The organism is Candidatus Hydrogenedentota bacterium, from assembly GCA_012730045.1.
GTDB lineage: Bacteria > Hydrogenedentota > Hydrogenedentia > Hydrogenedentales > CAITNO01 > JAAYBR01.
Map to the genome: position 1 here is coordinate 1 of JAAYBR010000073.1, position 41,639 is coordinate 41,639.

The window sequence follows — 41,639 nt, forward strand, 5'->3', positions numbered from 1 at the left end:
CGGCTGCCTCCATCCCCCAAACCACGCGCCCCTGGAATCGCCAGGCTCCAGCCTGGCCTCTTGGGTTCTTCCGCGCGGGCCTGTTCGCTCCGTGTTTCCCCGAAAGCCAAGGGGGAGCTTGGCGATCCCGGGGGCGCGGCCTCTCCAGCGAACCCGGTACTTTCTTAGCAGGGAGCGAAGCGACCGAAGCGACCTCGTTCCCGGCAGGACAACGGCAAAGTAGACGCGGCATCCTGCCGCGTTCTTCAGGTCGAGGGAAGGCCCAAGAACACGGCAGGATGCCGTGTCTACTTTTCGGGCGTTCCCAGGGTGACCTCCACGCGGGCGGGCGCGTCTCCGATGGCCGCCGCGTGTTCCTGAGCGCCGAGGTGGATCCGGTAGGCGCCCTTGAAGCCCCGCACGGTCAGTTCGCCGTTCGCGTCCGTGACCCCCTCCACATCGGTCCACCACTCGCGGAAAACGAGCTCCCGGTAGACCGCCAGATTCGGCTTCTCCGTCCAGTCCTTCCTGAACAGGGCGGCCTGCGGGCGCCAGTGGGCGCCCTCCCAGAACCCCCAGAACACGAAGCCGGTGCAGGCGGGGTGGCTGAAGGCGGCCGTCATAAAGTCCCGGGTGAAGGAGGACTGAACAGTTTCGTCCGCGAAGTCGGCGTCGAATTCGGTGACCACGATGGGCAGCCCGAAGCGCGCGAAGGTGTCAAAGGTCTTGAGGACACCCTCGGGATTGGCCCTGACACGTTGGAAATGGCTTTGGAACCCGATGCCCTCCAGCGGCGCCCCGGCGGCGAGCAGGTCACCAATGATCTGCGCGTATTTTTCTGGGATTCCGGGCTCATACGGCTCCACAACGTTGTACTCGTTGACAAACAGGCGGCAGGACGGCGGGAGGACCGCCCGGGCGCGGACGAACCACTCCTTCATGGCGTCCGGCCCCAGTACGCGGGTCACGGCGTCGAAATGCGCCGGTTCGTTGACAACGTCCCACTCGTAAACGAAGTCTTTGGTGAAGGCGGCCAGCTCGTCCACATGCTCCAGGATGCGCCGCTGCAGGGCGGCGGGATCGGCCGCGAGGGCCTCCCCTTCGGGCAGGAGATACTGCCAGTCCGGCCACGCCAGCGCGTGTCCCCGGACGCGGAAGCCGTTTTCCTTGAGCCAGACCAGCGCGGCGCGCGTGTTCTCGCGCGAGAAGGACGGGCCATAGGCCCCGTGCCACGCGTTCCACTTCAGGTCGTTCTCCAGGACCGCGCAGTTGAACAAGGCGCGGAGGTGCTGCCGGTAGGTCTCGTTCTCCGGCCCGTCCCCCGTCAGGCGGCCGGCGGGCACGCAGGTGCCCCACGGGAACGCGTGGCGGGTCATGGCCACCCGGACAGGGCGTCCGGCGGCGGGTTTTCCGGCATCGTCCACCACACGGACCACCAGATCCCCCATCCGCGTCTCGGCGATGCGTTTCCGGGCCTCAACGCGCCAGGGCTCCTCCCCGTCCGCCGCCTGCGGCTGGGCGAAACCGGGGAGGGCCGCGGCGCAAAGGAGTGCAGCGGCGGCCGCAGTCCGCAGAAGCAGGCATTGGCACATACTTGGCAAGGGACGGGTCTCCTTTGGAGGTCCAGGTGGGTGTCCGGGCTGAAAGCGACCGCTGTAGTATACGCAATCCTCCAGGGGCGGCATGTCCCGCTTGTCGCGCGGCCGCCGGTTTCATTATTATCCTCTCCGGCGCGGGCGGCTGGCCCGCCCCCGGCGTTCCGGACGGGCAAGGCCGGGGAACAACAGAAGGATTCACGCGATGGGCAGCAGGAAGGTGTACGCCGTTCTCCTGGCGATGGTGGCGGTGTCGCTGGGCGCAGGGCTGTTTTTCGGGCACGCGGCGGAGGCGAAGTCGGCGAAGCGGTGCGTGGTGGTGTGGTCGGAGGGGACGGCGGGCACGGATGTGTACCCGAAGGACATCAACGGGGCCATCGCCGAGGGGCTGGGCTCGCTGGAGGGCTGGGAAGTCGTGGTGGCGGGCATCAAGGATCCGGAGCAGGGGCTGCCCGACAAGCTGCTCAAGCGGGCCGATGTACTCATCTGGTGGGGCCACAAGCGGCACGGGATCGTGCGCGACAAGCTGGTGGAGAAGATTGTGAAGCGGGTGAAGGAGGACGGCATGGGGTTCATCTCCCTGCACTCCTCCCATTTTGCCAAGCCGAACAAGGCGCTCATGGGCACCGAGTGCTCGTGGGGCGCGTATGAGGGCGACTCCACCACGCTGAAGGTCACGGTGAAGGACCCGAACCACCCGATCGCGAAGGGCGTGAAGGAGTTCACCATTGACCACAGCGAGCGGTACAGCGAGCCCTACGCGGTGCCGGAGCCCGAGGCGGTGCCCTTCGAGGGGGTCCACACGCTGAAGGACGGGCGCGAGGACCCCTCGCGCATCGGTCTCTGCTGGACCGTCGGCAAGGGAAAGTTCTTCTACTTCCAGGCGGGCCACGAGACGAACCCGGTGTACTTTGACGAGAACGTGCGCCAGATCATGCGCAACGCCGTGGAGTGGGCCGCCCCGGCGAAGAAGTGACCGGGAGGGGCCGGGTCACAGAACGGCCTTGTCCCTGAAAAACGCCCACACCGTTTCGCTTGCGGAGAAGTCGCGGGCCGCGCGGCCCACGATCCAGCGGGGATAGTCGGGCCCGCCGCCGGGCCAGGTGTGCCCGCCGCCCTCCACGATGCACAGCTCCACGTCGGCCGCGCAGCCCGTGAATGCCACGCGCCGTATCTGCCGGCCGCGCGGGTTCAGGGTGCGGACAGCAGTTCCACCGCGTTCCACAGCAATAATACCGCGAACCCGGCCATCAGCGCCCCCAGCCCCCGCATGACCCGCCGGTAGCCCCTGCCGGTGAGGAAGCGCCGGGAGCTGCCCGCCGACACGGCGATGACCATTTTCGCCGCCACGATGGACAGGCAGAACCCCGCGACAAAGGCGGCGGCGGCCGGGGCGGAGCGTTCCCATCCCCTCAGGACCATCGGCCCGCCCACGGTCAGCCAGAAGAGATAGGGATGCGGACTCAGGAAGTTCACCAGCACCCCCTTGGCCAGCGAGCGGGGCGCGCCCCTCTCCCCTTCCGCGATCTCGTAGCCCGTGGTGCGCATTCCCTCATAGGCGAGATAGGCGACGACCACGGCCCCAAGCAGCGATATTCCGCCGAGAACCGTCTTATACCCCGCTATCCGGGTCAGCACGAGCACCGACAGAAGGATGACCGGCGTGTCGGTCAGGAGCGGTGCCAGGGCCGTTTTCATCCCCTCGCGCACCCCGTGCCGCATGGCTTGCGAGACCACGAGGGCGAACAGTGGCCCGGGCGAAAACCCGGCCGAAAGGCCCAGCACGATTCCGGATGTGAGGAAGGCGAGCATGGGCCGGTATTAGACACCACCGATTCTCGGGAATCAAGCCCCACATTGCATCGGCGGGCGGGGAAGGTTCATCATGGGGCCGCCGGACGGTCTGGCGGGCATGGTCCCGCGGACGCCCCCTGAGCGCGTTTCGGGAGGACGAAAAGGCCGGGGGCTTCCAGCGTGCGGCGGGGCTCCCCAAAGAGGACTTGACGATGCAACACCCATTTTCCCGGAGAGATTTTGTGAGGGGGGCCGCCGCGCTTGGCGCGATGGCCGCGGCGGGCGCCGCGGAGGAGAAGCCCATCCAGGGCTTTGAGGACACGGCGAGCAACACGGTGAAGAACCGGGTGTGGGAGCCGGTGTCGGACCGGAAGGTCCGGGTGGGCATCGTGGGCTACGGCCTGTGCCGGTTCGGCGCGGCCTTCGGGTTCCAGGACCACCCGAATGTCGAGGTGGTTGCCGTGAGCGACCTGTTCCCAGACCGGTGCGCCGAACTCGCGCGCGCGTGCCGGTGCGCGAAGACCTACCCCTCGCTGGAGGAGCTGGTGAAGGATCCGGACATCGAGGCGGTGTTTCTGGCCACGGACGCGCCCAGCCACTGCCGGCACGCCATCGAGGTGCTGAACCACGGCAAGCATGTCGGTTCGGCGGTGCCGGCGGTCTACGGGTCGCTGGAGGACGCGGACCGGCTGCACGCGGCCGTGAAGGCCTCGGGGCTGAACTACATGATGTTCGAGACGAGCGCGTTCCATGACGACTGTTACGCCATGCGGGTGATCCACCGGGCGGGCGGTTTCGGCGAGCTGGTGTACAGCGAGGGCGAGTATTTCCACTACGTCGAGAAGCCGCTGGACTCGTACAAGGACTGGCGGAAGGGCTCCCCGCCCCTGTGGTACCCGACGCACGCCACGGCCTATCACGTCTGTGTGTCCGGCGGCGGGTTCACGGAGGTCTCCTGCTTCGGCATGCCGAGCAAGATGCCGTACCTGGCCTCGGGCGACAACGCCTACAAGAACATCTTCGGCACGGAGGTCGCGCTGCTGCGCACCACCGAGGGCGGCATGGCGCGGATGACCATGAGCAAGGACACGGCGGGCCACAACGGGGAGGTGGGCCGCGTGCGCGGGCAGAAGGGCTCCATGACCGGCATGGTCTACGACGGGCTCGCGGACATCTCGTCGCTGGAGCTTGCCAAGCCGCCCCTGCCCCCGGGGGTGGAGGCGGGCGGCCACGGCGGGTCCCACGGCTACCTCTGCGAGGAGTTCGTCACGTCCATCCTCCAGGGGCGGACGCCCCTGGTCAACATCGCCTGGGCGCTCAACATGACCGTGGCGGGCATCGTGGCCCACAGCTCCGCGCTGAAGGACGGCGAGCTGATGAAGGTGCCGGTGTACACCCTCTGAACGCCTCTCCCTGCAGGCTACTCCCGGGGGATCACGGCGGCGGCCCAGTTGCCCGGTCCGGGCGCGGTGATTTCCCGTTTTGCGCCGCCTTCCAGCGGCTGGACGGGCCCCCATTCGCCCGTGGCGATGTCTATCCAGTGCGCGCTCATTTGCCCGGCGGCGGTTGAGAGATCCAGCGTCACTTTTCCCCCGGCGGGGAAATAGAGGGCGTAGGCCTTTCCCGGATCTGCGGCCAGGTAGGCCGCGTTTTGTTCGCGGTCCGACAGCAGCCCGTTCGCCGCATGAACGGACCAGAGGGGAATCTTGGACTCCAGTTTCCGGACAGCGCGGAGACACGCCACGGCCTTGTCGTTGAGGCCCAGCCCCGAGTCGGGCCGGTGGAACCGCGCCGCGGCCGCGCCCGCCAGCACATGGTGCCAGAAACGCTCAATGCCGTCCTGGTCGGTGTGGCCGAACTTGTTGCCGTCGGCGCCGTAGGTTTTGATGGTGTTCATGGGCCGGGGATGGCCGGACAGATATTCCCGGGCAAAGAGGAAGTTGTCCCAGTGCTTCTCACCGCTGATGTGGTTGTTCTGGGACACGTCCACGAAGTCGTAGCGCTCCGGGTGGTCGAAGGTGCGCCTGTGGACGTCGTCCGTGAGCTTCCAGTTGTCCCACATCTCCGTGACGAAGACGGTCCGCCCCTTTTTCGCCGCGCGCGCCTTGATGAACTCCGCCCAGTAGCGCCCCCACTCCTCCTCGCCGCTGGTCTCGTTGTCCATGCAGTAGAGCACATTGCCCCGGCGCAGGGTGTGCTCCAGCATCTTCTCCACGAAACGCTGCTGGTACTTCAGGACGGCCGTGTTGTTCCGCTGGTTCGGCGTGGTGAAGAAGAAGGGCTGGCGGTTCGCCCCCGGATGGTCGGGGTAGCGCTCCGCAAACCCGGACTCCTCGTAGCTGTAATTGACGTTGTTCTTCGGGTTGTACGGGTGGATTTGCCAGCGGTCCGCTCCGCCGGTGTCGGTATAGTCGAACCGGTCCCACACCTCGATCTGGACGATGACGCCGCGCTTTTCCGTCTCGCGCAGCATCCGCTCGAAGCGGTCCCAGTACTCCCGGTTCCACTTGCCGAGGTCGTACTTTCCGTCCTTCCCCTGTTTGAAGGGGTAGACCTCGAAGCCCTTGTCCTTCCGGTCGCTCATGGTGTTACGGATGAGATTTCCCCCCGCCGCCGCCAGCCGGTCCAGCTGTTCGATCAGCTCCTTTTCCGGCCATTGGAACAGGTTGTCGTCGTCGCTGCCGCCGACGAGCAGCACGGGTTTGTCCTGGCACGCCCAGTACCAGGGGCTATCCCCCCAGGGATGGATGCCCTCATCGGCGCAGCAGGGAAAGGACAGCATCAGAGCGGCCAGCGGCCAGGTGGAAAGAAGGTGTTTCATGGGGTTGCCTTTTCCGGGGTCATTTCTCCAGAGACACAAGCATGAGTTTCGGGTCCACAGCGAGCGGGTCCACCTCCAGGGCCTTCTCGAAACAGGCGCGGGCCTGTTCATTGTCTCCGAGGCCGAGGTGGCCGAGGCCCTGGAGGTAATGGGAAGACACCCGCAGGTCCTTGCGGGCAAGCTCGCGCTCGAGCAGGAAGGTGCGGCCCGTGTGCTCCTCCTCCACCGTCACGGTGATGTTGCGGCCGTCCTTGGCGGGGGCCAGCCGCTTTTCGCCGTCCTCGATGAGCTGGCGGAAGCGCTTCTCGATCTCGTCCGCGTTGTGGCCCAGCTCGCGCGCGGCGAGGGCCTTGAAGTAGCCGATTTCGGGGAAGTCGCCCGCGCCCCAGCCCTGCGGGGGCGTGTAGTCGAGCATGGCGGTGAAATGGCCGCGCGCTGTCTCGGCGTCGCCGGCGAGGCGCTGGTTGACGCCGAGGTAGTAGTGGGCGATGCCGGTCTTTCCGTCGCGCTCGGCCTCGAGGTTGGCGGGGAACTCCATCGCCTTGAGGAACAGGGCCCCGGCCTCCCGGTGGCGGCCCGCGTTCATCTCCCCGATGCCCTTTTGCAGGTGGGCGTCGAACCAGTGGACGTGCGGGTTGAAGGTGGCGCCCTCCTCGATGTGGTAGCGCATGGCGGTGAGGAGTTCGATGGCGCGGTCATACTCGCCCCGGAAGACCGCCAGCTTCACCTCCATGAGCTGGATGTCCACGATGTCCTTTCCCATTTCCCCGTACTCGGCGAGGAACTCCGCAAGCTGCTCCGGCGTCAGGCTCGCGTAGGACATGTAGAGGTCCGCCTCGGCGAAGTAGCGCTTCTGCTTCGGGTCGAGGGAGATGGCCGTCATGATGTTGTCCAGCGCCTCCGGGAGCAGGCCGAGGTGGTTGGCCTGGAGGTAGGCGAGGTTGCGGTGGACGACGGCGTCCTTGAATCCGTTGTCCAGCGCGGCCTGCCAGCAGGCGACCGCCTCGGCGTGCCGGTAATTGGCGAGCAGGTTGCCCAGCAGGTAGTGCGCCTTCGCGTTCGTGGGGTTCTTGGACAGGGCGAAGCGCAGCGCGCGCTCGGACTCCTCGCCGTAGGGGAAGCACAGGTCAATGGGCAGGCCGGCTGCCTTCTCCAGGGCAGTGGCCGCCGCCTCTCCCCTGCTCGCGCGGTCCAGATAGAGCGCGTGATGGTAATGTGTCATCGGGTTCGCGGACAGCGCGGCGTCCGGCGCCGCCGCCGAGAGGCCCATGAGCTCCACCGCTTCGCTGAAGCATCCGGCGGCGGCGTGGCGCGCCGCTGTCTCGATGTAGTTGTAGGGTTCATTGCGCAGGCAGCGAAAGAGCTGGGTCGCCCACTCCCCCGCCGTCTTCCCCGTGTCGGCGGTGTCGGCTAGGAGGCGCAGCTCGTTCATCGCGGGGAAGCAGAGCGGGTCCACTTCCAGCGCCTGGCGGGCGGTCTCCGCGGCGGCGGCGGCATTGCCGAGCGTCCGCAGGACGAGCGCCTTGACGCAGAGCGCCTCGACGTTCTGCGTGTTGGCGCGGACCGCGCGCTCGGCGTTGTCCAGCGCCTTTTCCAGGTTGCCGCGCGCGGCCTCCGCCTGCGCGGCGAGGGTGTACCCCGCCGAGGTCCACGGGTAGTCCCAGGTGGCGCGGTAGAGCAGCTCCAGCGCGTCGTCGGTGCGGCCCTGCCGCAGGCGGCACACGCCGAGGTAGAAGAGCGCGGTGGCGTCCTGCGCCTTCTTGTGGTTGTCCGTGACCACACCCACGGCACGCGCGAGGTGCTCCTCGGCCTTGTCCAGCTCGCCGCGTTTCAGGAACACGAGCCCGATCTGGGTGTTGGCGGGCACATGGTCCGGCTCCAGGGCGAGGGCGGCCGCATAGTATTTCATGCAGTCGAAGTTGGTGTTTCCAAACTGCTCCAGCTTGAGCCCCGCGTAGAAAAGCTCCTGCGCTGTCTTGTATTCGCGCGGGTCCAGCGGGTCCCGGTACACCTCCGGGAACGGCTCGTTTTTCGCGGGCTGCTTCTGCCATGCGAGCAGTTCCCGGCCCTCCGCGTCGAGCACCTGCACCCGCAGCTCCTCCAGGCTCTCCGCACCGCCCGCAGACGCCTCGCGCTTGTAGGGGTTTTCCGGAGAGAGGTCCGCGGTGTCGGTGAAAACGGTGGCGTCGCCGCGCCGCAGCACGATCTGGACGCCTTGGAACGCCGCCGTGGCATTGAGCTGGATCCCCGCCAGGCCCTCTTTCAGGTCCAGGTTGAGGGCGAAGTCGCGGGTGGCCTCCTTGATGCCGTCCAGCCCCTTGATCCCATAGAGGTACATGTCGCCGTACTTTGTCTCGAAGGGGGCGACAAAGTTGTAGTCCGGCTGGTTGTCCGAGTAGAAGCCCATCATCAGCTCGGCGTAGGGCCCGTCCTCGTCCGTGAGCTTCGTGTCCCACACCTCCTGCACCTCGTTCTTCCCCCAGTTCCAGAGTTTTTTCCCCTTGAAGATGCGGTGGTCGCCGACGAGGGCGATGCCCGCGCCCTTTCCGTGGTCAATGCCGGCCATGAAGTCCTGCGCGGTCTTGGTGACAAAGAACGACACGGGCTGGCGGGTTTCCTTCCACCACGAGAGGTCCTCGCCCTTCGTGTAGTCCACGGACTGGTACACCTGGTTCAGCACGGGCCACCGGGTGAACTCCGTGACGTAGTGGAAGTTCATCATCTCCACGTCCGGCGGGAAGACAAACTGGTAGCTATCGTTCACATGGACCGCCACGTTGGCGAAGCACAGCGCGGGGTATTCGTAGGGCGTCACGTTCATGCTCTTGAACGTGATTTTCACGTACGCCTTCCCCGGTTCCAGCGTCATGCCCGTGAGCCAGCGCGTCTGGCTGCGCTTCTCGTACTCGCCGACCCAGACCGTCTTGCCGCCGTCCGGGTTCTCCACGACCGTGTGGTCCACGTCAATGAGGCTGGTCGCCCGGTGGTGGTGCGGCGTGTTCCACTCCACCCCGCCGGAGGTCCACGCGCCGAGGGTGCCGATGAGCGCGGGCTTCACCACGCGGTTGTTGTAGACGATCTGGTAGCCGTTGGTCTTGTCCACGGCGTAGTACAGCCGCCCGCCCATCTCCGGCGTGACGCAGAGTTTCAGGTACTCGTTCTCCAGGACGACGGCCCGGTACTCGCGGTCCGCCTTCTCCGCCGACTGCACCCCGTAGAACGGGTACGGGTAGACATGCTTTTCCGCGAGCTGCACCTCCTCCGGCCGGAAAAACAGCGGAATCCGGTCCGGCGCCTCCGCCGGATAGGTGGGGAGCACCATCGTCTCCTCCGACACCGACACCTGCGCGGAGCACAGGGTGCCGGTGGAGACCAGGGCAAGAAACAGCAGCGTCGCGGCCATGGGGCGGTTCCTTCCAGGTTGAAGGGGCATTATTCCGGCGGCGGAACGGGGATGTCAACCGGCACGGGGGCGCCACTTGTTGCAGTGCGCCGTGCAACGGGAAACAATGGCTCCTTGACAGGAAGACCAGAATTGGACAGAGTTGGGCGGGAGTTGAGTTCGGAGACCAAGGGGCGTGGTGACAGCAAGGACTGTCGTCAAGGAGTCGGTTTCAATGTGGGTGAGCTCCTCATTTGTCGCCGCCGTGCTCGTTCTTGTCGGCGCGTTCTCTGACCGCCAGGAAGCCCCCGATTCCGCAGTGGAGACTGAGATGTCCGACGTTGTAGCCGTCATTGACGGCACGAACGACAACCTTGCTGCGTCCACGAAATTCCCCCGTGCGACGAGTGCGGGGTTCCTTCTCTTGGGCCTCCGGATGGTTCCAATTCTTGGGGCGCTGCTGTGCGTGTGGGTTAGCGCCGCTGGCGCGGACAACGTTCCGGAGCGCGCAAACAGACGAATATCCCGAAGGCGTAAGGCTCAGGGGTTCCCGCCCGGGCCGGGGATGTGGAGGCTGGCGCAGCCCGGCCGTGTGGGGACCACCTTTTCGCACACCACGCCCCACATATCCCAGCCGCCGTCTATATAGTTGTCGTTCGTGGGGCGTCCGCAGGCCTGCACAAAGAGGTGCCATTTTTCCCCGATCTGGTACAGCGCGGGCGTGGCGACATGGTAGAGCGTGCTGTCGCCGTAGAGCCCCCGCCACTGCGTCTGGAGCATGGTGTCCAGGTCCAGCTGCGTCCATCCCCGGACGGGGTCCGTGCTGACTGCCAGTCCGGGCCGCCACCGCTTCCCGTGCTCCACCCCCACCTCGATGCAGAGGACATAGGTGTTGTCCACTTTCAGAATCTGGTGCCACTCGTAGTAGGCGTTCGGCGTGGACGCGAAAATCTGGCCCATGCCGCGCGGGTCCGCGCCGTTGAACTGCCGCGTCCAGCGCCTGCCGTCCTGCGAGGTCGCCAGCCGGATGCCGGGCAGGACGCCGTCCCGGCCGCGGTAGGAGTAGTACATGTACCAGTCCCAGCGGTTTTCACGGGCGTTCCACTCCCGCATCACGGCCGCCTGGGAGGCCATCTCCTCATGATAGGGGGCTGCGGGTTCCGGGGCCAGCACCGGGGCGTCGCCCTGCCGGACGATGTTTTCGGGGGTGATGCCGGAGTACCCGTCCTCCCCCGCCGGACAGACCGCCAGACCGATCCGGTCCTGCACCGTGCCCGTGGTGCCGGAGTAGTAAATGTAGTAGGCGTCCTCCTCGGGGAGGTAGAGGACCGTGTCCAGCCGGATGCTTCCCGAGTCCCAGCCCGTTGTGGCGGGTGTGAAGACAGGGTTCGCGGCGTCCTGGTGCCAGGTGAGCGGGTCGCCTGCCTCGGCCCACGCCTTGCCGACGGCCGCCGTGTTCCGGTTTGACGCGGGCACGGCCCCGTAGAACATGACCAGCCTTTCCGGCACCTTCGGGTTGGGCAGGATGCACGGCTCCTCAATCTGCTGGGACATCCACGCGCTGTCCGCGCGGGACAGGATGCGCTTTCCGACCACGGTGTCCGGACCGGCGGCCGCGGCCGCCGTGCAGAGACCGGCCAGCAGGCCCAGGACAATGAGACGGGGCATCCGTATTCCTCCGCGGCGCCTCCGGGGCGGACGCGCCGTGCGCCAGTTCATTTTTTCGGCCAGACTTTCACGGAGAGGTCCCCGCCTTGGGGCAGTTCAAAGGGGCCTGGGAAGGGGTTGTCGAGGTTTCGCTTGGCGCCGAAGTGGTCGGTGTCCACCGTGAGCGGCGAGCCGTCGCGGTTCTCGTAGGGGAGGTCCGGCACGACGGCTTTGCCGAGGCGTTCGGTGGTCACGGGCTTGCGGGGGTTCTCCTGGGCCCAGACGGCGTCGAGTTTGCCCTCCAGCCAGACCTCGCCGTCCTTTTCCACGAGGCGGAACGCCGGGTCGAAATCCTTCACGATCAGCGGGTTCTTCTCGCCCTTCGCGGGGCGCGCGCCGTCGAGGTGGACGTTGTCCTCGATGAACATGGGCAGCCGGGCCTTGTCATACACGCGGAGGCTGGCGCGGCCCGTGAGGAGGTTGTTGAGGAAGCGGTCGTCCCCGGCGGGGTTGTCGTGGAGGCCGGCGACCTCGGTGGAATGGGCCTTGTGGAACGGCGTGAGGCGCGCGTCGTACTCGTTCATGCGGAAGTCGCCGGTGAAGAGGTTGTGCGCGTAGGCGCCGCCGCGCGACACGTCGAGGAGGGACTCGGCGGAGAGGAAGAGGTTGTTGTCCACGACGAAGGGGCCGTGGTCCACCTCCATGAAGAGGTCCCGGCCGTTGTCGTGGAAGAGGTTCGAAGTGACGCGGGCGCCCTGGGCCATCCAGTCGAGCCAGACGCCGAGGCAGGTGCGGTGGATGTGGTTGTCCTGGATGACGACGTCAATGGCGCCGTGGAGCTTGATGCCCGCCATCTCGGCGCCGGTGAACAGCGCGCGGATGTGGATGTCGTGGATGTGGTTGCCCGTGATGGTGCTGAAGACCGCGCCGAGACTGCCCACGATGCCCGTCTGCTCGCAGTGGGAGATGTGGTTGTTGCGGACGACGTGGTGGCCGATGTTCTCGCCGCTCCAGCCGCGGGCGGTGGCCCGCTCGATGGTCTTGACGTAGCCCTCGGCGGTGTCGGCGGAGGTGTTGTCAAACTCGTCGCCGTGCTTGCCCAGGGCGACGCCGCAGCACACGGAGTGGCTGATGGTGTTGTTCTCAATGACCCAGCCTTTGCTCCAGTTCGTGCCGATGATCGCGATCTGCTCGGCCGTCGGGGGCGCCCACTGCGTGGCGGCCTGGCACAGGGTGAAGCCGCGCACGGTGAGGTAGTTCCTGCCCGTCTCCTTCGGGTAGAACACGGCGCGGCGCACGTTGATCTCCGTCAGGCGCTCGTTGGGGTTGACATCTTTGAACTGCGCCCAGATCGTCGTGGTGTCGGCGTCCACCCGCGCTTTCCACAGGCGCGGCTCCTGCTCCACGGGGCGCGCGTTCCTGCTCTTGAAAACGAGGAAGACGGTCTTCTTCCCCTCCTGCGGGACGATGTCGGCCTTGAAGGTGCGCCAGTCCTGCCACTCGCCCGTGTTGGGCACGGGCCGCGTGCCGATGAGCGCGCCGTCCGGCGCGTCCAGCCGCAGCTCGATGATGCCGCCCGACGAGGCCGACGCCGCGCGGATGTCCAGCACCGACGTTCCCTTTCCGAAATCCACGCCCTCGTACTTCAGCCAGTGGCCGTGCTGGATGAACCCCACGCACTCGCCGCCCTCGGAGCAGGGCGCGTTCTGCGTGCCGTTCTTCGCCGTGAACGCCGTGCCCGGAATCTTGTCCCCGCCCTTCGGCTGGAGCCATGCCACGTTCAGGAGGTATTCCAGCCCCGCCTGCTGGAGCCATGCGGGGACCGTGCCCGCCGGGGCCAGCGCCTCGTCCAGCGTGGCCGCCTCAATGAGCCATTCGCCGTCGAGATAGACCGCGCCGGTGTGATGTTCCCGGTCCTTCGGGGTGAACCAGTCGCCGCGGATGAGGTCCGCGTAGGGGTTGTAATCCCCGAAGAGGCTGTTGGGCACCGTCACCTTCCAGGTGTCGTTCTGGACCTTTTCCCAGCCTGTGACCGCCTCCGACCCCTTCACCGCCACCTTTTCCCCAGGGGCCGCCTGGTAGGTGATGCGCTTGGCGTCCGACTCGCCCCCGCGTGGCGGGTTCACCCACTCGCGGTAGACCCCCTCATGCACCGTGACCGTGTCCCCCGGCTGCGCCAGCGCGGCGGCGGCGGAAATGGTCCGCAACGGCGCGGCGGCCGATCCGTCGTTCGTGTCATTGCCCGTGACGGCAACATGGTACTCGCGGTCCGCTGCGGCGTTGAGGCACAGCGCGGCGGTGAGGCTGAGCAGGCAGGCGGGGAACGCGGTCTTCATGGGGCGGGTCTCCTGATTGCGGCTAGAATAATGAAGGAAGCGGGGGTTGTCAACCGGCGCGCGGTGGTGGACGAGATGGACGGGATGGACCCGATGGACGCGATGGACAAGGAAGAATCGGACGGATCGGTCGGATCCGACCGATCCGTCGGATATTCCCCGGAGTCGGACAAGTCGGACGGGTCAGACCTGTCCCCTGCTCTTCCCCTCGACCCTAAACCCCCGACCCTAAACCCTGCCCCCGCGCCTTGCGCAGAGCGCCTCCTTTCGGTACACTGTCGGTTCGGCCATGAAGGCCGCAACATGGAGGTGTTTTCCGTGAAAAAACAGTCGGTTGATCAGATCGGGGTGTGCAGTTGGTCGCTTCAGGCGGCGGGGCCAAAGGAATTGGCGGAGAAGGTGAACGCCCTCGGGCTGAAGAAGGTGCAGATGGGCCTGACGCCGCACCGGGATGATCCGGGCGCGCTGGACGGGGTGCAGGAAATCCTCGCCGCCGCGGGGATTGAGATTGTGTCGGGCATGTACTCGACCGTCGGCGAGGACTACACGACCCCGGCCACGATCCGCGTGACGGGCGGCGTGGTGCCGGACGCGCACTGGGAGGAGAACCTGCGGCTGGCGCGGGTCACCGCCGCGACGGCGGGGAAGATGGGCCTGACCTGTGCGAACGCCCATGCGGGGTTCCTGCCCCACGACCCGGCGGACCCGACGTTTGAGAAGCTCTGCGGGCGCGTGGTGACGCTGGCGGAGGTCTTCGGGGAGCACGGCGTGACGCTGCTCATGGAGACGGGGCAGGAGTCGGCGGAGACGCTGCTGGCCTTCCTCGCCGAGATGCACGGGCGCGGCGCGAAGAACATCGCCGTGAACTTCGACCCGGCGAACATGATCCTGTACGACATGGACGACCCGATTGACGCGCTGCGCGCGCTGGTGCCGCACGTGCGCCAGGTCCACGTGAAGGACGCCAAGCGCACGAAGGTCAAGGGCGACTGGGGCGAGGAGGTGGTCGTCGGCACCGGCGAGGTGGACTGGGTCGCCTTCGTCCGCATCCTCGCCGAGGCAAACTTCGAGGGCGGCTACATCTTCGAGCGCGAGGCCGGCAGCGACCGCGTCGGCGACATCGCCAAAGGCATCACCGCCCTCACGGCGGCCATCAACGAGGTAAACGGGTAGCTCCTGTCTCTCCGGTGGGGCACCCTCAGCAGCAACTCCTGTACCGGCATTCCTGACCATTCGGCACCATCTTGGTCCCCCCTTGAGGGGGGTGGTTCGCGGGAGCGAACCGGGGGATGTTCCGGGGTTCGGGGCTGTGCCCGGACAGAAGAACATCCCCCGGCCGCGAAGACGCGGCCACCCCCCTCAAGGGGGGACCTAAGATCGGTCGGCCTTCTGCCACAGGCCGCTAACGATCAATCCCTGCGGGCTTCCGTCCGATGACCCGGGTCCAGGCCGGGCGGTCGAGGGACTGGAGGTCGCGGCGCGGGTCTTTCCAGGCCTTGGCTGCGGCATCGCGGGCCAGGGCGCGCACTTTCCGGTAGTCGGGGTCGGTGCGCCCTGTGTAGACCTTCTTCCCGCAGGCGCCGCCGAGGGGCGCGGTGAGGAAGCGGCTGCGACCGGGGCGTTCCAGGTCAATCCAGTCCGTCCGGCTGATCTTCTCCACCTCATGGCATTCCACGCAGCGGCGTTCGTGGACGCCGCGCAGGGCGGCGGCGAGGGCTTTGTCCTGGGCGGGGTCGTAGGCCGGGCGTGCGGGACGCTTGTCCACAAAGCGGTCGTGATAGGGCGCGTTGGCGTCTATCCACATGGCCAGCCGCAGCCGCTCGTCGGCGGACAGGCCGACCTCCCCTTTGTGCGTGGCGTCGTCGAGGGCGGTGAACAGTCTGCTCTTGCGCGCGCCGTAGGCGAGGGGCGGCGTGATGCTGGCATCCTGCGCCCGCGCGGGGGACAACGACACGAGCCCGTTCGTGATGATGGTCTCGAAGGCCCGGTTGTAGCCATAGCCGGGGATTTCCTCGTCGTGGGAGGTGAGGCCGCCGGAGAAGTCCAGCCCGCCCGCCGGGGTGAGGCCGTCGTGGCACCGGACGCAGTGGGCGTCGAGCACGGGCTGGATGTCGCGCAGGAAACTCACGGGCCGGTCCCCCCAGGGCGCGGGGAGCATGCCGGCCGGGGCCGCCGCCAGGGCCGCGCCGGAGCGCGCGGGCGGCAGCACCTGCGAGCCCGCGCGGGTCTCGTGGCAGCCCACGCAGCCGCGCAGTTCCCCGGGCTGGAAGCTTATGAACGAGCGCATGCGGCGCAGTTCCAGGCGGTCCTTGTCGAGGAGCTGGAAGTACACCGCCGTGTCGGCGGGCACGCGGAAGTGGGCGCTGCCGTCCGACTGCACGGGCACGTCGCCGAGGATGCGGACGGGGGTCCAGTTGGTGAGGTTTTTCCACTCCGCGCCGGGGCCGCCGTAGCGGTGGTCCTCGCCGTAGCGGTGGCCGCCCCGCGCGTTGTCATAGGGCCAGCCGACGGGCTCGGCGACGCGGAGGTAGCGCACGTCCTCCGGGGCGATCCCCTCGCTGCCCTGGGCGACGTTCTTGATGTGGCATTCCGCGTATTCTTTTTCCGTGTCCACCAGCTCGGGGAGCGCCGTGGGCAGGGGGCGCGGCCGCAGGGGCACGGGGTCGAAGCACGACAGCGCCGGGTCGCGGTAGATCAGCTCCTTGTTCCCATGCACGTCCACGAGATAGAGGCCGTATCCGGCGGGCTCGCCGGGGGTGTCGCTGTGGCTGAACGCGGCGAGGAAGGTCTGCTCCGAGAGCGCCCAGGGGGTGCTGTAGAATCCCGCCGGGTCGTCGGTGCCGCCCTCGGGCACGGGCACGCCGTCCATGCCGCCCTCGGGCGGCAGGAGGCGCGGGCTGACGATGCCGATGCCCTGCGGCTCGTTCACCCCCCGGCCGTGGTCCACGAGGATGAGCGGGCCGACGGGGAGGGTGTGGTGGCCCGCCGCGATGGCGACGAGTTTCGTGCTTCCCGGAATGGACCGCGCGTCCTCAACGGCCCACGGGTTGGGAAAATGCTGCTTGAAGAGCGCGTCTGCCCCGGTGCCGTCGGGGCGGATGATCCAGACGGACTGGATGAGGGCCCAGCTCCGCTCGTGGTACTCCCAGCGGGTGTAGGCAATGAGGCCGTTGTCGAGGGTGTTGGGCAGGTAGTCCCCGTCCTTGTTGGCGCTCATGCGGCGGATGCCGCTTCCGTCGGGGCGCATGACGTAGAGGTTGCAGCTCGTCTCGTCCTTGTCGTACTCGTTGCACTGGAGCGACGTGCCGCAGCGCTCGGAGACGAAGACGATGTCTCCGTTCGGGGCGTAGGCGGGGTCCAGATCGCTCCACTCGCCGAAACTGAGCTGGCGCAGGAGGTGGTCGCGGAGGCCCAGCTCAAACAGATGGATGGGTTCCTCCTCCCGGCGGAGGCGGTAACTCTGGGTGCGGTCCAGCCAGCCCTCCGGCGGTTCTTCGCTCCGCGCGCGGGCGTAGCCGAAGACCACCCGGTCCCCCTCGAACCACAGGTCCATGCCGTGGACATGGCCCGGTCCCAGCGCACCGTTGAGCAGGTTTCGGAGCCCCGCGACGGGCTGGTCGGGGGCGTCCGCGGGGGGCTCGGCCAGGGCGGCGAAGAGGGGCGCGCCGTCCGTGGACGGCTCCAGCACGCAGAGGTCGCCGCCGGGGCGCGACACCCAGGGCATGTGGTTGAGGCAGATGTCGGGATAGGTCTCCTGCGTGTGCCGCTTGAGGAAGATCATGCGGTCGAAATCGAGCAGCGGGTCGGCCAGCACGAGCCCGCGCACGGTCCAGCGGGTCTCCAGATAGAGGGCGCGCAGGGCGTCCGCCGGGGTGTCCGCGGGCAGGGCGGCCAGCCGCGCCTCCAGCGCGTCGAGACGCCGCAGGCGTTCGGTGATCTCCACGCCCTGCTCCTGGAGCCGTGCGGCGAGTTCCCGGCCCCGCCGCAGGTGGGTGGCGGTGGGATACGCGGGCGGTCCGGCGGTCTTGACGGTGGACCATTGACTGAGACTGCTCTGGTTGGCTGGTTTTCCCAGGGCAATGTTTTCCGCGTCCTTCCCCGCAGCGTACACCTCCACCTCGTCAAGATGGAGGAAGATGGGCGCGGGACTGGGGATGGTCAGGCGGAGGAACCGCGCGGCCGGCGGCTGGGCCCCAAAGGTCACCGTCAGCGGGGCCGCGCCGCTGATGCCCCCGAAATGCCGTCCCTGGTTGTCGTGGAGCAGCGTCCAGTTCTTGCCGTCGGGGGAGGCGAAAATCTGGAGCGTGTCGGCGTTGTGCAGGCCCGGGGCGTAGTCCAGCCGGTTGAACACCACGATCCGCCCGATCAGCGTCTCCGCGCCCAGGTCCACCTGCCACCACGGATTCGGCTCCTGGCCCGTGTGGAAGGCGTAGGCGCCGTTTTTGACGCCGTCGCACGCGCCCGCCGCGTCGGCGGCCGGGGTGAGGGGCTGCCGGAGGCCGTCCAGCCAGTCCTTTTCCACGAGGGCGCGCAGTTCGCCCGCTGTCAGCATGGCGCGGGACGGCGACGTGAACGCGGGCACGGGGGGCAGCGGCGGGCGGGCGTCCGCGGCGTGGGCGAGGGCGCACAGCAGGGTCAGGACCAAGGCGGGAATGAGGCCGGTCTTCACGGGGAGTCTCCTGTGTCCCGATAGGATAGCGGACCCGCGCGGCGGGGTCAATGAACCTGAATCATTGGACAGGAAAATATCCAGTCGCGTTTCCAGGAGAAAGAGCTTGTGATTCAGGGGTTCGGGCAACCGCCGCAGGGAATGAACGTGTCACCCGTGTGTTCAGGGGACCGGAGACCTTCCGACAAGAGGTTGCCGCGTCGGCCGGGGCGGCCTCCTCGCAATGACCGTGGAAACACCCGTCATTGCGAAAGAGCGAAGCGACTGAAGCAATCTCGTTCCCGCCACGATCCGACTCCAGGCATGCCTGTTTCGGCAACTTGGGAACGGTCAGTCCACGGGGCCGGGGCGGGGGATGACCGGGGCGTTTTCAATCTGCGGGCGGACGGCGAGCCAGTCCACGCCCTGGAAGACGGGGTCGGGGATCTGGCGCACCTCCTCGTCGCCGAGGTAGGGGCAGATGGCGTCCACCCAGGCGATGAGGCGCTGGCGGCTGGTCTCGTCCACCTTCACGCCGTAGTGCTTCCCGCTGGAGACCATCTCCACGAGCGGGCTCCGGTAGGACAGGCTGGTCATGGGCTCGGGGGTGGCGTAGGCTTTTGGGTCGCGCTGGTCGTAGGCCTCGACCATCATCACGCCGGCGATACCGAAGCCCGGTTCGGGGTTTTCCGGCGGGGTGTACGGCGCGCCCCAGGCCGGACGGCCGATGAGGGTCATGTAGGGCTCCGAGAAGCTGGGCGGGCTGGGCCGCTCGGTGGTGTCGAAGACCTTGCGCCCCTCCCCTTCCCCCTCGTGGCATTCGGCGCAGTAGCGGTCGAGCAGGGGCCGGACATAGCGGGCGTAGCTCACCGTGGCGTCCTTCCACGGCGGCGGGGTGATGGACCGGGGAGCGGCGGCGGTGGCCAGGGCCTTGGCCGCCACCTGCGGTGTCCGGCTGTGGGATTCGTGGCAGCCGAGGCAGCCCCGGCTCTCCCCCGGCATGACCCCCACGAAGCTGCGCATGGTCTGGAGGGCGCGGAAGTCGCCGTCGAGGAGCTGGAAATGGAGGGCCTGCCCGGCGGGGGCCTCGAAGGAGACCGAGCCGTCCTCCTCGATGGGCACGGTGCCGATGATCCGCTTGACGCCCTCCGACTGCACGGCGGAGACCACGGGCCCGGTGGAGATGTACGGGCGCTTGTGCCAGTAGGTGTAGGTCTTCGGGTCAATCTGGAGGATGCGCAGGTACTTCGCCTTCCCGCGCAGCGCCTCCGGGGCGTTCTGGTAGACGTTGTTGCTGTAGATGACGCCGGGCTTCGGGGCGCCCCGGTTCTCCGCCGTCGGCCAGGCCACGTGGTCCGCCAGCACGGGCGGCACGGGCCGCGGCTTCAGGGGCATGGCGTGAAAGACGTTGTGGACGCCCTCGTAGACCAGCTCCCGGTTGCCGTCCACGTCCATCAGGTACAGGCGGAATTTGCCGTCCCGCTGGGCGGACACTAAAAAGTCCTTCTCGCTGAGGGGATAGGGCGAGTAATAGGCGGGGTAGCTCCCCGAGGCGTGGTAGCGGGGCGACTCCACGGGGTCCACGGGGCCGTTGCCGGACTCCGGCCATTCGACATCGGCGGTGACCTTTGTGAGGCCGTCGGGGAAGTTGAACCCCTTGTCGGGGTCCACGATGCCGACGGACCCGGCGAACCAGTCGTGGTGCGCGCTGCCGGTGAACAGGACGCGGCGGCTGCCGGGGATGGCGCGGGCGTCCTTCATGAGGTCCGGCCACACGCTCTGGTTGCCCCAGAAGGTGACCGCCTGCGTTCCGTCGGGGTGGGAGGTCCAGAGGGACTGGGCGCGCCAGAGCGGCTTGTCGGTGTACTCCCAGCGGGTGTAGACGACCCGCCCGTCGTTCATCACCGACGGCAGGTAGTCCGGCTCGTTGCTGTGGGAGATGATGTAGAGGTTCCGCCCGTCGGCGTCGGCGCGGGCCAGTTCGAAGGAGTTGGTCGGCGGCATGCACCGGACGTAGTTGTTGCCCCGCGTGGTCGGGAAGACAATGTGGCCGTCGGGCGTGTAGACGGGGTCCACGTCGTCGTAGGGGCCGTCGGTGAGCTGCCGCAGGCCCGAACCGTCCACGTTGATCTCGTAGAGGTGGAACGACTTCTCATTGTGCGGCTTGAAGCAGAAGAGGACCTTTTGCGCGTCGAAGGACAGGTCAGGCCGCCAGAAGGACCCGTGCAGGGGCGCCTGCGGCATGAGCTGGCGCACGTTTCCGCCGGGGTGCAGCCCCTTCAGCGCGAGGAGGCGTCCGCCGGGCACGGCCATGTATCCGAGGCGGTGGCGGGTCTCATGCCGCCATTCGGAGCCCTGCGGGTACGGCATGTCCACCAGCAGGATTTCATCGAAGTCCAGCAGGGGGTTGCTGAACAGAAGGACGCGCTTGGCTTCCCGGACCGCCAGATAGAGGTCGCGCTCGTCCCCTTTCCCCTGCGCGGCTCTTCGTTCCAGAGCCGCCAGTTCCGCCAGTTCCCTGGCGTGGTCGCCCGGGATGCGGGCGGCGAGGTCGCGGGCCCACTGGATTTCCTCGCGGATGCGCGTCTTGAGCGGAACGCCCTCCGCCTGGTGCATCCAGTCCCGCACCAGGGCGTCGCGGGCCTCCTCCGGCGTGAGGGCGCGGGTCTCGGGGGTTTCCGGGGTGACAAACGGCGCGACGGGCTCGCTGACGCGGGGGCGGAAGGCGACCCTCGGCCCCATGGCGAGCACCAGCTCCAGCCACTCGGGGGAGGTGTGGGCGGCGTCCCCCTGCGCGGCCAGGGCGTCATACCTCGCCTTCAGGGCGTCGGCCTCGCGCCACTGGTCCCGCGCTTCCGGGGTCTGGCGGGACCACTGGTCCTCCGTGAGGGGCTTGTATTCCAGGAGCAGCTCCGCCAGGGCGGCGGCGCGCTCCACGAGCACACGGTTGTCGGGGTCCCGCAGGCAGGCCACCGCGGGAACGCCCGCATAGTCCGCAAAGGCCGCGCATTCCTCCGGGAAATCCGCCCGGAGTCTTCGGGCCAGCGCGTTTTGCAGGTCCGCGTCCATCGGCGGCGCGGCGGAGGTGATTCTTGAGCGGACATCCGCGAAGGTTTCCGCAAAGGAGTCCCGCCGGGTGTAGACGGCCGCCGCCGCGGCGTCCAGGCGCGCCGTGCGGGCCGCCAGCAGGTCGTTTCCGTGGGTGAACAGGGCGCGAATGTCGGAACGGGAGAGGGCCCCGTTGTAGATGCGCAGGTCGTCCATCTCGCCCTGGAAATGCTCGTTGGTTCCCCCGCTGGAACCGATGAAGGCGGGCTGGCCATGGGCGGAGGCGATCCGGCCCCGGCGTTCCAGGGAGCCCCGTTCCTTGCCGTCAAGGAAAACCCGCAGAAAACGTCCGTCGAAGGTGGCCGCGCAGTGGTGCCACGCGCCGTCCAGCACGGCGCCCGGGTCAACAGCCGCGTCGCATTCCATGTACCCGCCCACGTTGAGGCCGAAGGAGAGGATTTCCCCGCCCTGCTGGAACGAGAACAGGATGCGGTCGTCCCCGTTCTCCTGGCGGAAGAGTTCGCGGTATCCGCCGAGGTCCGACGGGCGCACCCACACGGAGAGGGACAGGGCGCGCATGCGGGGCTGCCCAAAGGCGGGCACACGCAGGGCGTGGGTGTTCTGGAGAGCGACGGCATCGCCGTAGACGCCCCGGCCCGCCGCCATGCCGCCGGTCGCCTGCGCGGCGAGCTCCGCGCTTCCCGACACATCGGAAAGAACGCCCTCCGCAGCGCCGCTGTCAAAGGTCCAGTGCGCGAGGAGGGGCGTGTCGAGGGACGGCGGGGTGTCCGCAGCGGGCTCGCCAAGGGCGGCGCAGGAAAGGAGGACGGCTAGGGCCGCGCAGGGAATCCAGGAGGGGTGTTTGGAAGTCATCATTGCGTACCGCCCAAGTGTTTCGTCCATTGTTCCACGGACCTCCGGTGAAAGTCCACTGTGAATGGAATGGATGGCGTCGGGAGTCAGGGAAAGACGGGCGATTCCCGGAGGCTTTCCGGGAACGAGATGGCGTCGCTTCGCTCGCCATGACGGCTTGGACGACGGCCTTGTGATGACCCGGGCGTCAACGCGTCATGGCGAGCGAAGCGACGCCATCTCGTTCCCGCCGCCGCGTGTCCCCCCACACGTCTTTCCGCTGGCCGGGCACAGTACAGTGTGTGCAAATTCCCCTCGCCGGTCGGTACGATAGGGCGCACACCCACAGGATGGAGCAGGCATGAGCGGATTTTGGAATGTTGTCTGTCTTTTCGCAGGGACGCTGGCGTTTTGCCTTGGGCCGCAGGCAGTCTCCCGGGCTCAGGAGGCTTCCGCCCCGGTCACGGTGACCTTCGCGGCGCAGGCGAACCGGCATCCGGTGTCGGGATTCGGCGGGGAATGGGACCCGCATTTCTGGACGGAGCGCAACGGCCGCCGCGGCTGCGATGAGGCGGCGTGGCGGGCGCTGACGGACCGCATCCGCGGCATGGGGGTGTCCCGCGTGCGCACGTCGGTGCTGCCGGACTGGTATGAGCCGGAAAACGACAACGCGGACCCGGCGGTTACGGACGGCGCGGCGTTCACCTGGGACAGCGAGCAGATGCTTTCGCTGCGCCGCCAGCTCGACTTCTGCCAGGAGGCGGGCATCCGGGTCACGCTGACCTGGTGGTGCGCCCCCGCGCGGATTGCGGGCGGGAGGCCCTACTGGCTGGGCTTTGCCGGGTCGAAGCAGTGGTGCTCCGCGCCGAACGACGCGGCGGAGTGCGCGGAGAACATCGCCGCCGTCCTCCGGCACCTCGTGGTGGACCGGGGCTACTCCTGCATAGACGCGTTCACCTTCATGAACGAGCCGGACTGGACCTATCTGAACGACGAGAACCGGGTGGATTTCGGGCATTACGCGGAGGTGTGCCGGGCGATCCATGAGCGGCTGGTCCGCGAGGGGTTGCGGGACCGGCTGGAGCTGGACCTCGCCGATGACAGCTCGCACCGGGGATGGCTCCAGCAGACCGCCGGGGCCCTGGGCGGGGTGTCGGACCGGCTGAACGCCCACAGTTATGTGTTCTCCTGCGGGGATTCCGGTTATGCGCCGGCCATGCGGGTCTGGGTGCGGGACCGGGTGGCGTGGAGCGGCGCCCTCCCCTTTTCCGTCAATGAGCTGGGCACCCGGCATGTCCAGGGGGCCTACACGGCCACGGACATTGAGACCTTCGAGCGCGGGTTCTGCGTCGCCCAGTTCGCCCTGCTTGGGCTGAACGAGGGCATGACGGGCGCCCTGTTCTGGGGGCTGCACGACCAGTATTACTACGACGGGAACCCGGAGGACGGGAGCAACGGCGGGCTGATGAAGACGAACCTCATGGCCTATGCCGACGAGGGGTGGCGCATGCGCCCCGCCGGGGAGGCCTGGTCGCTGGTGTGCCGGGCCGCGCCGCGCGGCGCGCGGGCGCATGCCGGCGCGTCGGACAGTCCCGAGGTGGACGGTGTGGCGCTGGTGCCGCCGGACGGCGGGGGCGTGAACCTGCTGCTGGTGAACCGGGCCGCTGCGGCGCGGAAGGTCGCGCTGCGCGGGATTCCGGGGGGTGCGGTTCCCCTGGAGAAGGCGGAGGTCAGCGCCTTTGGCCGCAACGGCGCCTCCGGTCCCGAGACGCGGGTGTGGACGGAGACAACGGGGCTTGAGCTGCCCCCGGAGACGTTCCTGCTGGTGCGCCTTTCCGGGCCGAAGAAGTGAGCCTCCCAACAGGGGACTAGTTGGCGGCATCCTCTTCGGGCACGCGGTACTGTTCCCGGAGCCGGGCGAGTTCCGACTTCAGCGCGGCGACCTGGTCCGCATAGTCCGGGTTGGCGTACTGGTTCTTCATTTCCTGGGGGTCTTTTTCGAGGTCGTAGAACTCCCACTCGCCGAGGGTGTGGAAATGGGCGAGTTTATAGCGGTCGGTGCGCACCCCGTAGTGCTTGTAGACGTTGTGAACCTTTCCCTCCCCCTCGAAGTACTGGTAATAGAGGGAGCTGCGCCAGTTGGCGGGCTGTTCACCCCTCATGAGGGGCACGAGGCTGAGGCCCTGCATGGTTTCCGGCACCGGGACGCCCGCGATGGCGAGGAAGGTCTCGGCCATGTCGAGGTTCTGGACCAGGCTGCCGGCGCTGGAGCCGGGCTGGATGACGCCGGGCCACTGGGCGACCAGGGGCGTCCGGAAGGACTCCTCGTAGATGAAGCGCTTGTCAAACCATCCGTGCTCGCCGAGGTAGAAGCTTTGGTCGGAGGAGTAGAAGACGACGGTGTTTCTGTCAAGGCCGCTTTTTTCGAGGTAGTCCAGGACCCTGCCGACGTTGTCATCCACCGAGCGGATGCACCGCAGATAGTCCTGCATGTACTGCTGGTACTTCCAGCGGACCAGCGCCTCGCCCTGGAGGTCGCCCGTCTCATACTCCTGTTTCCGGCGGGCATAGGCGGCGTCCCAGGCGGCGCGCTGCTCCCCGGTCATGCGCCCGCAGGTGCGCTTCCACGAGCCCATGTCCTCCTTGGGGATTTCATCCCCCCACACCTTGAGGTCGGAGGTGACGCGCATGGTCTTCTCGATGGACATGTCCTGCTCGCGGGCGGCGGTGCCCCGGCCGGCGTAGTCGTCGAACAGGGTGGGCGGCTCGGGGATTTCCACGTCGTTGAAGTCGTTGAGATGGTCGGGGCCGGGCTCCCATTCGCGGTGGGGGGCCTTGTGCTGGATCATGACCATGAACGGCTTCTGCGGGTCCCGCCGGTGCTGCATCCAGTCAAGGGCCTTGTCCGTGATGATGTCCGTGACGTAGCCCGCCTCCCGTTTCGTGCCCTGTGCGGACTGGAAGTCCGGGTTGTAATAGCAGCCCTGGCCGGGGAGGATTTCCCAGGCGTCGAAGCCGGTGGGGTCCGTTTCCAGGTGCCATTTTCCGTAGACGGCGGTCTGGTAGCCCGCCTGCTGGAGCAGTTTCGGGAAGGTCTGCTGGCTGCCGTCGAATCGGTCGCCGTTCTGGCGGAACCCGTTAAGGTGGCTGTGGAGCCCCGTGAGGATCACCGCGCGGCAGGGGCCGCACAGGGAGTTGGTGACGAAGCTGTTCCGGAAAATCATGCCGTTCTGGGCGATGCGGTCAATGTTCGGCGTGGGCGCGATTGTGCTCAGGGGGCCGCCGTAGGCGCTGACGGCCTTCTGGGCGTGGTCGTCGCTGAATATCCACACAATGTTGGGGCACCGGGCCTCGGCACAGGCGGAGTTGCGGGTGGTGGCGGCGGCCAGCGCGGCGGTCGCGCCGGCGGCGGCCTGTTGCATGAACGCGCGTCGTGAAATCATGGTCGGAATCTCCGTAGGCAGGACTAATGAAGAACTTCGCCCTTGAGCGGGTCGCCGGGAACGTCGAGGATCTGGACGCTGGACACGGTCTTCATGGTGGCGTGGTCCTGGAAGGTCCAGACGACCTTCTTCTCGGGGGTGACCTCAATGAGGTGGGGGGCCTTGCCGAACTCGCCGTGGCCCACCCAGTTGGAGAGGACGGTGTTGCCGTTGGGGAGGCGGTGGAAGCCCGTCAGGAACTTCAGGGAGATTCCGGGCAGCTCGTCATGGGTGATTTTCCAGACGACTTTCCCGTCCCGGTCCGCCTCGAAGAACCATGCCTCCTTCTTCATGTCGCCGCAGGCGACCAGCGTGTGGCCGTTGTCCAGGCGGACGGCGCTGTGGGGGCCGCCGGCGGCGGGGATTTCGGCGACCACGGTTCCCTTGGGGTCGTACTCGCGCACCACCTCGTCGGCATAGAGACAGACGAGGTAGTTGCCGTTGGCGAGCTTGCGGGCGTTGCGCATGTAGGCGTGGCCGCCGTCCGTGCCCTCGGGCAGGATGCGCAGCTCGAACACGACAGCGCCGGCGGGGTTCACCTCGATCAGGCGGCCGGCGTTGCACTCGCCGATGAAGGTGTTCCCGCCCTCCAGGCGCTGGCACGCGTACACCTCGCTCTTGGACTCGTAGGAGAAGACGGTTTTCTTGTCCCGGTCCACCTCCAGCACGCCGTGGCCGGTGTTGAAGAGCAGGTTGCCGTTCGGCAGCGCCCACAGGTCGTTGCAGGTGCCCGTGGCGTACTCCCACTCCACTTTTCCGTCCGCGCCGACGATAAACACCTTGTTCCCCGAGTAGTCCGTGCAGGCGAAGCGGTGGCCCGGTCCTGTCTGGACGGGGGGCTGCGCATGGGCGGCGAGACAGAAGACGACCAGCGCGGCGAACAGGGGCGCGCCGGCGAAAAACAGACGGATGGAAAGGGACGATGCGCGTTTCATGTGTTTGCCTTCTTCCTACTTCAGTTCGGTGATGAAGACGTTGCGAAAGCGGTGCTGGCCCCCGGTGGGCACTTCGGCCTGGAAGGCGATGAAACCGCTGGCGGGGCCCTCAAGCCCCTTCGCCTTCCAGGCGGGCTTGCCGTTGATTTCCAGTTCTAGGGCGTCGCCCTTCACCGTGAGCTTGAAGGTGTTCCACTCATGCGCCTTGATGAGTCCCTCGCTCTTCGCGCCCTCGATCCCCTCCACGTTGCCCTCCATGCCCTTGCGGAGGTTGGCCTGGTACTTCGGCGGCCAGACCTTGTTCTTCGGAACGGAGTCGTAGCGGAAGTAGACGCCGCTGTCCCAGTTGTCCTCCGCCAGCGCCTTCCACTCGAACTCCAGCACGAAGTCGGCGTACTGCTTCTCGCTCTGGACCAGCCCGTTCCCGTCCTGGATCAGGATGTCGCCGTTGTCCACGGCGGCCTCGCACTTTTCCACGGTCCATCCGGTGAGGTCCTTGCCGTTGAACAGGGAGACGCGCTCCCCGCCGGACGGGGCCGCGGCGGCAACCAGCGAAACGAGCAGGACTGCGGGCAGGAGACGGGCGAAAACGGACTTCATTGATCTCACTCCAAGGGTTGGACGCTGTTTCCCGGTCGGTTACGGCCCTCCGGGGGGGTGACACATCGAAACCATACGATACCGGGCGCCCCCGCGCTTTTCAAGCGCGGCGGGGCGTGATATAGTCTTCCCCGGCACACAGGCGCCGGGGAACCAGCCATGACAGTCCTGCTTCTGATGATCAGCCAGTTCGCCGCAGGGGCCGCCGCGCCCGCGCATCTTGGGGATGCCCTGACGCGGGACACTTGGGGGCTGCATGCGTTTGAGCAAAGCGACTGGCGCCCCCACCTTCTGGACCTTGCCCCCGCGCGGTGGGTGTGGATGCCCTCCACGCGGACCCTTTCAAACACCTTTGTCCTGTTCCGCCGGGAAATTGACTTGGACACCGTTCCGGTGCGGGCGAGGGGATTCATCTCCGCAGACAGCCGGTACCGGCTGACAGTTAACGGAAAGCGGGTCCAGTGGGGCCCCGCGCCGTGCGATCCGCGTCACCTGGACGCGGACCCCATGGACATCGCCCCGCTTCTTCTTCCGGGGAAGAATGTCCTGGGGGTTGAGGTGCTGCACTACGGCCTGGGCGACGGCACCTGGCCTGCGGGAAAACCCGGGATGCTCTTTCATCTTGTTCTGGAGTTTCCGGACGGGACCACCCGGTCCGTGGTCTCCGACGGGGACTGGCGGTGCATGATTGACCGGGCGCACCCCCCGGGGCAGCACAAGCGCTGGTTCCTCCGGGCGCTTCAGGAGGAATATGACGCCCGTCTTCACCCCGAGGGATGGGACACGCCGGGCTATGCCCCCGGGGAAGAGTGGTGTCCGGCCATGCCCCTGGAATGCCCGCCGGACAAGCCGGCCGCATGCAGCCACTACGACGGCAACGACCTTCTGGACCGGGTCCGGGAAGACGACGCCTCCCTGCGTGTCCGCGAAATCCCGCTGATCACGGAGCCGCTGGTGTCCGCGAAGGGGCTTGCCAACTCGGGGCGGATTCTCTGGCACCGCGACCCGCGGGACTGGTTCGACATGCGCGTGCCGGACTCCTTCACGGTGGACCGCACCCCCGTGGCCGTGCCCACCGCGGACGGAACCGGGGTCACCCTTCCGGCGACCGGCGACCGCGAGGGCGTTTTCGCCACCTTTGAGTTCAACGAGCACATCGTCGGCTGGCCGCAGTTCAGCCTTGACGCGCCCGAGGGCGCCGTGGTGGAGCTGATGGTGCAGGAATCCCACGCCCCGGACGGTCCCGCGTGGCTCGACACGCATTTCTACGCCTGGACCCGCTTCATCTGCCGGGAAGGGGTCAACACCTTTGAACCCTTTGACTACGAGTCCTTTCGCTGGATACAGCTCCATGTGCGCAACGCGAACCGCCCCGTCACCGTTTCGGCGGTGGGGGCGCGGCGCCGTCTCTTTCCCTGGCCGAACCCGGCGCGGGTGAAATGCTCGGACCCGGCCCTCCAGCGGCTGTTTGACGCGACGGTGAACACCCTGAACAACAGCGCCCTGGACGTGGCGGTGGACGGCATGGGCCGCGAGCGGCAGCAGTACAGCGGCGACGGCAGCCCGCAGCTCTTCGCCATCCGCCAGACCTTCGGCGAGACCCGCCTTCCGCAGCGGTTCCTGCGCACGTTCAGCGAGGGGCAGTCGCCCGAGGGATATTTCATGGACTGCTGGCCGGCGTTCGACCGGCTGGCCCGGGTCCAGCAGAAGCAGATTCAGGGGGCCTACTGGGGCCCGCTCCTTGACCACGGCGTGGGGTTCGTTTTCGACTGCTGGAACCACTATCTGGAAACCGGGGACCGAGACGGGGTGGCGGAGGCGTATCCGCGCCTGCTGCGGTTTGCGGACTATCTCGCCGCGCTGCGCGGGGGCGACGGCCTGCTGCCGGTGGAGAATCTCGGCATCCCCACGGTCTGGATGGACCATCTGGCATTCAAGAAGCCGTCGCACAAGCAGTGCGCGTTCAACCTCTACGCCGCCGCCATGTACCGCCATGCCCTCTGCCCCCTCGCCGCCGCCTTTGGCGACCAGGACAAGGCGCTGGAATGCGGGCGCATAGGCGATGAACTGCTGGCCGCCGCCACAGAGCGGTTCTGGGACGCGGAGCGGGGGATTTTCGTGGACAACCTTCCTTTCCTGGCGGAGGAGGGCGCCGTTCGCCTCTCCGACCGGACGCTGGCGATGTCCATCCTGTTCGTCCAATGTCCCGGGGGAGACGCCGACGCGGCGCTCCGGGCGCTGGTGGAGTGCCCTCCGGAACTGGGGCTGTCCTATCCCGCAAACGCGCACTGGCGGTACTGGGCGCTGGCAAGGCGGGGACGGGCCGATGTGGTGGTGTCGGAATTCCGGACCAAATGGGCGACCATGGGCTCCGTGCTGCTAAATAACACGCTTCAGGAAATGTGGGAGGCCCCTGCGGACTCCACGGCGGAGTGGAGCCATTGCCCCGTGGTGCCGCTGTATTTCCTTCACATGGACATTGCGGGCATCCGGGCGACCTCGCCGGGGTTTGCCACCTGTGATGTGCGCCCGCAGTTGGGGGACATCGGGGATTTGGAGGTGGTCACGCACACAGTGCTTGGACCCTTTGAGCTTAAGGCCGAGGCGGACGACGGGGGCCATGAAGTGACCCTGTCGGTCCCGGAGGGGTGCGAGGCGACTCTGGTGCTTCCGGAAGGGGCGCGCTGTTCGCTTCCCCCTGCGGACAGCGCGCAACGGTTCGGGTTTGCCTGTTACCGCCTGCGGGCCGGAGAGAAGAATGTCTTCCGCGTTCCCCGATGACAGTGTGGGCATCGCCGGGCACGTTTCAGGCGCGGCAGAAGGATTGTTTGCATGAACCATGTGGAGCGTTTCCGTGCGGTGATGGCCCGGCAGCCCGTGGACCGGCTTCCCCGGTGGGAATGGGCGATGTGGTGGGACAAGACCATCGAGCGGTGGCACGGTGAGGGGCTGCCCCCGTCCCTCACGGACATCTTCGAGATTCATGAGTGGTTCGGGCTGGACCCGTACAAGCAGTTCTGGTTCAGCACGACCCAGCCCACCATCGAGGCGGCCCAGCACCATGTCGAGGGCGTTGTGTCGGACATGGACGACTATCTGCGCGTGAAGCCCAGCTTTTTCCCGGACCATTCGGAGGCCATCCGGGGGATGGAGGCGTGGGCGGCGCGGCAGGCGCGGGGCGACGCGGTGGTCTGGATCACCCTCGAGGGCTTCTTCTGGTTCCCGCGCACGCTCATGGGTTTCGTCAAGCTCATGTACGCCTTCATCGAGGACGCCGAGCTGATCCATGCCATCAACCGGGATTTGCTGGCGTTCAACCTGGACATATTGGAGAAGGTGGAGCGAAGCTGCGTGCCCACCTTCCTGACCCTCGCAGAGGACATGTCCTTCAACAAGGGCCCCATGATCGGCGAGGGGCTGTTCGACGAGTTTATCGCCCCGTATTACCGTCCCCTCCTCGCCCGGGTGAAGGAGATGGGCATGCTTACCATCGTGGACACGGACGGCGATGTTACGGCCATGGTGCCCTGGCTGGAGGGCGCGGGGGTGGAGGGGGTGCTGCCGCTGGAGCGGCAGGCGGGGGTGGACGGCATGGCGTTGCGGCGGCAGTTTCCGGAGTTCGCCCTGGTCGGCCATTATGACAAGATGGTGATGCCCCACGGGGAAGCCGCCATGCGCGCGGAGTTTGAGCGGCTGGTGCCCCTCATGAAGACCGGCGGGTTTATCCCCAGTGTGGACCACCAGACCCCGCCGGGGGTCTCGTTGGAGCAGTACCGGGTGTACCTGCGGCTGCTCGAAGAGTACACGAAGATGGCCTGAACGCGCCGAAAGGAGAATGTTTGTGTCGGTATATGGCGGAATAGAGGCGGGAGGAACCAAGTTTGTGTGCGCCGTGGGCACGGGGCCGGATGATCTGCGCGACGAGATCCGGTTTCCCACCACCTCGCCGGAGGAGTGCATCGGAACGTCCGTGGCGTTTTTCCGGGAGATGGCGGCGAAGCACGGCGGGCTCGATGCGGTGGGGATCGCCTCGTTTGGTCCGGTGGACCCCGCCCCCTCCTCCCCCACTTTCGGCCACATCACAACGACGCCGAAACCGGGCTGGGCGCACACCGATCTGGCGGGGCCCGTTGCTGGGGCGTTGGGGGTGCCCGTGGGGTTTGACACGGATGTGAACGGCGCGGCGCTGGGCGAGTTCCGCTGGGGCGCCGCGCGGGGGCTGGACACCTTTGTGTATATCACCGTCGGCACAGGGATCGGCGGCGGCGCGATGGTGAACGGCGGGCTGGTGCACGGCCTGATGCACCCGGAGATGGGCCATGTGTTCCCACCCCATGACCGGACGGAGGACCCCTTTGAGGGGATGTGCCCCTACCACAAGGACTGCCTGGAGGGGCTGGCCTCCGGTCCGGCGATTGAGCGGCGCTGGGGTGCCCGGGCGGAAACCCTCCCCCCCGGCCACCCCGCATGGGACTTGGAAGCAAAATACCTGGCCCACGGCATCGTGCCGCAGATTTACATCCTCTCCCCGCAGCGTGTTATCCTCGGCGGCGGGGTCATGGAGCAGACGCACCTGTTCCCAAAGGTGCGCCGCCAGGTCCGGGAGATTCTGAACGGGTACATTCAGGCCCGGGTTCTTCTGGAGGACATGGACAATTACATTGTGCCGCCGGGGCTGGGCAACCGCGCCGGTGTGCTGGGCGCGGTGGCGCTGGCCCAACGGGCTGCCGGAACGGACTGAAACAAGGAGGCCGAAAGATCATGGGAAGAGGAACTGTTGCAGTGCTGGTTGCCGCCGTCTGCTGTTGCGGGGCCGCCTTCGGTGCGGACACGGTATTCGCGGATTTCGAGGCGAAGGACTACGGCGACTGGAAGGCGGAGGGCGAGGCCTTTGGAACCGGTCCGGCGCGGGGGACGCTTGACCAGCAGATGGAGGTGTCGGGGTTCAAAGGAAAGCGGCTGGTTAACTCGTTCCACCAGGGCGACGGCGCCACAGGCACACTGACCTCTCCGGCGTTCACCATTGAACGCCCGCACATCAGTTTCCTCATCGGCGGCGGAAAGCACCCCGGCGAGACCTGCGTCAATCTGCTGGTCGGCGGGGAGGTTGTGCGGACCGCCACGGGGCCCAACGACAAGCCCGGCGGCAGCGAGCGCCTGCGCTGGCAGTCGTGGGACGTGCGCGACCTCGCGGGAAAAAAGGCGGTGATCCAGATCGTGGACAGCCGGACGGACGGATGGGGCCACATCAACGTGGACCACATCGTGTTGGGAGACGAGCCGATGACTTCCGAGCGGAAACGGGAAATCAGGGTGGAGAACAGCCTGCTGAACCTGCCCGTCAAGAACGGCGCGCCGAAAGTCCTGCTCCGCCTGCTCCGGGGTGCGGAGATCCTCCGCGAATACGAGATCGAGCTGGCGGAGAAGGATCCCGACTTCTGGGCTTCCGTGGACGTCGCGCCGTACAAGGGCGAAACGCTGACCCTCTGGTCTGACGGGCTGGAGTCCGACGCCGGGCTGAACCTCATCACGCCGGGCGACAGCCTGATCGGCGGCGAGAACCTCTACCAGGAGAAGCTGCGGCCGCAGTTCCACTTCTCGCCGCAGCGGGGCTGGAACAACGACCCGAACGGGCTGGTGTGGCACGCGGGCGAGTACCACCTGTTCTTCCAGCACAACCCGGTGGGGTGGAACTGGGGCAACATGACCTGGGGTCATGCGGTGAGCAAGGACCTCGTGCGCTGGACCGAACTGGGCGACGCCATCCATCCGGACGCGCTGGGCACCGTCTTCTCCGGGTCGGCGGTGGTGGACCACGCGAACACGACCGGCTTCCAGACCGGCGACGAGCCGCCGATGGTGTGCGTGTATACGGCGGCGGGCGGCACGGGGCGCTGGTCGGAGAATGTCCCCTTCACGCAGGCACTGGCGTACAGCAACGACCGGGGCCGCACTTGGGCGAAATATGAGGGAAACCCCGTGCAGGGGCACATCGTGGGGGGCAACCGTGACCCCAAGGCCTTCTGGCATGCCCCCTCCGGCTGCTGGGTCATTGTGCTGTTCCTCGACGGGAAGCGCATGGGCATCTTCAACTCCCCCGACCTCAAGACCTGGACCCTGCAGAGTGAGCTGGAGTCCTTTTTCGAGTGCCCCGAACTGTTTGAACTGCCTGTGGACGGGGACAAGGGAAAGGCCAAATGGGTGCTCTACGGGGCGTCCGGCGAGTATTTCACCGGCGCGTTCGACGGCAAAATCTTCACCCCCGACGGCCCCGCCCTCCCCTTCAACTTCGGCAACTGCTTCTACGCGTCGCAGACGTACAACAACTTCCCGGCCGAGGACGGCCGGCGCGTCCAGATTGCCTGGGGCACTGTCGGCGACAAAAGCATGCCCTTCAACCAGATGATGGACTTCCCCGTGGAGCTGACCCTGCGCTCCACCCCCGAAGGGCCGCGCCTGTGCGCGTGGCCGGTCCGCGAGATCGCCTCGCTCTATGCGCGGGAAAACCGATGGACCGGGGCCGTGCCCGGAGGCGAGCTTCCCCTGGCGGTCTCCGGCGACTGCCTGGACATCGAGGCGGTCTTTGAGGCCGCCGGCGCGGGTGAACTGGGATTTGACGTTCGCGGCGTGAAGGTCGCCTATGACGTTGAGAAGGGCCAGCTCGCCTGCGGCGACAAGACCGCCCAGGTGGCCCTGGAGGACGGGAAACTGGCGCTCCGGCTGCTGGTGGACCGCCTGTCCATCGAGGTCTTCGCGCAGAACGGCCTCGTCTACATGCCCATGGGCGTTCATTTCGACGAAGACAACCAGAAACTCGACTTCGTGAAGGGGGCGAACACCCACATCGAATCACTGGCCGTCCGGTCGCTCAAGTCCGCGTGGGCCCGGTAGCCGGGGCGTTTCATCAGAGCAGCACAGCGCCGGTGATGGAGATGCCCGCCACGGCGGCCAGAAACATGCCGAGATAGGCCCATCCCAGGATGCCGCCCCACGGAAAGACCTCGTGGAAAAGGCGCGCCTGCACGATGATCACCGGCATCCGGATCAAATCCCACAGGCCGAAGGCCTCCGTCACGCCGGGGGCGATCCAGAACTTGCCCTCCTCCCCGGAGGGGATGTAAGAGACCAGGTAATACGTTCCGTCCTGCGGGAGCCGGACCTGTTCGCCCTCAAACTGCCAGTCCACGGTGCCGGTAAACTCCTCGTTGAACACCGTCGGCGTCTGGCCGTCGGTGGTGAACAGCAGGGCCCCCATGCCCGCGGGAATGGCGAAGGGCAGCCCCGTGGCGGCCGGGAGCCCGGGTCCCAGCAGGGCCGTGGCCGGGCGCACACCGGCGTACCGGTCCAGTTTCGGCAGGCCCATCTGAAAATCCAGCGTCTGCCCGGCCTTCCCGTCAAAAGTGAGCCAGAGGAGTTCCTGGACCGGCTTGGCGTGGTGGTAGGCCACCCGGCTGACGGAGATGTCCTTGATAAAATGGGCCGTTTCGGCGTCCGTCGGCCCGCCGTTGATGACGACCGGATTGTGCGCCCAGGCCGTCCCGCCCGCCAGCGCTGCCAGGGCGCACAGCGCCCCAAATCCTGTGAGCCCGCCTTTCATCTTAACACCTCCCAGTTCACGAAGTATAACCGAAAAAACGGCGTGTCCATTCCGGGAAGATGCCTGTCGCGGCGTGCTATGATGGCGGGGGGCGGTGGCCCGCGCTTCCGGACGGCGGCCGCCGCGCAACCAAGCAACGCAAGGAGTTGATCATGAAGATCCCCCGCCGTTCCTTCCTTAAACAGGTTTCCGCCCTCTCCGCGGCCCCGTTCATCCTGCCGTCCCATATCTGGGCCGCCGACGCAAAGCCCAACGACCTCATAACCATCGGTTTCATCGGCACGGGCAAGCAGGGCCGCTACCTGATGGAGGCCTTCCTCCAGCACAAACGCTGCCGGGTGGTGGCGGTGTGCGACGTGGACACCACGCGCCGCGAGGACACGCGGCAGCGCGCGGCGGACTACTACGCGAAGAAGTCCGACAGCGCGGCGGAGTGCCCTTCTTACACGGATTTCCGCGAGGTCATCGCACGCGACGACATTGACGCGGTGTGCATCGCGACGCCCGACCACTGGCACGCCATTCCCACGCTGGCCGCCCTGGCCGCCGGCAAGGACGTCTACTGCGAGAAACCCCTCACCCACAACATCCATGAGGCGGTGTCGGTGATCAAGGCCGTGAAGGAGCACGGGCGCGTGCTCCAGACGGGGTCCATGCAGCGGTCCATGGCCGAGTTCCGCGTGGCCTGCGAGCTGGTGCGCAACGGCGCCATCGGCGAGATCAGCCGGGTGGAGTGCAGTTTCGGGCCTCCCGGTGTGCCCTGCGACCTGCCGGAGGAGGACATGGAGCCCGGGCTGGACTGGGAAATGTGGGTCGGCCCCGGCCCGATGCGGCCGTACAGCTCCGTGCTGAGCCCGCGCGGCATCCACGACCACTTCCCCGACTGGCGCGATTACAAGGAATACGGCGGCGGCATGGTCTGCGACTGGGGCGCCCACCACGTGGACATCGCCCAGTGGGGCCTGGGCATGGACGAGAGCGGCCCCGACGCCGTCACCCCGCCGGAGGACCCGAACGCCATGAGCGGCGCGGTGCTGCACTATGGCGACAAGATAACCCTCATTCACACCGACGGCTACGGCGCGCACTTCTTCGGCAGCGAGGGCGAGGTCAAGGTGAACCGGGGCCGCTTCGAGTTCTGGCGCGACGGCAAGAAGATCGCCGGATTCACCAACCGCGAGGATGGCGGCTCCCTCGGGTCCGCCGTCAGCTTCGTGGAGAAGGAGTGGCTGAAAGACGCCAAGGTGAGGCTGTACGAGAGCGGCGACCACATCCGGAACTTCCTGGACTGCGTTGAGTCGCGCAAGCGCCCCGTCACCAACGAGGAGGTCGGCGGCCGCAGCGCCACCTGCTGCCACCTGTTCAACCAGGCCTACTACAACCATTCGGCGATCAAGTGGCTGCCGAAGGAGATGGACTTCGCCCCCGGAAGCGGCGATCCCAAGTGGCTGACCCGCGACTACCGCAGCCCCTGGAGCGTGTGACCGCCGCGAAAACGGCAGGGAGAGCAGCCATGGAAGAGAAAAAGGGCGTGTCCCGCCGCGCGTTTCTGGGCGCCTCCGTCGCCTCCGGGGCGGCGGTGACCGCCGCGGGCGCGCTGGGTGCCGCCGCGCCGGCGCGGGCGGCGGGCGCGGACCGGATCGCCTTTGTCACGGCGAACCTGGTGGCCCAGGTGACGGACTGGCGTTTTGAGCTGGCCCAGTGGGGCGAGCAGCACAAGAAGACCGTGGCCGCCACGGACGAGGCGGCCTGGCGCGCCGTCTGCGCGGAGATCGCCTCGCACGGGTTCAAGGCCGTGGAGGTGTGGGAGGCCCACGCCGCGCCCGAGGTCATGGACAAGAAGCGCTGCGCCGCGTGGAAAGCAGCCCTGGACGACAACGGCCTTCAGGCCATCGGCTACGGCGGCGCGTTCGGCCGCAAGACGGTGGACATCTGCCTGGCGCTCGGCATTCCGCAGATCAACGGCGGAATGGGCGACCTCACGCCCGATCTGGCGACGGCCCTGTGCAAGGAAACAGGGGTGCGCTTCAACCTGGAGAACCACCCGCAGAAAACGGCCAAGGAGCTGCTCGACCTCATCGGCGGCGGTAACGAATGGCTGGGCGTCTGCGCGGACACCGGCTGGTTCGGCACGCAGGGGGTTTCGGGACCGGACATCATCCGCGAACTTGGGCCCCTTGTGCGCCACACCCATCTGAAGGACGTCAAGGCCGCCGGGGCGCACCGCACCTGCCTGCTGGGCGAGGGCGCCGCCCGCGTGGAGGAGTGCATGGCGGCGCTGAAGGGTGCCGGGTATTCCGGGTGGTATTCCTGGGAGGACGAGCCCGAGGACCGGAATCCCTTCGAGTCTGCGGCGCGAAACCGGCAGTGGATTGCCGCGCGCCTGAAGTGATTTTTGGGCGCGTCGGGGCCCCGGTTTGATGCCCGCCGCGCAGACATTGGAAAACGCGCCCGGAATGGTTGTATTCTTGACAAAGGCGCGGGGGCCGGAGGACGTCCAGCCGGGGGCGTCTTGGCAGAGGGTGGCGGCGGCGTCTCCGGGAGCGTCCGTTGGTTGTGTGACAGCGCATGGTGACGGGTGGTTTGAGGAGTGCTGAATGGCGATGCGTAACATTCCTGGGTACGCCGGCGCGGCGGGCGGGCTGGTGTCGTTTATCCTGGATCTCGTCGGGCTCGTCATCAACCGCGGGGCGGGGGCCGCGGATCTTCGGGGGAAGATCTCCCTGCTCGACAACGATGAGCTGCTTCTTGTTTGGGAGCCGGAACTCCGCACCATCCGGATCAAGAAGGAGGAGGACGCCTGGTACAGTTTCGAGGCGCAGTATGGAAGGGGCTCCCCCCAGGTCACCGACGCCTTTGTAGCCTGGCAGGAAAAACTCTACGCCTACATTGAGCAGGAGAAGGAGCGCTTTCTCCAGCGGCGCAGGGGTTCGATTGAGGGCCTGGAGAGGCTGCTTCGCTCCGGCGCGCGGACAGTCGTCGTCACAAAGGGCGCAAAACCCTACACGCAGAAATGCTTCGACCTGACGGGGCTCTCGCCCTTCGTCAGCGAAATCTACTCCCCCCCCCCCGGAAAACGCCGCAAGCGGTTCGGGGACGCCGTCCTCGCGCACGGGGTCCGGAACGCCGTCCAGTGCGCGCGCGACGTGGTCGTTGTCGGCCACGACATTGAGAAGGACATGGCCTGGGACATTGTCCCCGCGCGCGACAACCCCGCGGGGGATCCGGCCCCCGTCTTCATCCTCTTCGACACCTTCAAGTACAACCGGCCCGTGAAGGCCCCGCTGGACGCGCTCCCGGAGATTGTCGAGCTCCTCGCGCGGAAGGGAAAGGGCGACTTTCTGCGCGGGTTCAGGGTGCTCGCCCTGCGCGGCGGCGGAAAGACGAAGGGCTACCTGTTCAGCACGACGTATTACGAGGACCCCAAGCGCAGGGACAAGGTGCGCATTCCCATCGTCTACGACATTCACACGCGGGAATAGCCGGTTTCGTTTGCCCCCAAAACCTCACCAGGGCAGCTTCGGGTTCGGATGCGGTGTTCTCAAGAGGATGTCGGGCCCATGCCACCGGCATCATCTTTCAGACGCGGCATTCCGGCCTTGAAATGCCCCGGGGGGATGTCTGTTTTGGGGGTGCCGCACGGGGGGGGAGAATGCCGGGCACACCTACCTGGCGATGGTCTGGAACCCCCTTTTCAGCAGTTCGCTGTGGTGCTCGACAACTTTGCGGTTCTCCGCCGCGTCCGCGACGTTGGTGTTCTCGTCCGCGTCACTCTCGTGGTCGTAAAGTTCCCGCGCCCGGACTTCCTTTTCGCCGATGCGGCGCCACTCCGTGTAGCGGTGCCGGTCGGTGCGCACGGAGTAGCCCATGACCGTCCCCCGGGGATACTGACTGTAGGCCGCCTCCTTCCAGGGCCTTTCGGGATCATCGAGCAGGGGCGCCAGACTCGTGCCCTCAAGATGCCCCGGTTTCTCCAGGCCTGCCAGATCGCACAGCGTGGGGTAAATGTCCACAAATTCAGTGAGCGCCCGCGTGCGCCGGCCCGCCGCCTTCATGCCCGGCGCGCTGACCAGCAGCGTTGAGCGCGTGTCCAGTTCAAAATTCGTGTGCTTGCACCACATTCCGTGCTCGCCCAGTTTCCAGCCGTGGTCGCCCCAGAGCGCCACAATGGTGTTGTCGCGGAGGTTCAGGCGGTCCAGCTCATCGAGCACGCGGCCGACCTGCGCGTCCGCGTAGGACACGCAGGCGCGGTAACCGTGAATCAGCCGGCGCGCCAGGTCATCCGGCAGGGGGCCGCTTGCCGGGATTCCGTGGTATCCGCGCAGTTCGCCCCAGTCCGTGAGCGCCTCTTTGGGCGCGTCTTTCGGGGCGAAGGGGTTGCCGGCCGGGCGGATGTCCTCCTCCCGGTACAGATCCCAGTATTTCCTGGGCGCGTTGAACGGCAGGTGCGGCTTGTGGAATCCGACGGCCAGAAAGAAGGGCTGGTCCTGGAGGCGGTTCAACTCCTCCACCGCCCGGTCGGCGGCCAGGCCGTCCTCATAGGCGTTGTCCGGAACATCGGCGCATTCAAAGGCGGGCCCCATGCCCTTCCGGCTGGCTTCGGGATGCTTCCCATCATACTCCCGGACCAGGGCGGCCGCCCCGGGGGTGAGGTATCCCCTTCCCGCCCATTGCCCTTTGGCGTGGAAGGCCTCCCGGCTCCAGCCCCGTTTTTCGTCGCTCTTGTGGTGGTAGATTTTTCCGATGGAGACGGCCTCGTATCCGTTGTTGAGGAAGTGCCGGTTCACCGGCAGGGCGCCGGGCACATGCTTGTACAGCGGGCCGCAACGAAACATTTCCCCCTTGTCGGGGCGGTATCCGCTCAGCAGGCTGGCGCGGGAGGCCATGCAGATGGACTGCTGGCAGTAGGCGCGCTCAAAAACCATCCCCCGGGCCGCCAGCCGGTCCATGTTCGGCGTGAGCACCCCGCGGTGCCCGTAGCAGCCCAGATGCGGGCGCAGGTCGTCCACGGCGATGAAAAGGATGTTTCTCCTTCGGGGCGGGGCGGCGGCCCCGGCGCGCCCCGGGGCGCAGGCAACGAGGGTTGCGAGCGCGGCGGCCATGAATTCGCGTCGGCGGAGGGCGTGTGCGGCCATTTCTGCGGTCTCTTTCGGCGGGTGTGCGGGCACGGCTCCGGCATGCATGTCTTGGGGCGCCGGCCCGGGCAAATGAATTCCAGGATTACAGGAAATCCATGTCGGCCCCGAGATGCGCCTGCTGCACATGTTCCACATACAGTTTGTGCCAGCCCCGTTCGGGTGCTGGAGGCGCGGTCAAACGCCGCCTCCGTTCCTGCAGTGTCTCCGGTTCCACAAGCAGGTCAATGCGGCGTTCCCCGACATTGAGTTCAATGAGGTCACCGCTTTGGACCAGCGCCAGCGCGCCGCCCACGGCCGCCTCGGGGGAGCAATGCAGCACCACAGTTCCGTAGGCGGTGCCGCTCATGCGGGCGTCGGACACCCGCACCATGTCCCTGACGCCCCGCGCGGCCAGATATTTCGGTATGGGCAGAGAAGCGGCCTCGGGCATGCCGGCGCCCACTGGACCACAGTTGCGCAACACCAGCACATGCTCGGGCGTGATGGCCAGGGCGGGATCGTCTATGCGCTGCGCGTCTTCGGCGGACTCAAACACGACAGCGGGCCCGCGGTGGCTCATCAGCGCGGGGCTTGCCGCCGCCGCTTTGATCACCGCGCCGTCGGGCGCCAGTGACCCGCGCAGCACCGCCAGCGCGCCTGTGGGGCCAAGCGGCTTGTCCAGTGTCCGAATGGTGGTCTGCCAGTCTCCGGGGGGCGGCGCGTCTTTCAGCAGTTCCCCCATGGTTTTTCCGGCAATGGTGCGCGCGCCAGGCTGAAGCAGCGGCTCCAGGGCCTTAAGCAGCACCGGCACGCCGCCCGCCCGGTGCAGGTCCTCCATATAGCCTGTTCCCGCAGGTTTGCAGTCAACCAGCAACGGCGTGTTTCGCGCCACAGCATCAAAATCATCCAACTCCAGGGCTGTCCCGGCGCGGCGGGCAATGGCCAGCAGATGCACAATCGCGTTGGTGGAGCCCCCCAGCGCCGTCAACACCGTTATGGCGTTCAGGAAAGATTCGCGGCTCAGGATCTCCGACGGGCGAACACCCTGTTTCGCCAGCCGGACGGCGCAGCGTCCCGATTCCACACAATTGAGCAGCCGCTCTCCGGTGGGATGGGGCGGCGTCGCACCCCCGGGAAGCATCAGGCCAAGGGCCTCCGTCACGGCGGCCATGGTTGACGCCGTGCCCATCACCATGCAGGAGCCGCCGGTGGCGCAAAGGGAGCGCTCCACTTCCTGGATTTCCGCCTCCGTCAGTTCCCCCGCTCGGTACTGCGCCCAAAAACGGCGGCAGTCGGTGCAGGCGCCCAGACGCTGCCCGCGCCAGGAACCGGTAAACATCGGCCCCGACACCACGCTGATCATGGGGATATTGGCGGATATGGCGCCCATCAGCTGGGCGGGCACGGTTTTGTCGCAGCCGCCCAGCAGCACCACCGCATCCATGGGCTGCGCGCGGATCATCTCCTCGGTGTCCATGGCCGCAAGATTGCGGAAAAGCATGGTCGTCGGCGCCGTAAGGATTTCGTGCAGGGAAATGGTGGGAAACGCCAGCGGCAGCCCGCCCGCCTCGAGAACGCCGCGCTTGACTGCCTGAACCATTTCCCGCATCTGGCGGTGACAGGTGTTGTAGTCGGAGGACGTGTCCACGATGCCGACGATGGGCCGGTCAAGGTCCACCCGGTCATAACCCGCCGACGTCAAAAATGCACGGCGCATGTATTTGCTGAACTCACGGTCACTGTAACTGGTCAGATTCCGGTTTATGCCGTACTGGTCGTCATTTTCTGGCACAGCGCACCTCTTTA

The 41,639-nt window shown here is 67.1% G+C and carries 26 protein-coding genes; 11 read left to right on the forward strand and 15 right to left on the reverse strand.

The features are described from left to right. Positions 1-287: 287 nt before the first annotated feature. Positions 288-1,580 carry a glycoside hydrolase gene (locus GXY15_07330; protein NLV41025.1) on the reverse strand — a complete coding sequence of 431 codons (1,293 nt, stop codon included), beginning with the start codon at positions 1,578-1,580 and terminating at the stop codon, positions 288-290. 199 nt (positions 1,581-1,779) lie between these two features. On the opposite strand from GXY15_07330, the gene GXY15_07335 reads away from it, so the two are divergent. Further along, the gene (locus GXY15_07335) at positions 1,780-2,550 is read left to right on the forward strand and encodes a trehalose utilization protein (GenBank protein ID NLV41026.1); all 771 of its coding nucleotides are present in this window, start codon (positions 1,780-1,782) and stop codon (positions 2,548-2,550) included. A 15-nt stretch (positions 2,551-2,565) separates the two neighbouring features. On the opposite strand, the gene GXY15_07340 is transcribed toward GXY15_07335, so the two are convergent. Both GXY15_07340 and GXY15_07345 read right to left on the reverse strand, forming a co-directional pair. Further along, a complete protein-coding gene (locus GXY15_07340; GenBank protein ID NLV41027.1) occupies positions 2,566-2,739 on the reverse strand; it encodes a hypothetical protein in 174 nt (57 codons plus the stop codon). 26 nt (positions 2,740-2,765) lie between these two features. Next, entirely contained in the window at positions 2,766-3,386 is a 621-nt protein-coding gene (locus GXY15_07345) for a LysE family translocator (GenBank protein NLV41028.1), read from the reverse strand. Between the two features lie 194 nt (positions 3,387-3,580). Between GXY15_07345 and GXY15_07350 the strand changes: the two genes are divergently transcribed. Then, positions 3,581-4,771 (forward strand): Gfo/Idh/MocA family oxidoreductase, encoded by a 1,191-nt coding sequence (locus GXY15_07350; protein NLV41029.1) that lies wholly within the window; start codon positions 3,581-3,583, stop codon positions 4,769-4,771. Between the two features lie 17 nt (positions 4,772-4,788). Here GXY15_07350 and GXY15_07355 read toward each other — a convergent pair whose 3' ends face one another. The 4 genes from GXY15_07355 to GXY15_07370 form a co-directional block, all read right to left on the reverse strand. Next, positions 4,789-6,189: a hypothetical protein gene (locus tag GXY15_07355; protein ID NLV41030.1), complete on the reverse strand. Its 1,401-nt coding sequence runs from the start codon at positions 6,187-6,189 to the stop codon at positions 4,789-4,791. A 19-nt stretch (positions 6,190-6,208) separates the two neighbouring features. Then, entirely contained in the window at positions 6,209-9,592 is a 3,384-nt protein-coding gene (locus GXY15_07360; protein ID NLV41031.1) for a DUF5107 domain-containing protein, read from the reverse strand. A 519-nt stretch (positions 9,593-10,111) separates the two neighbouring features. Beyond that, on the reverse strand, positions 10,112-11,239 hold the full coding sequence (locus GXY15_07365; protein NLV41032.1) for a hypothetical protein: 1,128 nt from the start codon (positions 11,237-11,239) through the stop codon (positions 10,112-10,114). 47 nt (positions 11,240-11,286) lie between these two features. Then, positions 11,287-13,554, reverse strand: a complete 2,268-nt coding sequence (locus GXY15_07370; GenBank protein NLV41033.1) for a carbohydrate-binding protein — start codon at positions 13,552-13,554, stop codon at positions 11,287-11,289. Positions 13,555-13,872: 318 nt separating this feature from the next. Here GXY15_07370 and GXY15_07375 point away from each other — a divergent pair, with 318 nt between their 5' ends. Continuing rightward, entirely contained in the window at positions 13,873-14,727 is an 855-nt protein-coding gene (locus tag GXY15_07375) for a sugar phosphate isomerase/epimerase (GenBank protein NLV41034.1), read from the forward strand. 229 nt (positions 14,728-14,956) lie between these two features. Here GXY15_07375 and GXY15_07380 read toward each other — a convergent pair whose 3' ends face one another. Together GXY15_07380 and GXY15_07385 are read right to left on the reverse strand one after the other, a co-directional pair. Then, positions 14,957-18,223, reverse strand: coding sequence for a hypothetical protein (locus tag GXY15_07380; protein ID NLV41035.1), 3,267 nt, complete (start codon positions 18,221-18,223; stop codon positions 14,957-14,959). Between the two features lie 330 nt (positions 18,224-18,553). Beyond that, positions 18,554-22,126, reverse strand: a complete 3,573-nt coding sequence (locus tag GXY15_07385; GenBank protein NLV41036.1) for a hypothetical protein — start codon at positions 22,124-22,126, stop codon at positions 18,554-18,556. A 337-nt stretch (positions 22,127-22,463) separates the two neighbouring features. Here GXY15_07385 and GXY15_07390 point away from each other — a divergent pair, with 337 nt between their 5' ends. Further along, positions 22,464-23,954, forward strand: a complete 1,491-nt coding sequence (locus tag GXY15_07390; protein ID NLV41037.1) for a hypothetical protein — start codon at positions 22,464-22,466, stop codon at positions 23,952-23,954. A 16-nt stretch (positions 23,955-23,970) separates the two neighbouring features. Here GXY15_07390 and GXY15_07395 read toward each other — a convergent pair whose 3' ends face one another. From GXY15_07395 to GXY15_07405, 3 genes are read right to left on the reverse strand one after another with little or no spacing between them, the layout of a single operon-like run. After that, complete coding sequence (locus GXY15_07395) at positions 23,971-25,524, reverse strand: sulfatase (GenBank protein NLV41038.1); 1,554 nt, start codon at positions 25,522-25,524, stop codon at positions 23,971-23,973. A gap of 44 nt (positions 25,525-25,568) precedes the next feature. Next, positions 25,569-26,519, reverse strand: coding sequence for a hypothetical protein (locus GXY15_07400; GenBank protein NLV41039.1), 951 nt, complete (start codon positions 26,517-26,519; stop codon positions 25,569-25,571). A gap of 15 nt (positions 26,520-26,534) precedes the next feature. Beyond that, positions 26,535-27,119, reverse strand: a complete 585-nt coding sequence (locus tag GXY15_07405) for a DUF1080 domain-containing protein (GenBank protein NLV41040.1) — start codon at positions 27,117-27,119, stop codon at positions 26,535-26,537. Positions 27,120-27,278: 159 nt separating this feature from the next. Here GXY15_07405 and GXY15_07410 point away from each other — a divergent pair, with 159 nt between their 5' ends. Genes GXY15_07410 through GXY15_07425 form a run of 4 tightly spaced genes read left to right on the forward strand, consistent with a single transcriptional unit; the run spans position 27,279 to position 34,010 of the window. Further along, positions 27,279-29,900, forward strand: a complete 2,622-nt coding sequence (locus tag GXY15_07410) for an alpha-L-rhamnosidase (GenBank protein NLV41041.1) — start codon at positions 27,279-27,281, stop codon at positions 29,898-29,900. Positions 29,901-29,951: 51 nt separating this feature from the next. Next, positions 29,952-30,938 carry a hypothetical protein gene (locus GXY15_07415; GenBank protein NLV41042.1) on the forward strand — a complete coding sequence of 329 codons (987 nt, stop codon included), beginning with the start codon at positions 29,952-29,954 and terminating at the stop codon, positions 30,936-30,938. A gap of 16 nt (positions 30,939-30,954) precedes the next feature. Next, entirely contained in the window at positions 30,955-31,860 is a 906-nt protein-coding gene (locus tag GXY15_07420) for an ROK family protein (GenBank protein NLV41043.1), read from the forward strand. Positions 31,861-31,880: 20 nt separating this feature from the next. After that, positions 31,881-34,010 carry a glycoside hydrolase family 32 protein gene (locus GXY15_07425; GenBank protein ID NLV41044.1) on the forward strand — a complete coding sequence of 710 codons (2,130 nt, stop codon included), beginning with the start codon at positions 31,881-31,883 and terminating at the stop codon, positions 34,008-34,010. A 13-nt stretch (positions 34,011-34,023) separates the two neighbouring features. Here GXY15_07425 and GXY15_07430 read toward each other — a convergent pair whose 3' ends face one another. Then, positions 34,024-34,716, reverse strand: coding sequence for a hypothetical protein (locus tag GXY15_07430; GenBank protein ID NLV41045.1), 693 nt, complete (start codon positions 34,714-34,716; stop codon positions 34,024-34,026). Positions 34,717-34,868: 152 nt separating this feature from the next. On the opposite strand from GXY15_07430, the gene GXY15_07435 reads away from it, so the two are divergent. The 3 genes from GXY15_07435 (at position 34,869) to GXY15_07445 (ending at position 38,198) form a co-directional block, all read left to right on the forward strand. Further along, complete coding sequence (locus tag GXY15_07435; protein ID NLV41046.1) at positions 34,869-36,200, forward strand: Gfo/Idh/MocA family oxidoreductase; 1,332 nt, start codon at positions 34,869-34,871, stop codon at positions 36,198-36,200. Positions 36,201-36,229: 29 nt separating this feature from the next. Beyond that, the gene (locus tag GXY15_07440; protein NLV41047.1) at positions 36,230-37,108 is read left to right on the forward strand and encodes a sugar phosphate isomerase/epimerase; all 879 of its coding nucleotides are present in this window, start codon (positions 36,230-36,232) and stop codon (positions 37,106-37,108) included. Positions 37,109-37,313: 205 nt separating this feature from the next. Continuing rightward, positions 37,314-38,198, forward strand: a complete 885-nt coding sequence (locus tag GXY15_07445) for a hypothetical protein (GenBank protein NLV41048.1) — start codon at positions 37,314-37,316, stop codon at positions 38,196-38,198. 183 nt (positions 38,199-38,381) lie between these two features. On the opposite strand, the gene GXY15_07450 is transcribed toward GXY15_07445, so the two are convergent. Continuing rightward, positions 38,382-39,818, reverse strand: a complete 1,437-nt coding sequence (locus GXY15_07450) for a sulfatase (GenBank protein ID NLV41049.1) — start codon at positions 39,816-39,818, stop codon at positions 38,382-38,384. A gap of 118 nt (positions 39,819-39,936) precedes the next feature. Continuing rightward, positions 39,937-41,625, reverse strand: a complete 1,689-nt coding sequence (locus GXY15_07455) for a dihydroxy-acid dehydratase (protein ID NLV41050.1) — start codon at positions 41,623-41,625, stop codon at positions 39,937-39,939. Positions 41,626-41,639 lie beyond the last annotated feature (14 nt).

What these genes read in the sequence shown, in the direction of transcription:
- GXY15_07400 (NLV41039.1), bottom strand. Translation starts at nt 26,519, where the DNA reads ATGAAACGCGCATCGTCCCTTTCCATCCGTCTGTTTTTCGCCGGCGCG.
- GXY15_07415 (NLV41042.1), top strand. Translation starts at nt 29,952, where the DNA reads ATGAACCATGTGGAGCGTTTCCGTGCGGTGATGGCCCGGCAGCCCGTG.
- GXY15_07395 (NLV41038.1), bottom strand. Translation starts at nt 25,524, where the DNA reads ATGCAACAGGCCGCCGCCGGCGCGACCGCCGCGCTGGCCGCCGCCACC.
- GXY15_07420 (NLV41043.1), top strand. Translation starts at nt 30,955, where the DNA reads ATGTTTGTGTCGGTATATGGCGGAATAGAGGCGGGAGGAACCAAGTTT.
- GXY15_07345 (NLV41028.1), bottom strand. Translation starts at nt 3,386, where the DNA reads ATGCTCGCCTTCCTCACATCCGGAATCGTGCTGGGCCTTTCGGCCGGG.
- GXY15_07425 (NLV41044.1), top strand. Translation starts at nt 31,881, where the DNA reads ATGGGAAGAGGAACTGTTGCAGTGCTGGTTGCCGCCGTCTGCTGTTGC.
- GXY15_07390 (NLV41037.1), top strand. Translation starts at nt 22,464, where the DNA reads ATGAGCGGATTTTGGAATGTTGTCTGTCTTTTCGCAGGGACGCTGGCG.
- GXY15_07440 (NLV41047.1), top strand. Translation starts at nt 36,230, where the DNA reads ATGGAAGAGAAAAAGGGCGTGTCCCGCCGCGCGTTTCTGGGCGCCTCC.
- GXY15_07355 (NLV41030.1), bottom strand. Translation starts at nt 6,189, where the DNA reads ATGAAACACCTTCTTTCCACCTGGCCGCTGGCCGCTCTGATGCTGTCC.
- GXY15_07335 (NLV41026.1), top strand. Translation starts at nt 1,780, where the DNA reads ATGGGCAGCAGGAAGGTGTACGCCGTTCTCCTGGCGATGGTGGCGGTG.
- GXY15_07445 (NLV41048.1), top strand. Translation starts at nt 37,314, where the DNA reads ATGGCGATGCGTAACATTCCTGGGTACGCCGGCGCGGCGGGCGGGCTG.
- GXY15_07435 (NLV41046.1), top strand. Translation starts at nt 34,869, where the DNA reads ATGAAGATCCCCCGCCGTTCCTTCCTTAAACAGGTTTCCGCCCTCTCC.
- GXY15_07370 (NLV41033.1), bottom strand. Translation starts at nt 13,554, where the DNA reads ATGAAGACCGCGTTCCCCGCCTGCCTGCTCAGCCTCACCGCCGCGCTG.
- GXY15_07450 (NLV41049.1), bottom strand. Translation starts at nt 39,818, where the DNA reads ATGGCCGCCGCGCTCGCAACCCTCGTTGCCTGCGCCCCGGGGCGCGCC.
- GXY15_07430 (NLV41045.1), bottom strand. Translation starts at nt 34,716, where the DNA reads ATGAAAGGCGGGCTCACAGGATTTGGGGCGCTGTGCGCCCTGGCAGCG.
- GXY15_07360 (NLV41031.1), bottom strand. Translation starts at nt 9,592, where the DNA reads ATGGCCGCGACGCTGCTGTTTCTTGCCCTGGTCTCCACCGGCACCCTG.
- GXY15_07410 (NLV41041.1), top strand. Translation starts at nt 27,279, where the DNA reads ATGACAGTCCTGCTTCTGATGATCAGCCAGTTCGCCGCAGGGGCCGCC.
- GXY15_07365 (NLV41032.1), bottom strand. Translation starts at nt 11,239, where the DNA reads ATGCCCCGTCTCATTGTCCTGGGCCTGCTGGCCGGTCTCTGCACGGCG.
- GXY15_07385 (NLV41036.1), bottom strand. Translation starts at nt 22,126, where the DNA reads ATGATGACTTCCAAACACCCCTCCTGGATTCCCTGCGCGGCCCTAGCC.
- GXY15_07350 (NLV41029.1), top strand. Translation starts at nt 3,581, where the DNA reads ATGCAACACCCATTTTCCCGGAGAGATTTTGTGAGGGGGGCCGCCGCG.
- GXY15_07405 (NLV41040.1), bottom strand. Translation starts at nt 27,119, where the DNA reads ATGAAGTCCGTTTTCGCCCGTCTCCTGCCCGCAGTCCTGCTCGTTTCG.